The sequence below is a fragment of the Bacillus sp. MHSD_36 genome, from assembly GCF_030757775.1.
Classification (GTDB): Bacteria; Bacillota; Bacilli; order Bacillales; family Bacillaceae_G; genus Bacillus_A.
This window is the reverse complement of record NZ_JAVBIS010000006.1, coordinates 1-57671: the sequence shown is the minus strand read 5'-3', so window position 1 is coordinate 57671 and position 57671 is coordinate 1. Positions and strand designations below refer to the sequence as shown.

Below are 57671 nucleotides of genomic sequence, written 5' to 3'. Positions count from 1 at the left end.
TGTATAAAAGAAATATTCCTTTTGATATTTTTCAATTAAATTCTTTGGTAATACTATATAACTCATCCGTAATGAGGGTAACAAAGCTTTTGATAGCGTCCCCATATAAATAACTTTCCCATCCGTATCTAATCCTTGTAGTGCCGGAATTGGCTTTCCTGAATAGCGAAATTCACTATCGTAATCATCTTCAATAATATATCTATCTTCTTCTTTCTTTGCCCATTGTAATAGCTGCATTCTTCTCGTAATAGGCATAATCATTCCATATGGGAATTGATGAGAAGGCGTTACAAATACAACATTTGCATCACTATTTTCTAAATCTGCCATACAAATTCCGTCCCTATCTAAAGACAACATTTGAACCTTCTTTTCTCCTTGTTCAAAAACAACCATTTTCCTATGATAACCTGGGTTTTCAACTGCATAATTACTTCCCTTCAACAATTGAAAAAGTAACTTCACTAATATTTGTGTTCCCGCTCCTAATACAATTTGACTAGCTGAACAACGCACACCTCTAGATTCATACAAATAGTTGACAATTTCCTCCCTCAGGCTCAATTCCCCTTGAGGATGTCCAAGAAAAAGCAATTCATTATTATGTGGCTGCCATACATCATTTATAAGCTTGCGGTATATGGTGAATGGAAAAGTATGCGTATCAACTCCTGTTTGGGTGAAATCAAACGTATAGTTTTCCTCCCTAAACGGAACCTCTTCTACTTTCTCTTCACTTCCTTCTACATAAATCATTTGTTCAACTTTACATACAAAATAACCTTTTCTCGATGCCGACTCAATATAACCTTCTGCAAGTAATTGCTCGTAAGCCGCTTCTACTGTATTCTTACTCACTTGTAAATAGCTCGCCAGCTTTCTTTTTGCAGGTAATTTTGTTAAAGCCGGAATCGTTCCATCTTTAATCTCTTTTTTTATATACTCATACAATTGCACGTACAATGCTCTTTTACTATTCACATTTAGATTAGGCGTTAATTCTAACATAATATCTGACCCCTTAATAAAACTAAAATCTGATACTTTTTACAGTACCAGATTTTATATATAATTCCTTTTATCATGTCACACATAAAAAATCAAATACCGGAGAGGAGAAACATGATAATGAACAATGGTAGACGTATCGGACTCATTATGATTATTACAGGGGCTACATTATGGGGATTATCTGGCCCGATGATCCAGTGGCTATTTCAACATACTAACGTATCATCAGTTGATTTTTTAACAATTCGCTTATTGCTTGCAGGAATATTTATCTTGTCTTTCTTACTTATAAAGAAACAAAACATATTTCAAATTTGGAAGCACCCTAGATATTCTATACAACTTATTATTTTCTCTATTCTCGGCATGCTTGGTGCGCAATACGCCTTTATTGAAACAGTTCATATTAGTAATGCGGTTACAGCGACATTATTTCAATTTCTTGGCCCTGTTCTTATTACCATTTATGTCGCATTTGGACAAAAAAAATTCCCAGCGTCTATGCAACTGCTCGCAATTATAACAGCACTAACGGGGACATACTTTATTATTACAAATGGTTCAATTGAAAATATTGTTTTATCAAAAGAAGCCATTATTTTCGGCCTATTAACAGCAATTGGATTTGCATTTTATACCCTTCATCCAGCCTTTCTTATTAAAGCATGCGGAACAACTGTAGTAATTGGCTGGGGGATGTTAATCGGTGGCATCACTCTGCTTATTTGTAATCGCTCGTTTGGATGGAATCAGCTTGCACAAACTTTTACACCAAAAACTTTTTCTATGCTTATTCTTATCATCATAAGTGGCACTCTTTCTTTCCTCCTTTATATCGGTAGTCTGAAATATTTAGCAGCAACAGAAACAAGCATTTTATCTAGTATTGAACCACTTGTAGCTGCCATCGTTTCAATCGCTTGGCTGAATGAATCCTTTGGAGCCTATCAATTACTAGGCGGCCTATGTATCGTTCTTTCTGTTATTTTTTTGACGATGCCACAAAAAGAGAATGAACCTACCTTTTCAACTGAACAAATATAGAAAATGTCAAAAGAGGTCGTACAAAACTTACGACCTCTTTTGATGTTTTAAAGGAATTGTCCCGCTTTCTAGCAAATACAATTACACTAACAGTAAAAATTAGGAGTGTGACACCATGAAAAAAATTGGAACTATGCTACTTTTCTCCTTTCTCATCGCTGGATGTACACAAGCGCAACCTGATTTAGAAAAACCTAAAAAAGAAGCTATCGCCACGTCATCCACTCAAGTTAATGCACCTTCCTTCTTTCATCTTAGCGTTTTAAAAGATGTAAATTGGGAAGAAACACCCTCCTTCATACAAGAAAAAACACCTTTAAAAGGTATCGAAGAAAAAATCGCAATGGCTGATAGCCCCATTATCGCAAACGAAAAAAATGAAATGATGTGGTACTTTTTAGATCCTGAAATGCCAACTGGAAAACTATCTATTATTGCACTAAAGCAAGGATCAGTAACTCCAACACCCGTACTCTTTCAACAAGAAACTTCCAAACCAACTTGGACTACTTCAAATACAATTGATTCGACTACAAGCGAACTTCCTCTCACTATGTCACTACCTTCATCTGGATTATGGGTATTAAACATATATGTAAATGAAAAATATTATGATCAGTTTGTAATTACTGCTGAGTAAAGTGACAGAGCTAAAGCAGTTTCTTACAACAATGTAATTTCCACGTCATATACTTCGATAGTTTAAGTATCTCTCTTCTCTTATACTTAAAGTAAGAAATGACACGAGGAGAGATGAGAGATGAAAAAAATGATAGAAGTGATCATAGCAGTAACTGAGGCTTTAGTAAATGGTAAACAAATTGCAATGGAATTAAATAAATAGTGAGGAAACATAAATAAATAATTTTACACTTCTTCATTATTTTGATTTCTTATCTCAAAAAAGCAGTGCCTTTTTAGGCACTGCTTTTAGCTATTAATAACTTGGTATTTTCATAATTTGCGCCACGCCTGAATCAATAGCTGCCTTCGCCACAGCTTCAGCAACACTTGGAACAACTCTTTTATCTAATGGATTCGGGATTACATAATTCGCATTACGTTCTTCGTCCGTAATGATGTTAGCGATTCCATACGCTGCCGCTAATTTCATTTCTTCTGTAATATCAGTCGCACGCACATCTAACGCACCGCGGAATATTCCTGGGAACGCCAATACATTATTTACTTGATTCGCATAATCCGAGCGCCCGGTTCCTACTACAGCTGCCCCAGCCTTTAATGCATCCTCTGGGAAGATTTCTGGAATTGGATTCGCCATAGCAAACACAATTGCTTTCTCATTCATCGTCTTTACAAGCTCTTCCGTTAGTACATTAGGAGCAGATACACCGATAAAAATATCAGCTTGATAAATCGCTTCTTTTAACGTTCCACGTACATGTTCTCGATTTGTCTTTTTTGAAACCTCAATTTGCGCTTCGTTCATCCATGCTTCACCTTCACAAACAATACCTTCTAAACTAACTAACGTAATGTGCTTTGCACCAGCCTTTAATAATAATTTTCCAATTGCAATTCCTGCCGAACCCGCACCGTTAATAACAATTTTCACATGATCCATTTGTTTGCTAACAACTTTTAATGCATTAATAACAGCTGCTAAAACGACAATAGCCGTTCCATGTTGATCATCATGGAATACAGGAATACTTGTTTCTTCTTTTAATCGTTTTTCAATTTCAAAACAACGTGGTGCCGCAATGTCTTCTAAGTTAATTCCTGCAAACGTAGGCTCTAAATTTTTCACAAGGGTAACGATTTCATCCACATCAGTCGTACCTAAACATAATGGGAAAGCATCTACATTCGCAAATTTCTTAAATAAAATACTCTTCCCTTCCATAACAGGCATAGCTGCTTTCGGTCCAATGTTCCCTAAACCAAGTACCGCTGTTCCATCTGAGACAACTGCCACCATATTCCCGCGTGCTGTATAGTCATACACTGTTTCTTCATCTGCTGCAATTGCTTTGCAAGACTCCGCTACACCTGGTGTATATGTCAGACTTAGGTCATCCGCTGAATTTACTTCTACTTTACTTGTAATTTCAATTTTTCCTACTAATTCTTTATGCAATAACAATGATCTTTCATTAATTTGATTTTCTAACATACTTATAATCTCCCCTTAATTTGACAAGCTAGCTATATGAATATAGCTAGCTTGTTTGATCATGAAAACATTTTTAATAAAATTGTCGCTGTTACAACCATTGCTGCCCCGCCTAAACGTGTTGAAATTTGTGCGAATGGCATTAATTCCATACGATTTGAAGCTGATAAAATTGCAACATCTCCAGTTCCACCTAAACCGCTATGACATCCAGTTACAATTGCTGATTCAACCGGATACATTTTCATCACTTTCCCTACAAGAAAACCTGACGCTACCATTGTAAGAACAACTGATGCGCACACGACAACATATCCTACTGAAAGAACTGCTGCTACGTCTTTTAGCGGAATATATAGTAATCCTAGTCCAACCATTAAAGGCCAAGTTAAATTCTTCGAAATGAATTTATATAGATGGAATGCTCCTTGCTCCATTTTTGCTGGCATTAATTTAAAGTATTTCACAAGTGCTGCCGAGAAGATCATAATGATTGCCCCAGGAATACCGATGAACTTAGAAGCAAATCCTCCGAAGATGAAGAATGTACACGCAATTAATAAACCTGCTCCCATTAATGAGAAGTCAATTGGCTTCTCTGTATTTTGTTCTTTTAATAACTCGGCTTGATTGTCTGTTTTTACTAATACACCGTTACCACTAATCTCCGGTTTCTTCTCACCTAAACGCTTCATATACCCTGCACTCACGATAGCGAACATATTTCCAATAATAGCCGCTGGAATAAGCTGCGATACAAATGTTGCTGATGATTCATTTAAAATATCACTATAAGCTAGCGACAATGGTAAAATCCCTTCCCCGATACCACCACTCACAATTGGTACGATGATAAAGAAGAATGTTTGCTTCATTTCAAATCCAAATAGTGAACCGACCAATAATCCTACGACTACAGAAGCTAACGTCCCTACCACTAAAGGTATAAACATACGAACGAAACCTTGTACTAACACTTTACGATTCATTCCTAAAATACTTCCGACTACTAAACAAGAAATATATAAATATAAAAAGTTCGATTTTTTCATTAACATAGTCGCAGCTTCCATTGAAGCTGGATTCATCCAGTTAAAAAATACAAGTAATGATGGAATAAATAGCGAAAGTATTGCTGGACCACCGATGTTTTTTAAAATTGGAATTCTCATCCCAATGTCACCTAAGAAAATACCCATGATCATAATAACTGCAAATCCACCAATCATATCTGCTGGCAATTTATTATATACAGATGCCCCATAAATAATAGCAGCCAATACTACATATAACGGTAAAGGTATAACACCGATTTTTACATTCATAATTTTAGAAGCGAAAGATTCTCTTTGTACTGCATTTCCTCCAGAAAATGATACCGCTTCCACATTCTTTTGAATTCCCATATGGCACCCCCTTGTTTTCTTAATAACAATATTAAAACGCTTTCAATAGTAAAAATAGTTTTTGTAAGTTTTGTAATTGATTTTGTAATTAAAAAAAGTATAAGCGACTTATAATAAGTCGCTTATACTTAAAACTTTATTTTATTTGGGTCAATGCATCTTAATTTACTCACCGGTCTCCCTACATGTTGATACACCATTTCGTTTTCTAACACTCCAATTTCAGTCAAAAACATTACATACTTTCGAATAGAAACCCTTGAAACACCAACTAATTGCGCCATTTCCTCTGTTGTAAATGCTTGTCCATTTAGCGACTCGATCTTCTGCCAAATTAATTGCATCGTTTGCTTCGTTAATCCTTTCGGAAGCTCTTTAGTGACAGTAGGTTCTCTTTTTTCTTTTTGCAAAATTAACGAATCTAATTCCGATTGACTAATTTTTTGTTGTTCTTTCATGAAAGTAAGTTTTTCTCGATATATAGTTAACGCCTCTTTAAATCGTTCAAATGTAAATGGCTTAATTAAATAATCTACTACGCCATATTGTAATGCTTTTTTAATACTCCCCATATCATGTACAGCTGAAATCATCATAATATCGATTTCTTTTTCTTGGTTCCGAATATACATTAAAAGCTCAAATCCAGTCTCTTCAGGCATAAAAATATCAAGTAATACTAAATCTACTCTTGATTCCTCTAATACTTCTATCGCCGATTTTACCGAATTAACTGCTTGAACAAGTTCAAACCCTCCTACTTGCTCTAAATAATGCGTATTTAACATTGCTACCATCGGGTCATCTTCTACAATTAAAACTTTAATCATATTTGCCTCTCATCCCTACCTTTAGGTATTTCAATTGTTATCGTTGTTCCCTTTCCTACTAATGAATGCATATGAATTTCCCCATTTATTCGCTGTATACTTTCTTTTACAAGATACAAACCATAACCACGGTTATCTCCCTTTGTAGAATAACCTTTCGTAAATAATGCCCCTATTTCTTCTTCTGATATACCTTTCCCCGTATCTTGTACTGTAATGATTAATGTATCCCCATATTGTATCTCAAGTTCAACTTGCTTCTTTTCACAATTCGTCACTGCCTCTAATGCATTATCAATTAAATTTCCCACAATCGTAATTAGTTCATGAATAATACTTTCATCATCTATTTCCGGCATGTAAGAATCTTCACTTATGATTAATTTTATATTTTTCTCTCTAGCATAGCTAAGTTTCCCGAGTAAAAAACCAGCAAATACTGGACTTTTTATCCTCTCCATAACCCCACCAATTTCATATTGATGCTCTGATACCATACCGCTTATATACTTTTGTAATTCTTCATACTGCTTCATGTGTGTAAGCCCTAATACAACATGCATTTTATTCATAAATTCATGCGATTGTGCCCGTAATGCCTCCGCATATAGTCTAATACCAGTTAATTCTTCTGCTAATTTTCTAATCTCTGTTTTATCACGAAATGTTGCAATCGCACCAACTATTTCTCCTTTTACATATAAAGGAACACGATTCGTCACAATCGTAATTCCATAAATATTTTGTTCTTCGTTTAATTGTACCTCTCCCGTTTGTAATACTTCTTTTATACGTGAATTAGGCATATACAACTCAACATCTTTACCAATAAAATCTTCTTCAAGACCACTTTTCTTAAACAATCGTTTTGCCTCATTATTTATTAAAGTTACATTGGCCTCTTTATCTACAGCAATAATACCTTCCTTTACAGATTGTAGCATCGTATTTCTTTCTTCAAGAATTTTCGCTATCCTGTGAGGTTCAAGACCAAATAAACTTTTCTTTATATGTCTAGCTAGTAATATTGCTCCTATAATTCCGACTAGTACTCCAACTCCAACTCCAATATAAATAATATGTCTACTCTCCTTAACTCTCTCTTTTACATTATCTGCTGAAATACCAACGGCCACCGCTCCAAGTTGTTTACCCGTTTCAGAAAATACAGGTACAAATACTCGCATTGAAATACCTAAAGTTCCTTCTGCCAGCGATACATGTTCCTTTCCTTTCAATGCAGGCCCTTCATCTCCCCCAATAAAATGATGACCTATTTTTTGAGGATTTGGATGTGATTTTCTTATTCCATTCATGTCCATAACTACAATAAATTGAACACCTGTGTTTTTTAGTATTCTATTTGTATACGTTTGGATTGCAGAAGTATCTGCTTTCCCAGTCAAACCATCGATTACAATCGAAGCATTCGCCACAATGTGTGCAATTGTTTTTGCTTTCTCTGCTTGGCTATCCTCCGTCGTCCGTTCTACATTATGACTAATTAATATATCTGTCACAAGTAAAGAAAAAATTACAACTGTACAAACTAACAATGTAATCGTTTTCCATAAATTCCATAGTCTTTTTCTTTTTTTCATCCCATTAATGACTCCCCTAATTACTGAATAGAAAAATAAGTAAGGTGATATTATTTTCACCTTACTTATCTGCTGTTATTATACTTTAAATTTACTAGTCATCGCTTGTAGTTCTTCGGCCATCTCAACTAAATTTTGCGAAGCTGAACTAATTTCTTCCATTGAATTCATTTGTTCTTCTGTTGAAGCAGCAACACTTTGCATACTAGCTGTATTTTCTTCTGCAGCCACCGCAATTTCATCAATAGCATTTGTCACTTCATTTGCATCTCCAGCAATTCTCTTCGTTGTTTCTACCATTTGATTCACTTGAGAAACAATATGTGTAGTAGAACTTAAAATTTCCGTAAAACTTACTTTCGTTTTGGTTACAACATCAAGGCCTTGTTGGACTTCCCCATTCACATTATCCATCGCCTTAACAGTATGTTCAATATCAGCCTTAATTTCTGTAATTAAATTTGCAATCTCTCCAGATGATTCTCCGGACTGCTCCGCTAATTTTCTAACTTCATCTGCTACAATAGCAAATCCTCGGCCCTGTTCACCTGCTCTTGCTGCTTCAATAGCCGCATTTAAAGCTAATAAGTTCGTTTGAGTAGCGATATTTTGAATTGCTTCAGAAATAGCCCCTACCTGCTTAGATTTCTCATCAAGAAGTTTAATAATGGCATCTGACTCGGATACCGACCTAGAAATAGACTGCATTTGTTTTGCTGTTTGTTCAACCAATTCCTCCCCTTCTTCAGCTCTTTCTCTCGCATGCAATGAGGAGATAGAAATTGATTCTGCACTTCCAGTTACATCTTGAATTGCTGTATTTACTTGTTGTAATGTAGCCGCACCTTCTTCAACACCTTGACTTTGTGATTCAGCCCCACCTGATACTTGTTCCATTGCAATTGTAATTTGATCTGTCGCATCATTTGCTTGCTGTACGCTCGCTGTTAACTCTTCAGCCGATGCAGTGACATGTTCTGCTGAAAAACTAATTTGAGTAATCACATCTTGTAAAGAGGCAGACATTTCATTAAAGGAATTCCCTAATTTCCCTATGTCATCCTTGGAATGGATTGTAATTTTCTCTGTTAAATCTCCCTTACTAATTTTATGCGCCGAGTCAGCTATTTTTCTTAATGGTCTTGTAATAGACTTTGTAATGAAATAAATTAATACACTACCAAATACAATAGCGATAGCAATAACAATAAAAGTCTTATAAAATACTGGATTCGCAGCTTGGGTAATTTCTTCATCAAACATAACTCCAACTACTTTCCAGCCCGTTTTCTCATTTGTTGCAAAGATTAAATTCTTTTTATCATCTTGTTCTGTATAAGAGACACTTCCTTGTTTTTCTTCATAAATCGGTTTAATCCAAGGATCAGTAACTTTTGCACCTGGTTTTCTAGATGGATGACTAACAATTTGCTTATTTTGATCTAAAATAACTGCATAACCTTTTTCACCAATGTTAATCATTTTGGAAATTTTCAAGATGTTATCTAGATTTAAGTTAATTCCTATAACACCTTTACCATCTTTTACTTCTTTTGCAATTGTCACTACCATATTTTTTGTAGATGCTGATTGATATGGTGCAGTAACAATTACTTTCCCTTTATTTTCACGTGCTTCTTTATACCAAGATCTATCTGTTGGATTATACCCATCATCCATTTGGATAAATGGTTCTCTTATAAACTTTCCTGTCTGCGTTCCAATATAAATACCTTCTACTTCTGGATGAAGTTTTATATATTGCGCTAACTTCGTTCTTACTATTTCTTCTTGTCCGTTTGGATATGTATCCTCTGTTAAAATGTCTGCAAAGTATGCTGCATCAACAAATTTCTCTTCTATATTTTGAGAAATAACAGTATTTAAAATCGAAATGTTTTCCTTTGCTTTACCTGTGATTTGTTGTTCAAAATTTGTTTTGGCAGTTTGATATGAAACACCACCGATAATAAGTCCTGGTATAGTTAAAATTAGAAAAAATGAAATGATTAATTTTTTCTTGATACTCGTACATTTAACCCAGTTAAATATTTTTTGCATAATAAGCCTCCTTTATGTAATGTGAATACTTGTGTAATTTTATACAAGTAACATATATAAAACAATATATAATGATAACATGTAATTATTTTGTCAATTATGTATTTTTACATATTCACTACTTCTAAAGATTTAATCATAAAAAATAAGAGAACTTCAGCTTATTATATAAGCTGAAGTTCTCTTATTTCTTAACAAAAATCTTACAATTCCTTACACCTATTTCCTTACTAATTCATTTAGAACTTTTCACATAACTAATCGCCTGACTCCCCATTTGCATCCATGCCTGTTCAAAGCTTTCTCTCGGTACTTTTACATCTAAACTATCACTTAGAGGATCTCGAATATATACAAATTCCTTATCATATCCAATAAGTACTACACAATGTTCATTATACGTAATAGAAACATCTCCACTACTTGTTTCCCATGTAGTAAATTCATCTTCATCTAATGGTGCAAATGTTGCATTTGTAATCATAACTACCGGTTGTCCTGATTTTACACTCTTATAAAGTTCTTCTATACTCTTCCCTGTTACATCCACAGCTTTATTAGGTAAATACTTTTTCGCTAATTGAAAAAGTGGTCCATGATATACACCATATCCAGATTCAGAAAACGTATAAATATTCCCTACAAATCCTTCATTCGGATTCCCACGTACACCATCGTTCATAAAATCAACTTTCTTTATTTCGTTTGCTAATTTCATTTTATCCACTTTAACACCTGCATATTGCAACATCATCGCTAAGCTTGTTACTTCGCAGCCTCTATCTAGCTCTGGTAATTGCTGAATGAAAGGTACATTTGATAAGATGACCTTTTCACCATTATTACTAAACTCCATTTCTTTTCCGCTTTGTATATTGAAGAAGGTTAACTTCTCCACATACTTTGTAATTCCATTTGTATATACATTCCATACTGCAATGCCGAGTAAGGCCATACATATATACCACTTCCATCTCCGTATCACTCTCACGCCCTTTTTAGTTCGTTAAATACGAATAAAACGCGTCAGCATCTGTGCGAATCACCGGTACAAAATTTAGTTCTTTTCCTTTTTCAGGCTGATCTTTTTTTATTCTTTCGGCTAATTCTTGAACGTTCATATTCGTTTTATCCATATTAAGCTCATCTGCCATTTGTAATACTTTTTGTTCATTAATTTCTTTTAATACTTGATATATATCTTTACCATACAAGTCAATATGATATTTTTTTGCTTCTTCCTGCACTTTTTGTTCATACACTTCTTGCGCTAACGTTTCTATCTCTTTCCCTTTTTGGGAAATACCTAGCTTCCCTGCTTCCCCTCTTACTTTCGTTCCATAGATTTCTTCCTCAATGTCCTCTATTTCTTTTCCATTTGTCGAAATACCTAATTTATCCGCTTCATCATTAATTTTAATCGCATTAATTTGATTAATTAAATTTACAATCGTTGTATTCTCTATAGATATGCCTAACTTTAACGCTTCTTGCTTTATTTTTGTTTCATAGATTTCTTCTGAAAGAGTTCCAACGTCTTTTCCTTCAATCGAAATTCCTAACTGTTCTGCTTCCCTTCCTACTTCTGTTTCATGGATTTCTTTTTCTAGCGTAATTTGTTCTTTCCCTTCCGTTTCAATCCCTAGATTCTCCGCCTTTTCTTCTGTATGCACCGCATGTATCTCTCCATTGTTTAATTGTTCTTTACTGCGCTGTGTGTAATCTGTCTTTCCTTTTGATGTTTCAGAAGGAGAGGCACCCCCTAATATACTTAAACTCATTACTCCTATAGTGAATACCGTCATCATTTTCTTTTTCAAAATTAATTCCTCCCTCTTACACTTTCTTTTCCATCATTCCCTATACATAATCGAAATAACGTTATGATCGATATAATCTGTTCAAATGCCTTTTTATAATCGCTTCTTCATAGGGCGAACTTTCTATATATAGTACATGTTATAAACAGTTTCTTAACTTTCCCTTAAAAAAAGACGACCTTGTAAAAACAAGATCGTCTTCTCATCTATATTCTTTGGTTTTTCGGAAGAATCACTTCAAAACAAGTGCCCTCTCCCCATCTGCTCTCTACTGATATTTTCCCATAATGCTTTTCTACAATCCAGTTCGCGATTGAAAGGCCTAATCCCGCTCCTTCTGACGTACTTCTTGCTTTATCTCCTTGATAAAAACGATTAAATAGTTTTGGGATATCCTCATCTTTCACTCCTATCCCATCATCTTTCACTCGTATACGAATTGAACTGTTCATTTGCGTACAATCGATTTGTATATGACCACCTTCATTCGTATACTTCATCGCATTATCTAACAATATGACCATCATTTGATGAATTCTCTCTCTATCCCCCATAAATGATATGCTATGCTCTACTTTCAATATCATCTCTTTTTCTTGATAGGAAGCAAGCTCCTTATATGGATCTACTATTTCTTCTAGCAATGTATCCATTTCAAATGTTTTTTTATCCATCTCAATTTGATTAGAATCTGAACGTGCTAACAATAATAAATTAGCTACAAGCTTAGATAACCGTCTACACTCCTTGGAAATCGTAGAAATATCCATCGCTTTTTCTTCTATTGTCGCAGATGGTGACTGAAATAACACATCCGTTTTCGATTGAATAACCGCAAGTGGTGTCCTTAATTCATGTGATGCATCCGAAACAAACTGCTGCTGTTTCTCCCATGAATTTTGAATGGGTACGAGTGCCCTGCCAGCTAGGAAAAATCCGATACCTATCGCACAGAGGCTTCCTATGCCACAACCTATAACGAGAATTAAAAATAAAGTATTTAACATTCCTTCTTCCGCTGTTATATCTCGCACGATTTGAACTATTTCACTATCTTTTTGAAGTGAAATAGTTCTAAAATATCGTCCTTGCACTTCAATATCTTGTAAACCCTCTAATTTTTTTGGAGAAAATTTCTCCAAATTCTCTTCAAAAATAGAACGAAATTTACGGTTATCACTCTCTATTTTCACTATTTTCCCATTCCAAGTTATTCTAGTTACTCGCGGATCTCCAATTTGGATATTCTCCATACGTTTTCTTGGTGGTATTTTAACATCTAATTTTTCTCCATACTGAGCCATCATTTTTATAGATTTATCAATTTCATTATAAATCCGATTATATGTGTACGAATAAATAATACTACCTAATACACCTATCAAAATGATAAATACTAATGAATTCAATATAGTCAATCGAATACGTGTCTTCTGAAACATACTTCCCTTTTTCATTGTTCTTTTAATATATATCCAATACCTCGAACGGTTTGGATATCTCTCTGATAACCGAATGGCTCTAATTTTTTACGTAAATGATGTACATACACTTCTACAATTGCTACTGTCGTATCTGAATCAAATCCCCAAACACGATCAAAAATTTGTTCACGCATTAAAATCTTTCCGCTATTTTGAACAAGGTACTCTAAAAGCTCATATTGTTTTAATGTGAGCTTCATACTTTGTCCATCTACTTGAACATCTTTATCTTTTCCGAACAGTTCAATCCCTTTATAACGAATAGTATGCTTTGTTGTTAAACTACCGCTTCGTCGTAATAAAGCACGAATTCTCGCTTTTAACTCTGGAGCCTGAAAAGGCTTAACGATATAGTCATCTCCACCAAAATCCAACCCTTTTACGCGATCTTCTAAAGAATCTCTCGCTGTCAAAAATAAGACCGGTGTTTCAATCTTTTCATCCCGTATTTTTTGAATTACTTCAAAACCGTCCATTTCTGGCATCATCACATCAAGCAAAATAGCATCATGTATATTTTGTAATGCTAGAAATAATCCATCTTCTCCATTCAATGCTGTATCTACTTCAAATTCGTCGTGTAATATTTGGACAATAGATTCTAATAAAGAAGCATTATCCTCTACTACGAGTAAGCGCATATTCTCACCTTCCACCATTTTGTTCAATTCTATTTATAATTACATTTTAACGCTTTTCTCTACATAAAATTTGGAAGACTTATTATACAAGCTCTTCCTTAAATTTAGCTTAATAAAAAATTGAAAGAAATAAGATTCCTCTTATCTCTTTCAATTTTTTACTACGTATACCTTTTTACTCGGCAATTCTAAACAATTTAGCTGGCCGCCATATACAGCACCGCCATCAATTCCTATAATACGATTACTCCCAAAATACACTCCACAATTTTCACTACCATGAAGTGTTTTTGTTTCCGTATGACCAAATACAACAACCTTTTCACCACTATACCCACTATGAAACTCATTACGAATCCACATTAAAGTATATGGTTCACATTCCGAAACCTGCTTCAATGGCTCAACACCAGCATGTACAAATATATACTCTTCTGTTTCAATGTAATGATCTAATTCTTGAATAAACTTTACATGTTCATCTAATACACGAGATTGTAAAATTGGTTTTTGGAAGGCTTCCTCATTAACCACAATATCTTCTTCTACAAATCCATAGCTGTATAACGTCTTATCTCCACCATTCCTTTTTACCCAATGATTCCATGAACGTTCCTCATCTGTCGTTAACGCCTTAATCATCATATCTTCATGATTGCCCTTTAGAACGAAGGCTCCATCTTCTTTTAACTCTTTTACTTTTTCAATTACTGCACGCGCATTTGGGCCACGATCCACATAATCTCCCAGTAAAATTAATTGATCCTGTTTTGTATCATATTGAGCTTCTTCCAGTAACTGTTCGAACTTTTCTATTTCTCCATGAATATCACTAATAACAAGAATTCTTTTCATATTATCCCCCCTCTTTCTAATTATAGTTCAAAACGACAGAAACTTCCGAATTGTAATTTTAAATCGTATTTATTACAGATACAACGATTATCCTTACAACAATGTAAGTCTCTTGTCATCCAATTCGATAGTTGCGATTGCTATATTTCCTTATACTAAAAGTAAGAAATGAAACAAAAACAAGGAGAGATGAGAAATGAAAAAAGTGATGGAAGTTGTAGTAGCAGTGGCAGAAGTTTTCGTAAATGGCAAACAAGTTGCAATGGAGTTAAACAAATAATGAAAAGGACAAGATTCATTCTAGACCCTTTACTCATATAAAAGAGATAAGACTTCTTCATTTTTTTGATCCCTTATCTCCTAAAAAAGCCGTATCCTTTTTCGGATACGGCTTTCTCTTATTTTTGACTCGTACGAGCTGAAATACTAATTGCTCTATCAGTTGCTTTTGCAGCTTCATCTAACGCTTCTTTACTATTCTCCCCGTCATACATTGCTTCTAGTGCTTTTACAACTGCATCTCTTGATTCAGGGAATACACTAATTAATGCTCCTTGAGTTGCTGGAGATTGTTTCGTCGCTTGTAATTGTTCCACTGTTACTTTTAACTGTGGATATTTTTCATATTGCTCTTTTACTAATGGTTCATTATATGCATCTGGATTAATAGAGAAATAACCTGTTGCAGTATGCCATTTTGCTTGTACGTCTGGCTTCGTTAAATATTTCATAAAGTCCCAAGCACCTTGTTGTGTTTCTTCTGAAACCATATTCGTCATCCATAATGATGCTCCGCCAATAACAACACCATTTTGTTTCGAATCCTCTGGATATGGAATATATGACACGCCTACATTAAACTTAGATGCATCAATTAAGTCGCGAACACCAGCTGAAGAATCTAAATACATAGCAACTTGTCCAGACTGGAACGCAGCACGAATATCATCCCAACTTGCTCCATACTTTCCAAGTGCTCCAGCTTTATTTAAGTCATCTAACATTCCAAATACTTTTTGTCCTTCTTTACCGTTAAATACCGCTTTCTTTGCTGCATCTTTACGTCCGTTTTCATTATCTACATATAAAGCACCTTGTGTTGCTAACAATTCTTCAAAGAACCAACCATAATTCAGCATTGAAAATCCATATTGTTTTACGTTTCCGCCTTCTTTAATCGTTAACTTTTTCGCTGCTTCTTGTAATTCCACATACGTTTGTGGGGCTTTCTCTGGATCTAATCCAGCCTTAGCAAAAGCATCTTTATTATAAATTAATACTGGTGTAGATGAATTAAATGGCATAGAATACATTTTTCCATCAACTGAATAATAATTTGTAATTGCTTTTTCCAACTTTGAAGTATCGTACTTATCTTTTTTTATCCAACTATCAATTGGCGTAATCTTTTTACTATCAATCATATATTTTGTTGTAATTTCACTCGACTGAACAAGAGCTGGGGCTTCTTTCGTAGCAGACATCGTTCTAAATTTCGTTAAAGACTCTTCATATGTCCCTTGGAACTCTGGCTTTATCTCGTATTTATTTTGTGACTTATTATAGTCTGCAACAAGTCCCTCTAATACACCTTGTGTTTTTCCACCCATCGCGTGCCAGAAACGAATTACAGTTTTATCACCACTTTTTTCAACTGGTGCTACTTTTGCCTGCGCTTCAGGTTTCCCCTCCGTTTTACTATTTGAACAAGCAGCACTAGATAATGCCATTGTTGCTGCCATTAATAGAGCAGCACCTTTTTTAACTAAATTCATTTTCCATTCACCTTCTCTTCTTTATTTAATTGCACCTTTTGTTAACCCTTGTTGTAATTGCCTTTGCCCTACAAATAGTAAAATCAATGTTGGAATGACAATAACCGTAACACCGGCCATTACGCTTCCCCAATCAGTTGCAACTTCTTGAGACTGAAGCTGCTTTATACCGATTTGGACTGTTCTCACCCTTTCATCAGTGGTCACTAAGAGTGGCCATAAGTACATATTCCATGTTGTCAAAAAGCTATATACTCCAAGGGTAATAAAACTCGTTTTACAATACGGCATTACAACGCTAAATAAAAACCTTACATTTCCAATCCCTTCAATAAAGGCCGCTTCTTTCAGTTCATTCGGAAGCGTCATAAAATGTTGACGTAGTAGGAAAATACCGAAAGCTGTTGCAAAAAACGGCACTGTCATCCCAGCAAAACTATTGATCCAACCAAAGTTTTGAATCGTTAAAAAGTTAGGTACCATCGTCGCTTCCCACGGAATAAGCATCGTTGAAATAAACAGGAAGAAAATAAGGTTTCTTCCTTTAAACTGAAGAAAGACAAAAGCATAAGCTGCTAGGCTTGATACGATAAGTTGTCCAATCATAACGACTGTTGATACAATTAAACTGTTATATAAGTATGTAAAAAGTGGTACTTTCTGAAAAATATTAATAAAATTATCAAAAGTAAATTGAGTCGGAAATAACCTTCTCATTTGAATATCGTCTGGTGTCATAAAGCTTATTAAAAATGCATAGAGTACAGGAAAAAACACCATTACTGCACTAATAATGAGCAGCATGTATAATAGGAAATTTTGTTTCCACTGTTTAACAATCATCTATAATGCACCTTTCTCTCAGCAAACTTGAATTGAAGTAATGTAGCAATGAAAATGAAAATAAATAATACCATTGCTTGTGCACTTGCTGTTCCAAATTGATGGTTCACAAATGCCTCTTTATAAATCGAATATACAATTAAATTTGTTGCATCATTTGGTCCACCGTGCGTTAAAATATCAATTTGTCCAAAGCTTTGAAACGCACTAATTAACGTTACTGTTACGATAAAGAATAAAGTTGGTGATAGCATCGGTAATGTCACACGGCGAAGCTTATATAAATAGCTAGCACCATCTATAGCTGCACTCTCGTATAAAGACGTATCAATGTTTTGTAACCCACCTAATATAACTAAAAATGCAAATCCTGTATTCACCCAAACCGTTGTAACCGATACAGAGAACAATGCCCAATCTGGACTCGTTAACCATGCGATTGCAGGTAGATTCATAGAAGCTAATATATTATTAAATAACCCGACGCTTGGATGAAATAAAAATAGCCAAATCACCGCACTAGCAGCTACTGATATTCCCATAGTGGAAGAAAATAACACACGGAATACCCCAATACCCCTTACTTTTTCATTTGCAATCAATGCAAGAAATAAAGCGAATATAATACTCGTGGGCACTGTATATACAACAAATAATAAAGTTGACTTTATACTTTTATAGAAAGCAGGATCAGAAAATAAGTATTGATAATTTTCTAAGCCAACAAAAAGATTAGCTTCTCCGTGTATATCTGTTAAATAAAAGCTATAGTAAATTGTTCTAAATAATGGATAGAAAAGAAAAATTGAAAACAGCAAAATAGATGGCGCCAAAAATAATAATCCTACTCTTAAATCTTTCGTTCTACTCCATAAATTCTTCTTTTTCGACACTTTTACTTGAACCGGTAATTTACCTACTTCAATCATTATTTCGCCACCACTTTCAACTCTTCTTCGGCTACCATTTTTAATCGTTCATTCGTATTTTGATGAAAGAAGCATAACTTTTCTTGCGAGAATAATAATTTTACTTTGTCACCTTTGTTCAGGAGTAGCTGTCCAATAACTTTCGCACTCCAAGTTGCTCCATTTACCGCGAAGTTTAATATAGATTCATTCCCTAATACTTCTACTGATTGTAGCGTAACTTCTTGTCCTTCCTCAGACAGTTCAATATGTTCAGGTCGCATACCTATTCGAATTGTTCCTTCTGGTAATTGCTTTAATCGTCCATTAGATAATGGAAGTTGCAATTGTCCTATATGTAATACTCCTTTTTCTTTGTCCACTTCTCCATCATTTATATTCATCGAAGGAGACCCTATAAAGCTTGCAACAAATTCATTCGCTGGTTCGTTATATATATCAAGCGGTGTTCCAACCTGCTGTATGCTTCCTTTATTTAAGACCATGATACGATCTCCCATAGTCATCGCTTCTATTTGATCATGAGTAACGTAAATCATTGTAATTCCTAACCGTTGCTGAATTTCTCTAATTTCAATTCTCATTTGCGCACGTAATTTCGCATCTAAATTCGAAAGCGGTTCATCCATTAAACAGACCGGCGCTTGACTCACGATCGCCCTTGCAAGTGCAACACGTTGTCTTTGTCCGCCTGATAATTGGCCTGGCTTCATTTTCACATACTCTTTCAGTCCTACCATTTCAATGGCTTCCATTAATCGCTTTTGTCGCTCTTCTTTTTGTACTTTTCTTACCTTAAGTCCGAATAAAATATTTTCTTCTACAGATAAGTGTGGATATAGTGCATAATTTTGAAATACCATTGATAGATTACGGTCTTTCGGCTCTAAATCATTTGCAACATGTTCATTAATAATTAAATCTCCCGAAGAAATCTCTTCTAAACCAGCAATCATTCGTAATAGTGTACTTTTCCCACATCCTGAAGGTCCAACTAAAACAAAAAACTCACCCTTCTTAATGTGAACCGATACACCTTTAACCGCTGTCTCTTCCGCATTTTTATACAACTTTGAAACATTTTTCAATTCAATCACAAGGTTGCACTCCTTTTTTCTTCTTGTATCCATACTTCATAATGACTCGTTGAAATCGCACTTGCTCCGGCACGAATAGCAATTTCCGCATCTTCTCGTGTTTGAATCAGTCCACCTGCAATAATAGGAAATTCTATTTCCTCTGCTAACCGCTTAATAATGGAAGGCATAATACCAGGCATAATCTCTACAGCATTCGGTTTAGTCGTTTTACAATTCTCAATTGATTTTGTAAGAGATAAAGTATCAACAATAAAAATACGTTGAATCGTTTTTAATCCAATTTTATTAGCATTTCGAATTGTCGAACCCTTTGTTGAAATAATACCTTGTGCTCCAATAACGTCTTGAATATACAACAGAGCTTCCTCTGTAGTTGTATTTAAACCTTGTATAAAATCACAATGAAGAAATACATCATGTCCATACTTTTGTAATTCATATACACGCTCTGGTAACTCCAGCATTGAACCAGTCATAAGAAAAACTGTTTTCGGTAATTTTTTGTATGTTTTGTATCCTTTCCAATTCTTTATCATCGCAATATAAGGTTCTTCAAACATTTATTCCACCTAGCTTTTCTATTTTTATCCAAACTAAAAACACCTACTTACATAGAACACCTTTCTCCTTATTTGAACTCTAGAGAATAGAGCACACCTAAGAAAGTGGCGCGTTATATGTAAGCGGGTGTTCTCAAATGTTCTCTACCCTAGTTATTTTGTTACCTTTACTATATTACGCATTTATTAAGTCAGTTTTGATAGATTGTTAATTAGCTGTTAATCGAATGTTAATGTTCACCATATTTTTTTAACAATAATCTAAATATACGAATGAATTCCAACAGCAAACAACTATTTTTAAAATTCAAGTGATATGCAAATCTATTCCATAGTTAATCAGTTTTAGTTTTCTCGCAACTGCTTGTGAAGCATAATTATCCCAAGAAGTACTGTAAAGTGGAATGCGTTTTTCTTCTTGTATTGATATCGCCCAGGCTGTAACAACATCAGTACCATATCCATTCCCTTGAAACTCCGCTAAAGTTTCCACACTCGCCTCAGCAGCTACAGGCGTACTCCTAGCACTGCAACATATAGAAACTACCTTTTCATTTTTCACAATTGCAAAGTAAGGTTGCCTCCACTCCATCTGTCCTATTAAATTAGGAAAATTTTCTCGCAAAAGCTCTTTATTCTTCTCTGTTATCTGTATCGTTCTAGTTGGCTTATGTAAATTATTAGAGAACATGAAAGCAGGGCCCATCCAAATATTTTTTACTGTTCTTTCTTCATTTAATATCTCAATAACCTTTGCTATCTCTATATGATTTGAAGGTTCTCGAATTACTTTCTCAATCTTACCTACCGTTTCATCATCCAGATCACAACGATATCTCGTTATACTTCCTTCACGAGTTCTGCCAAGGAAAAAGCGTGGTGCTTTCGGATTTCCTTGTTCATTTACATATTTCATTTTTCCTACTTGATTATGAACAAATAAAACTTCTACCTGAATTGCTATTAAATCAAGTTCTGAGAGCTTCATTTATATCCTCCTTAGTTACTCCATATACCATTCATACTCTATTTTTCATGCTCAAAACAAAAATCCCATTCAAATACACATTACTGAATTCATCATACGAAATGACTTCTTCATTCTGTCTATCTAAATGGGATTGTTTTATACTTGTTATTCTACAGGTTGGGGTTGTGGTTGTACTACTTCATTCGCCCCAGCAACCCTTAACATATTTGCAATATCTTTAAAACCTCTTTTTTCAGCATATTGCAGTGGCGTAATATTTTCCTTATTGGCCATATTTACATCTGCCCCGTGGTCAATAAGCATTTGAATTACTTTCTTATGATTTTCACTACCATTTCCTAATACGATTGCTTCTACTAAAGCTGTTCCACCACGAGCATTTTTATAATTCACATCAATATCCGTATGCTCTAACAATTCTTTTACGACCTCTACATGGCCACGTTCAGATGCAGAAATGAGTGCTGTTCCACCTGATTTAGTCGTTTCTTTCGTATTAACCCCTGCATTAATTAGTAGCTTTACAATGTCTGTATATCCTTCTCTACTTGCATAAAGAAATGGATTACTTTGTTTCTCATCTTTACTTTCAATATTAGCACCTGCACCAATTAACGCTTTAACTGTCTCTACATGATTTTGATACGTTGCTGCAAGGATAGGTGTTTCTCCGTTGTCACCTTCTACGTTTATATTAGCTCCATCTTGAATCAGCTTCATAGCTGTTTCTGTGTCTCCAAGGGTCGCAGAAAGTAGTAACTGTTTGTCCATTAAATTTATACTTTTTTCTTCTTTAGATTCTTCCTGTTCTTTATGCTTTTCTTTTTTCTTTTCGTTTTTCACATGAACCGGTTTCGATTCTGGCTCCTCTTGCTTATCGCAAGCCACTACCGTCATTAAAAGTCCTAATAACATACATAATAAAATTTTTTGTTTTCTCACAACTACAGCTCCTATGAAAGATAATGTTTTCTTAACCATTCCTCCATCACATACAATAACTCTTCTTGAGTAGATTTATCCATAAGCCCTTTATATTCCTTCTTTAATCGGATTATCTAAACTTATCCCTAAGTTTCTCAACCTATATTAGCGAAGCAATTAGTTTAGCACGATTTTACCGCATTTGTATATATTTCTAAAAAGTATATAAATGATTGCTTTAGGTTACTATATTCCATTGTAACCGTTCTTCTAAAAATTTTACACCTTTTCTATATTTGCACCTGAATAATACGAGAAAAAGACAACTATATAGTTGTCTTTTTCTCGTATTAATGATGCCCACCGTGATTTCCTTTTTTCGGGTTCCCCATCATTTCTTTATTCATTTCCCATTTATGCTCTGCTAGCTCTTTATACGAAAGAACTTTTCCCTTATAGTTAGATACAAAGTTCTTTGCATCTTTTTTGTTTTTGAATGAAATGACGTTATAAGCCATTGGTGTTGTAATTGTTTTATCATATACATAAGTAGCGTCTTCTAACGAAACCCAATCTTTCGAATCATAATCTCGAACAAATTTTTCTTTCGTCTTTTCGCCCGGATTAATCTCCATCCATTTATACATACAACCGATATCATCAAACTTTAATGCTTTTCCATTTTCTAAAATAATTTCCGTTGCAAACTGATTATCCATTACCCCAATTTGGCAAATATCACACTTATCATGTTTCTCATCAATTGCCACTGCCTCTGCTTGTTTCTTACCACATCCTACAATTGTAAAGACAAAAAATAAGCATATAGCAAACATCACATACTTTGTCCTCATTTTATTTCCTCCCTAACCCTATGTTCTACAAGGAGCATACCAAAAACTTGTGTGCGATTTGTGAAAAAACGATGTGTCTTTTGTAATATATGGAACAAAAAAGATGTGTAGTCCTATCTACACATCTCCAATCATTCACAACCTGTAATTAATAAATCATCTTCTAACTTAACTAATAATGTATCTGTATTAACTTGCTGTCCAACAACTACATTTACTAATCTTATGTTTCCACTGATACCGATCGCAACTTTTTCAAGTTCACCGTTATTTTTTCGGATCATCATTAACTTTTCCCACTCATATACGTAAGAAGATTCATTAACAAAAATCTCTTCTACTTTTCCTTCATAAGAACTATAAATCTCTTCCATTCTCGTTTTCATATAAAATCTACTCCCTATTTCACACTTCAATATTTTCATCTTATTCTACCATTCTTACGGAGCGCAGCTTACTTTTTAAAAATTCAAATTAACTACCGTGAACAAAATGACCAAAATAAAAATTATGCTTCTAATGATGTTATTCCTCAAATTATTTACCATTTGAATGAATGATTTTATGATAAACAAAAAACATTTATCTGAATTTTCATCACATTTTGAAAGCGTAACCATTTTTGAGGGGGAGATTATATGTTAGCACTACTTGGATTTGCGATGATATTTGTCTTTATGTTTTTAATTATGACGAAACGTATGTCTGCACTAGTCGCATTAATATTAATTCCAATTACTTTCGCTTTAATTGGTGGTTTTTATGCAAATATGGGCCCTATGATGTTAGAAGGGGTTCAAAAACTAGCACCTACTGGTATTATGCTTATGTTTGCTATTTTATATTTTGGAATTATGATTGATAGTGGTTTATTCGATCCTGTCATTAGTCGGATTTTGAAATTTGTAAAAGGAGATCCTTTAAAAATTGTTGTTGGTACAGCGATTCTTACGATTATCGTTTCATTAGATGGGGATGGAACAACAACGTATATGATTACTGTTTCCGCAATGTACCCACTATATAAACGCCTTGGAATGAATCCACTTATATTAGCTGGCGTTGTTATGTTAGGGGCAGGAATTACAAATCTTACACCATGGGGTGGACCAACAGCTCGGGTTATGAGTGCTCTTGGACTAGACGCATCAGAGCTCTTTACACCACTTATACCAGGAATGATTGCTGGTGCCATTTGGGTCGTTTTCGTTGCTTACTATCTTGGAAAAAAAGAAAGAAAACGTTTAGGAATTATGGATGCACAACATTTAAAACAAATGCAAACGATGGATGAGCAAGCTGCCACAGTAGAATCTGCTATTCATAAGCGCCCTAAACTTCTATGGATTAACTTTTTATTAACCGCTACTTTACTTGTCTGTCTCGTACTAGAAGTTATGCCTTTACCTGTTTTATTTACAATCTCTTTCGCTATTGCTGTCATGATTAATTATCCGAACTTAGAACAACAGAAAGAACGTATTGCTTCTCACGCAGGAAATGTATTAGCGGTTGTTTCTCTCGTATTTGCCGCTGGAATTTTCACTGGTATTTTATCAGGAACAAAAATGGTGGATGCAATGGCTCAAAGTGTAGTCACTCTTATACCAGATGCTCTTGGACCACAACTGCCAATTATTACAGCACTTCTTAGTATGCCGTTCACATTTTTCATGTCCAACGATGCTTTTTACTTCGGCGTATTACCTATTTTAACGAAAGCTGCCGCTGCTTATGGAATTAGTGCAGCTGAAATGGGGCGCGCTTCATTACTCGGGCAACCCGTTCACTTATTAAGTCCTCTTGTCGCATCCACTTATTTATTAGTCGGGATGGCTAAAGTTGATTTTGGTGAACACCAACGCTTCACTTTATTATGGGCAGTTGGAACGACAATGGTGATGTTGATTACTGGAATTGTAATTGGGATTATTCCAATATAAAATAAAAAAACAGTAGAGGACACATATCCCCTACTGTTTTTTATTATGAAGAAATAAGAAAATACCTTCTTTCTGGTCTCCCAACGCTCCCATATGTAAGCTCCGCATGTACTTTCTTTCCTGATATTAAATACTCTAAATAACGCCTCGCTGTCGACCTGCTTACTCCTACCATCATACTTAACATTTCTGCTGTAATTCCTTCTTCATTCACTGTTGACATATGCTTTTTTATTTTTGCTAAAGTTAAAGGATCTATTCCTTTCGGGGCATATTCTATTTCATTTCCCTTTACGCCTCTTTGAGACCATAAATGTTCTATTTGTTCTGTAGATAATTGATTATTTTTCTTTAACTGCACAAGCTTTTTTTTGTAACTTTCCAAACTCGCTTTAAATCGATCAAACATAAGTGGCTTTACGATGTAATCTGTTACTCCGCCTCGTAAAGCGTGCCTCACTATATCTGTTTCCGATGCAGCTGTAATCATAATAATATCTGTATCATGTAAATTATGCCTAATATACGTGACAAGTTCCGTACCTTGCATATCAGGTAAGTACACGTCTAATAAAACGAGCTGTGGTTTCACAAGATCTAGCCATTCTTTCGCTTGTTCTCCAGTCGTTGCTGTTCCAATTACTTTAAATCCCTCAACCTTTTCAGTAAAACGACGATGAATGTCCGCAATTCGAATATCATCCTCTACAACCAATACTTCAATCTCCTCACCCATTACAATTCGCCTCTCTCTTTTGGTAATGCGATAATAAATAATGCACCACCTAAATCCCCTTTTTCGATTGCAATACTTCCATTTAAATCTTCTACTAACTCTTTCACTTTTGCTAACCCATATCCTCGCTTCCCGCCCTCTTTCGTCGAGAAGCCTTTATAGAATATGCTAGTAATGACTTCATCATGAATCCCTTGTCCTGAATCTTCCACTTCAATTACTATTTCTTCTCCAATATCAGTTACAAACATTCTTACCTTCTTATCATTCTCTTCATTTCTTTCAATTGCTTCAAATGCATTCGTAATTAAATTCCCTAAAATAGAAACGACATAATTACTCTCAATATGCGGGCTTAATTTTTCTAAGCTACTTTCACGATCTAGCATAAAATCAATCTTCAACTCTCTTGCTCTATTATAGAATCCAATTAAAATCCCACCTAACCATGGGTTTTGAATTCGCTTCATAATGAATTGGACAAAATCTTGATATATCGCTGTTTCCTTATGAATTAGCTCTAAAGCATCTTCATATGATTCTAACTGAATAAGACCTGAAAGCGTATATAACAAGTTGTTATATTCATGTGTTTGTGCTCGTAATGCCTCTGTATATTGCTTCGTCTGAGATAATTCTGCTGTTAACTGATCCATTTCAGATTTCAAACGTAAGCTCGATACAACGCCAGTTACTTTATTCTTTACTTTAATAGGTAGACGGTTCGCAATCACAGCCTGCCCTTTTATACTTAATTGACGATCAAACTGTTCTTCACCAGTTTGAAGTACATCTAATATCGTTGAATTAGGAATTATATTTAAAATAAATTCTCCAATAATATTTCGTTGTTCATCTAGCGAAAGAATATCATAGGCTGCTTGATTAACTAAACTAATTATGCCATTTTGATCAATAACAATAATCCCTTCACGTACAGATTGAATCACTGTACTATGCTCTTCATATAAAGATGAAATTTCTTCTGGCTCCATCCCAAACATCATTCTTTTTATACTTCCCGCTAAATATATAGAACCAATTACCCCGATTAAAAGACCTATTATTGTAATCCAAAATACACGCTTTCCATATACTTCTACCGCTCCATGAATATCATCCATTGAAAATCCAACAGACACTACACCTATAATTTCATTTTCCTGATTACGTATTGGAACTTTCCCGCGTAATGAAGGGCCTAATGATCCAGTTGCTCTCGAAACATAAGATTTCCCTTCTAATAGAACCCCTTCATTATCTCCACCAACCATTGCTGCTCCTATTTTATCTCGCTCTGGATGTGCATATCGAATTCCCTCTTTGTTTCCAACTACAATAAAATCAGCATCTGTATCAATTCGAATTTTCTCTGCAATTGGTTGAATGATAGAAGCTGGGTTCTCTTTTTGAAAAGCTTCTTTTATTTCAGGTATAGCAGCAACGGTTTTCGCAACATGCAAAGCACGTTTCCCAATTTGCTCTTCTACCGTTTCAGACAATATGTAATAAAATAAATAGCTTGTTAACAGAAGTACAACTAAAATAAGTGTACTAATTGTTAAAGTAATTCTCGGTTGTAGTTTTAATTTTTTCAATTTCAAAACCATTCCCCTAACACAATTAAAGATAGAATTTAAAGAATATACAGTCTTTTTTAATTATACTTAAATCATAACACGGTTACTCTATATTTCTTTCTTTTTCTCTTCATAAAGTGAAACTTTAATCCCCACTGATTATTAATTGAGCCAATCGGGAATTTACGATCAGTTGACCTCCCACCTAACTTCTTTACTCCATCCAAATTTTGAAGTGGGCGTTTTACTGCCCGTTAATACGGGATAAAAAAAAGAAACGAAGTACTATTACTACCTCGTTTCTTTTTTTTATTATACTTTAAATTTCCCAATCATCTCTTGTAATTCTTCTGCCATTTGCGATAAATGAACTGCCGCTGCATTGATTTCATCTACTGAAGCTAATTGTTCTTCTGAAGAGCCTGCAATATTTTGAACGCTTGCTGCATTTTCTTCAATCGTAGCTGCAATTTCATTAATAGATGCACTAACTTGTTTTGCATCTACTGTCATTTGTTTCGCTACTTCTACCATATTATCAATTTGTACAACTGTATCATCTGTAGATTTCAATATTTCAGCAAAGCTTTGCTTCGTTTCATTTGCAACTACAAGTCCTGATTGTACTTCTGTTCCAACTTGCTTCATAGAACTTACCGTTTCTTTTATGTCAAATTGTATCTCTTTTACTAGCTTTCCAATTTCCGTAGAAGACTGTCCTGATTGTTCTGCTAACTTTCGCACTTCATCTGCTACAATGGCAAATCCTCTTCCTTGTTCTCCAGCTCTCGCAGCCTCAATTGCAGCATTTAATGCTAATAAATTGGTCTGCTCTGCAATATGTTGAATCACCTCAAGGATTGCTCCAATTTGTTTCGACTTATCATCTAATAAAACAATTACTTTATCTGATTGTGAAACAGAATCATGGATTAATTGCATTTGATTCACAGTTTGTTCAACTAACTTTCCACCATCTTCAGCCTTTTTCTTCGTATACATAGATGCTGTGGATACTAATGAAGAACTATCTGCAACACGCTGAATTCCTTCTGTAACTTCTTCTAATAATGTTGCACCTTCTTCTACTTCTTTCGTTTGTATTTCCGCTCCGCTCGACACTTGCTCTATTGCTTGTGTAATTTGTTCCGTCGCTTCACTCGTCTGCTTCATACTAGCTGTTAATTCTTCTGAAGATGCCGCTACATGACTTGCTGAAGTATTTATATTAGAAATGACCTCCTGTAATGATGCTGCCATCTCGTTAAAGCTTTCTCCTAGCTGTCCAATTTCATCTTTAGAATGAACTGTAATGGATTCTGTTAAATCACCTTCACTAATTTTTTTCGATGATGTAACAAGCTGTTTTAACGGATTGATAATAGAAGCAATGATGAAGTAAATTAAAATCCCGCCAATTACTAATGAAATACCAATAACAGTTATTGTTTTATAGAAAATAGGGTTAGCTGCTTCGATAATTTCTTTTGAAGGCATAATTCCTGCTAATTTCCATCCAGTTATCTTATTTGTTTTAAAAGTGATATGACGCTCTTCACCATCTAATGTGAAATTAAAATCACCTGTTTCTTGTTTGTACAACTCTTTTTCAAGCTTCTCTTCTATCTTATCCCCTGGCTTCATTGTTGGATGTGCTACCACATTTTTATCTTGATCAAAAATTGCTACATATCCTTTTTTACCGATATTAACCATCTTTGAAGTGTTTACGATATCATTAATAATTAAATCAATACCGAGAACACCGCTCTTATCCTCATTTTGTTTTGCTATTGTAATAACAATATTTCCTGTCGTTTTTGATTTATATGGAGCTGTAATAATTACTTCTCCACTTTTTTTCACTGCCTCTTTATACCAATCTCTTTCTGTAGGATTATATCCTTCTGGCATTTGAATAGACGGTGATTGAATAAACTGCCCATTGCTCGATCCAGTATAGATGGCTTCCAGTTCTGGATGTAACTTATTATATTCTTCTAGTTTATTTTGGATATTTTGTATTTGATCCGTTTGGTAACTTGATTGTGTAAATAATTTCGTAAAATAAACTGCATCTACTTTTTTACTATCCAATTCTTTATTAATTACATTATCCAAAATTTTTATATTATCTTTCGCCGTTTGTGAAATCGTTTCATTAAAGTTTGTCTTCGCTTGCTGATAAGACGTCCAACCAATTACAATACTTGGAAGAATTAAAATGATAACAAATGACACAAGTAACTTTGCTTTTAAACTACTACTCCTTAATTTCCCTTGAAACATATTTCTACCCCTCCATACCGTTTTAAATGTATTATCTCACATTTAATTTATTTATATAAATTACACGATTAATTGTATTAACTCTTTGTCTCTTTTTCTATTAAAGAATTAATACATACCTTTTTCATTCTATATAAATTAAATAATTAAAACAATATATAAAAATGTATATTATTCGAAATATTATAATCCACAGAAGAACCTCTAGTATCGCACTTACTAGAGGTCCCTCCCACTTTACTATTCTTTCTCTTTTTCTACTTCCTTTTTCTCATCTTCTACTACAGATACAACAGGTTTATCGCTTGATAATTGCTGTACTGCTCCTTTTCCAGCAAATCCTTCTAATAACTCTTTTAAATCAATGCCAGAAGATGCTTTTAATGTTTCTTGCATCGTTGCCATTAAATCAGTCGCATAACCTGCAACTTTTCCGGCGCCGCTATTTTTACCACCGCCGCCTGTATCAACAACTGTAATTTTATCAATATTGCTAAGTGGGCTTGCAACTTCCTTCGCATAACTTGGAAGCATTTTAAGAACCATATCCATAATTGCCGCTTGGCCATATAACTCAAATGCCTCTGCAATTTTTTGTTTCGCTTCTGCTTCTGCTAAACCTTTTAGCCTAATAACATCTGCTTCCGCTGTACCTTGTGCTTTTTGTACTTCTGCTTTTGCTTGACCTTGCGCTTTTTCAATTTCTGCCTTCGCTAAACCTTCTACACGTACTTCTTCTGCACGAGCTCTCGCTTCCGCTTCAATCTTATATTGATCCGCATCTGCCTTTTTAATTTGTTTTACTTTTTCTGCTTCCGCTGATTGCTCAACAGCATAGCGATCTGCATCTGCTTTTTTCTTTACTTCTGCATCGTATTGCTTTTCACGACGCGCAATCTCTTTTTCCTCTAATTCAATTTGTTTCTCACGCTCAATGATTTTAACGCGCATTTGTTCTTCTGTAACACCTTGTTGTGCTTTCGCTTGTTGTAATTCGTAAGAAAGATCCGCGTCTGCTCGAGCTTGTTCTTGCTCTCTCTTATAAGATTGTACTTTTAATTCTTTATGTTTTTCAGCTTCAGCGATTTGAGCATCACGCTGATATTCAGCTTCTTTTGCTTCTTTCTCAGCACGAGCCTTTTCAATACGAGCTTCTTTTTCACGCTCTGCATTCGCAATTGTTGCATCACGCTTAACTGTTGCAATTTGCGGCTGACCAAGTGCATCTAAGTAACCATTCTTATCCATAATTTCTTTAATTGTAAAGGAAACGATGCGAAGACCCATTTTCTTTAAATCAGTAGAAGCTACTTCATGTACTTTTTGAGCAAATTGCTCTCTATTACTATACGCATCTTCTACTGTCATAGAAGATAAAATCGCACGTAAATGACCTTCTAAAACTTCTTTTGCTTCTACTTTTAACTCTTCTGTTTCTTTTCCTAAATATTGCTCAGCTGCTGTGGATACTTCTTCAATCGTAGAACCTACTTTAATAATAGAAACACCATTTACTGTAACTGGAACACCTTGCTTCGTATACGTATCACGTGTACCCACTTCTAACTTGTAGTTTAATAGGCTTAAAGGCTCTGCTCGTTGCATAATTGGAACTACGAATGTACCGCCACCGCGAATAATCTTAATCTTCTTTCCATCATCAGTGGTAACTACATTTTTTCCGCCACCAAGCCAGTTCCCTGTAACAATTAACGCTTCATCTGGTCCAACTGTTCGATACTTCGTAATGAATACTAAAATGAGTAGAATTAAAATTGCGAGTAACACTCCACCAATAATTAATGGAATCGTCATGTAAATTCCCCCTTATAATTTTGGTTTTTTTAAAGAATAAGCGATGTTTTGTACAAGCAAAACACCATCTTGGACTCCCTCGATAATAACCTCAGTTCCTTGTGAAATATCTTTTTTCCCAATTGTTTTGGCTGGAATTGCATTACTTCCAAATTGAGAGGAGATTAATACTTCTCCAAATCCTTCTATAGGAATTGTCGTAATGACTTCTCCCTTGCAACCTATAAATTCATCCATACGTTGCACAGTATTTTGTTCTGCTTCTGCAATCGGCTTTAAAATTAGTATTTTCATTATGAATACACCAATAAAGGATATAGCACATGCAGCCCCGAAAATAAGAATGCTATTAAAGGAAAATAAATATTCTCCTATATAACTAAGTCCGCATAACATGGCGAAAAAACTAAGTAATAAAGTAACAACGGATACCGATCCGCCCCCAAAACTAAATATGGATTCAAATATATCTCCAAAAAAGATATAAATAACAGTGAGTATAGTAGCAATAATAAATCCGTATAAATAAATTGTTTCAAGTGGATAACCAAACAAAACCATTTCTTATCCCCCTCTCTTAAACAATCCCTTTTTTGTTATGTGTATGCCCCACCTCTTTCAAAGATTATTGTTCTTAATTTTCAGTTATTTAACTTTTAAAGAAAAGCCTGTAAAACAGGTCTCTAAAAAAGAACAGGAGAAACCTATTGTGACAGGCTCCTCCTAGTAAATAACCGATATATTATATATCTATATAATATACTATTTTCCACAAAAAGTAAAGTTAAACATACATTGGAAAAGCACTTATTTTACTGATAATTCGTAAGTTCCATCGCCATTATCATATTTATATACATACAAATAATATTTACCTGGTTTTGCATTCATTTTTGCCTCTATATGATTTCCATTAGCTTGACCGTAAGTAGCATAATTTTGCATATCTGATTCATGGTGAAGCACCCATGTCATCCCGATTCCATACTCATTTAAAACGGAAATATCGATATCTTTCGCTGATGCTACATTAAATGTATAAACATCAGTGTGATCTCCGCCAATAAGGCTACCTTTTATAGTAGTGTTTAGCCCAATATGATTCGCTTCCTCTGGACGATTATTTGGTTCTGATTCTGTTAAACTTCCATCTTTAATCGTAACAGTTGTTTCGCTTCTGCTCTCTTCCCCTTTATCATCTTTTACTAGTAACGCAACTTTGTAAGTTCCTTCTCTTTCATATGCATGTACTGGATTAACCTCTGCACTTGTGCTTCCATCTCCAAAGTCCCATAAATAAGAAACGATTTGTCCATCTTCATCTTTTGAGCCATCACTTTTAAATTGAATACCTTCTTTTATAAGACCATTATAAGGACCATTTATATGAACCGTTGGAGCTTTATTTTCTCCGTCATCTTTTGCGATACCATGGAAAACTACATCATATTCAAATTGATTTGAGCTATTCACACGGTAATTGACGAAGTATGCTGTAACAGTTTTGTAGCCACTCCATTCTTTTTGTGCTAGTTGTTCTAAAGCTTCATTTACTTTCTTACTCATTGCTTTCCAATCTTCTGATTCACCTTTTGTTACAGTACCTGTAAATGTGCCTTCTAGTGTAAATGTATTAAAGAATTGGGAGCTATGTTTTGTCATTTTTGCATCTTTCATCGGTAACGTATCACTAATTTCCTTCTCTACTACTGTTAAAGATTTTGGTGCATGTTCAGCTAAATAATCATCTGCTACTTCCGGTACATTATATTTATCTTGATTATCGATTAGCTGCTGCATATACTCTTGATACTCTTTGTTTAGTTTAGAATCTTTACTTAAATTCTCACGATAAGCATCATAATTTTTCACGTCATTTGCACGAATTAAATCTTGAATTTTATCAAATATTTCAAATTGATGTGTATATAAATAAGATTGCAATGCGAACGAGTAATTATAGAAATCCCAAGAACCATATTTAGCAAATAATGTGCGCTCTGCTGTATAACGGCTTGCAGGATCAGATGATAATCCACTAATGATGCTCTTTCTCGGTACTACATTATTTGTACGAGTAGACCCTGCAAAAAATTCAGCATTCCCCTCTTGGAACCAAGTTAATCTCTCATTTTGATACATATCTCCTCTTCCAAATAAACCTGGCACTTCAAATCTCCCTTGAAGATAATGAGTAAACTCATGACGGAATAATTCTTCTAAACTATAAATACTTTGTTCTGGCGTACGCTCATATGTAAAGAATGTTCCTGTTTCTTCAATATAAATTCCACCGTTGTTTGTTTCATATCCATACAGTTGTCTATTTAACTGATACTCCTCTGGACTGTTATAAATTACTATCGTTAATACATCATCTGCATTGCCTGGCTCTAACGCTTTGTCATTTCCAATTACACGATGATACTGTGCTTTTACTTCCTTCGCAGCCCAGTATAGTCTCTTAATTTTTTCTTCCGATACTTTATCCCCTGTTTTAAACACGATAGATCCATCATCGAATGTGTATGTTTTTGGTAAGTACTGTTCTTTTCCTTCTTTACGTATTTTCTCTAAATCTACTGCATTGCCGCTATAATCTTTCCCATTGTAATTTGTTGTAATCTGTTCTACTGCAACAAAATATGGCTCACTTAAACGCGGATACATATGCATTGCTTGTGTAACAACCTCTAATCCTTTATTTGGATTACTATGAAACTTCCCTAAACGGCTAGCGAAATAAATTCCATTATTAACGAGCCACTTATTTTCTGGTGTTACTTCATTTAGAAGAGCGATACGATTTATTTCATTAATAAATCCATCTATTTTCCCATACCACATCGTTTCGTTCGCTTCTTTACGAGCCTCAATTAAGTATGACTGTATATCATAATCAATACCTTGCATCATATCGTATACAGCTTGTCCTTTCATACGATCGTCTACATACGTACGAAGATTATCATTGTATTGTTTTAAAATATTAGCTGCATATTGAACCGTTTCAACATCACTTGAAGCATTACTGATTAATTTACCGTATGCCGATACGACTGAATCTTGCTCATATGTACCGAGCTTAAAGTTTGGATTGGTTGCGATTGCTTTTAAAGCAGGTAAACATTTATCCTGGAAGCTTCTCTCATTTAAATCACTTAATTCATTATTGTAAAATGCAAGATAAAAAGCTGAACGTAACACTTCCGTAAACGTTTGAATTCCTTTTGAATCATCTTTCGTAAATGTACTACCTCGATGAGCTAATTCATCTATAACTACTTGCATTTTTCCTTTGTCTTTATAAAAAGCCTTTGCATCTTCATTGAACTGGAATAAGTCTGTAATTTGATTCCACTTAATACTTCCTAACGTTTCAACTAATTCTTGATCATTCATTTTGTTTAAATCAGCCATTGAATAGCTTTCTTTCATTTGCTTTACTTCTGAGCTCTTCATAATAGATGCTGGTCGCTGCGAAAAATCTCCTACTTTTAACCGTTCTTGAAATGATAATGTCTCCTCTGCTTTAGAAACGTGCCCAATCTCATCTACTGGTTTTTCAATTCCAACTGGTTTCGAATGCAATACATTATATGGCACATTTTCTTCTGCTGATACATGAGTTTGAATTGCCCCCAGTGATAGAGCCATTGTACTAATGCTAAGCATTATTTTATTAATTTTTGATTTCTTGTTCATATCCTTGCCCCCTATTTAAATATTCCATCCAAGAATTTAACATAAAATCTAGATATAAAAATATAAAATGCAATATTTCATATTATTTCTCCTAATATTTTGTACATAAAGTGAACACTCTTACCTTTATCTCCTCTCCAATAGTTACGAATCTATAGCGATTAAACCGCCCTTTTCCATGCGTTAAAAAGGGAATTTTTTGACAATTTAACTTTTAATTGTTATGATTAATATAATTGTTAACTTTATTAAACAAGGGTGGGATTCTATGATAAAAAAAGAGAACAGTGTATTTTATATCTCCATCTTGCTAACAACATTATTCATCATATGGGGAATTACCCCGGCAAGTTGGATACAAGGCTATGATTTACAAAGCGTTACATCATCTTTAAACTCATTTATCCTCAATAAATTTGGATGGTTTTACTCTCTACTTATGACCGCAATGATTATGTTAGCCACTTATTTAGCATTTTCTAAGTACGGTTCTATTCGTCTTGGTAAGGATGGAGAACAACCAAAGTATAGTTATCCATCTTGGCTATCCATGTTGTTTGGGGCAGGAATGGGAATTGGACTCCTCTTTTATGGAATCGCTGAACCGATTTCACATTTTACAGATCCACTAACAGGAAAAGCAGGTACAGAGGAAAGCGCCAAGCTCGCTATGCAATATTCATTTTTCCACTGGGGTCTCTTTCCATGGTCACTATACGCAATGGTTGCTTTAACAATTGCATATTTCACATTCCGCAAACAAAAAGGTAGCACAATTGGGGCTACAGTTACTCCATTATTTAATCGATCGAAAAATTCTCCTATCGGAAAAACAGTCGATATTTTAGCTGTTTTAGCCACAGTATTCGGTATTGTGCCATCTGTTGGGATTGGTGCTCAACAAATCGCCGGAGGATTAAGCTATTTATTCCCTTCTATTCATAACACTTTACTTACACAGCTCATACTTATTGCCATCTTCGCTGTTTTATATTTAACAAGCGCACAAACGGGCTTAGATCGTGGGATTAAATACTTGAGTAACTTAAATTTCTCTCTTGCAGGTATATTACTCGTCTCCTTTTTACTTTTAGGACCAACAGTATTTATTATGAAATATTTCACATCTACACTCGGTTCTTATATCGGAGCCTTACCTAGTATGGGATTAAATTTAGGAGCATTTAATGAAAAATCTTCTTCTTGGATTGAAAACTGGACTATTTTCTATTGGGGATGGTGGATCTCTTGGTCTCCATTCGTCGGTACATTCATCGCTCGTATTTCTAAAGGGCGCACAATAAAAGAATTTATTATTGGAGTTGTATTAGTCCCAACTCTTATCTGTACATTTTGGTTTGCAGTATTTGGCGGTACCGCTATCCATATGGAAATGTTCCAATCGCTTGGAATAGCTGATGAAATCGCAAAAAACGGTACAGAGATTGGATTATTTGCTGTTATTTCACACCTACCATTCTCTACATTTTTAACAATTATCGGGTTAATTTTAGTAGCCACATTTTTCGTTACTTCTGCAGACTCGGCAACATTTGTTGTTTCCATGCAAACGAGCAACGGAAGCTTATCACCGAAAAATAGTTTAAAACTTATATGGGGATTAACAATCGCGATAATTGCAGCTATTTTATTACAAGCTGGAGGATTAAATGCACTGCAAATTGCAGCTATAATTGCAGCACTACCATTTTCTATCGTAGTCGTCCTTATGGTTACTTCGCTCTTTAAAGAGCTGCGAAAAGAAGATGTTAATTCGCAAACGAAAGAAGTTCCGAAAAAAATAAAAAAGGTTATGTAACAATTAACACCTCTTCTTTTAGAAGAGGTGTTTTCCACATTCATTTCATTTATTCCCCTAAAACACATAAAACCTACTTGTTTTATATGAATTATATGTTATTATAAAGGAAATAAATTGAATCTTTTTACATTTTTTACTAACAATTAATCTTTTTTTCTTGATATCTAAATGAAAGGAGGTTGTCCATGTGGAAATAGACATTAATTTTATGAGGGAACAAATCCCACTATTTCTAGATAGTGCACTATTAACTTTAAAGATTGCATGTATCGCCATTATCATTTCATTACTTGTTGCGAGTATAAATGGTTTAATTCTATTCTTTCGAATTCGCATTCTACATACATTCATTCGTACTTATGTGGAAGTAGCCCGAAATACACCTTTACTCATTCAATTATTTTTCTTATATTTCGGCTTACCATCATTAGGTATTACATTATCTAATTTTTCAATCGCCTTACTTGCAATGTGCTTTTTAGGTGGTGGGTATATGACAGAAGTCATTCGATCTGGTCTCGATTCAATATCCAAAAGCCAAGTAGAATCAGGATATGCCATCGGATTAAATAAATGGCAACTATTTAGATTTGTAGTTTTACCGCAAGCTACAACTATTTCTGCACCAGCCTTATTTGCAAATTTTATCTTTTTATTAAAAGAAACATCTATCGTTTCTGCAATCGCTGTTCCTGAATTGTTGTATACAACAACAAATTTGATCTCAATTTATTACAAAACATCTGAGATGCTCATCATGTTAACTACTTCCTATATCTTTCTGTTTGTACCACTATCATTTCTACTATCTTGGTTAGAAAGGAGAAATCGTTATGGGCAATTCGGGCATTAATCTACTAATAGAATCGCTCCCGCAATTGCTAAAGGGACTAGAACAAACATTATTAATTGCATTATTTACTATTATCATTAGTACAATTGGCGGCATTCTATTTGGAATTATTCGTACATCAAAGACTACTATTTTAAGATTCATTTCAAGAACTTATATTGAATTATTTCGTTCTATTCCAATCCTTGTTTGGTTGTTTCTTTTCTTTTTTGGTCTTCCAATCGCTCTTGGAATAGATGTTTCTAGTACAGTAGCTGCTATTACAGCTCTATCATTATGGGGAATCACAGAAATTGGAGAAATTGTAAGAGGAGCACTTCAGTCCTTACCCAAAGGGCAAGTGGAAGCTGGAAAATCTATCGGAATGAATCAGAAGCAATTATACCAATATGTACTCATTCCTCAAACAATACGGCGAATGATTCCAGCTACAATAAACATCTTCATTCGTATTATTCAAACAACATCTTTGACCGTTTTAATTGGTGTAACTGAAGTCATAAAAGCTGGGCAGCAAATTGTGGAGCGAACAGGAGAAGCATTTCTTATATATGGCTGCTTATTTATTTTTTATTTCTTACTTTGCTATCCATTATCTATTTGGTCAAGAAAATTAGAAACAAGATGGATATAGACAATTCAATAGTTTGAGAGGAGAAGAAATATGACTGCTCCATTGTTACAATTACAAAACATCTATAAGTCATATGGTGATAACCCTGTTTTAAGAGACGTTAGCTTACAAGTATCTTCCGGAGAAGTCATCGTTATCTTAGGACCAAGTGGCTGCGGAAAAAGTACATTGTTGAGATGCTTAAATGGTCTTGAGGATATACAAAGTGGGCAAATGCTTTTTCATAACGCTCCCCTTCCGAAAAACGATGTTAACTGGCAAAAACTTCGTCAAAAAATCGGAATGGTCTTTCAAAGTTATCATTTATTTCCGCATATGACTGTTTTAGAAAATATTTTACTCGGTCCTCTAAAAGTACAAAAACGAAATAGAAATGAAGTATTGAAGCAAGCGGAACAATTATTACTAAAGGTAGGTTTACTAGAGAAAAAAGATGCCTATCCAAGAGAGTTATCTGGCGGGCAACAACAGCGTATTGCAATTGTTCGCACTCTCTGTATGAATCCTGAAGTCATTTTATTTGATGAAGTAACAGCTGCATTAGACCCTGAAATGGTCAAAGAAGTATTAGAAGTCATTATGAACTTAGCTAAACAAGGTATGACAATGCTAATCGTCACTCATGAAATGGGATTTGCAAAAGCTGTTGCTGATCGAATTATTTTCATGGATAAAGGAGAAATTTGTGAAACAGGAGATCCAACTACTTTTTTCACATCCCCACAAACAGAGCGTGCGCAACATTTCTTAAATCAATTTTTCTATATTGAAACGGTGAAAGGAAGAGATATTATATGAAAAAATTACTAACATTTATTATTATCGGACTGCTTTCTATTTTAGTCGTTGCATGTGGTTCAAATGAAAAGAAAACAGAAAAAACCTCGGCAAAACCAAGTGGGAAAATTGAGCAAATAAAAGAGCGCGGTGAACTAGTAGTTGCCGTTTTTACAGATAAACCACCGTTCGGTTACGTTGACAAAGATGGTAAAAATGTTGGATTTGAAATTGATATGGCAAAACAGTTTGCAAAAGACTTATTAGGTGATGAATCAAAAGTGAAATTTGTTCCTGTTGAAGCAGCAAGCCGTATTCCATACTTACAATCTGATAAAGTAGATTTTGTATTAGCAAATATGACTGCAACAGATGAGCGAAAAAAGGTAGTTGATTTTACAAATCCACATTTAAAAGTAGCTGTACAAGTGCTTGTTAAAGACGGTAGTCCTATTCAATCAGTAAAAGATTTAGAAGGAAAAAAAGTAATTGTAACAAAGGGTACAACTGCAGATATTTATTTAACAAAGAATATGAAAAACGTAGAATTGATTAAATTTGATAAAAATACAGAAGCGTTACAAGCACTAAAAGATGGCCGTGCTGATGCATATGCTCAAGATAATCTTGTCCTTCTATCTTGGGCAAACAAAAACCCTGGATTCCACTTATTAAAAGACAAATTAGGTGGAGATGACTTAATTGCTATAGCAGTGAAGAAAGGCAACAAAGAAGTGCATGATTGGGTAAATAAGGAGCTTGAAAAACTAGGAAAAGAAAACTTCCTACATACACTATATGACAAACATTTAAAAGAAGAATTCGGTCCTCAAATTAGTCCTGCATCCGTTATTACTGAGGGCGGCAAAGTAAATTAAATAAACCCCATTCGTATGAAAAATATATTTCATACGAATGGGGTTTTACTCTATTATATAGTGTTGTAAACATGCTTTTTCCTCAAAGCCTACTTTCTTGTACAATCTCATCGCACGCTCATTATTCGTATTCAAACATAATACTATCTCTCTCATCCCTTGGAAGGAGAAAATATACTGAATTGCAGCTTGTAATAACCGCTCTCCGACACCTTTTCCATTTATCTCCTTCTAAAAAAGACATCATCGTAAGCATATTTCAAAATGAAATCGCCATGATAATGTCTTCTCAAAAACTCATATAATAATCTTACGTTATAATAAAATAAAACGTTTTTATTTCTTAAATAATCTCTTTCTAAATATAAACACACTCAGTGCTGAAAGAACTAACGTTATGCCTGAAAGTAATGTTGATGTATTCTCTTGTCCACCTGTTGCTCCTAATGATTTCTTACTTTCTTCTTGCTTATTAACAGCTAGTTTATTCTCTTTCACGTTTTGATTCTCTACTACTTTTTCTTTCACAGCTTGATTGTTCACGCTTTGGTCTTGAACTGCTACTGATTGATTTAATGCGTCTTTTGAACCTTCCATTTCTTTTGTTGGTTCTTTTACCTTAGCTTTTGATCCTTCAACTTCTTTTGCTGGTTCTTTTACTTTTTCTTTCGATTCTTCAACTTCTTTTGTTGGCTCTTTTACTTCTTCTTTCGGTTCTTCAACTTCTTTTGACGGTTCCTTTACTTCTTCTTTTGGTTCTTCAACTTCTTTTACTGGTTCTTTCACTTCTTCTTTTGGTTCTTCAACTTCTTTTACTGGTTCTTTCACTTCTTCTTTCGGTTCTTCAACTTCTTTTACTGGTTCTTTCACTTCTTCTTTCGGTTCTTCAACTTCTTTTGTTGGCTCTTTTACTTCTTCTTTCGGTTCTTCAACTTCTTTTACTGGTTCTTTCACTTCTTCTTTTTCAATTATATTTTGAATTACCGTTCCGTTAAAAATTATACTAATTTCATCAGAATCCAAATCAAATTTATACACCTTTTCACCTGGGGTACTCCATTTTATTACCCCGTTATTAAACATCCCTCCCTCACTTGCCAATTGAATATTTTCAATACTTTCTCCTTCTAAATTATATATAGGAACTTGAATTTCTTCGTTTATTTTTGCATCATTTAAAATGATATTTTGTCTTCCCACATCAATTGTAAACCACTGACCTAATTGTATTAACGGCCTTACATCCCGAATCTCGTTTCCAGCTAATTTTAAACTAAGTAGGTCTAACATTGAGCCAAAAACTGATACATCTTTGATATGATTATCCGTAAGATTTAACCACTGTAAATTCTTCAATGAAGATAATGGGCTTATATCTTCAATTTGATTATGAGATATATTCACATCGTTCAACTTTTCTAAGTTCGAGATAAATTCGATATTCTTTAAACCTACTCCTTCTAAAGTGAGTTTTTCTAAGTTCGTCATGTACTCTAACCCTGTTATATCCTTTATCTCTTTTCCTTTTTCTTTAAGTACCTCTAATTTTTTAATCTGTAATAAATCTTCTTTTGTGATAGGAGCGTTTAAATTCTCTCTACCTAAACTCTCTTTATTAATATGTTGTTGTAAAGTTTTATCGAGAATTACATTTTCCTTTTGTTCATTATCCTCTTTTATTTCATCTAACCTTTCAACAACATTTTGAATCACTGTTCCATTAAACTTAATACGATTCTCTTCTGGCTTTATATCTAACATAAATTCGTATGTTTTTTCACCGGTAGTAATCCATTTAACAGAACCATTATTAACTATTCCATCTCCATTCTTTAATTGAATAGTATCGAGTGGCTCTTCTCGTAAATTATAGATAGGTATTTTAATTTCCTTATCTTTTTCTACATCATCTAAAAAGATTTTTTGTCTTTGAACATCAATGTACATTCTTTTTCCTAACTCTTGAACCGGTCTAACATCACGAATTTCGTTTGACCCTAGCTTTAAATCATATAAACCTGTTAATTGACTAAGTGGGGTTATATCTGAAATATAGTTTTCTTCTAAATTAAGCGATTGTACAGTAGACAATTTTGATAAAGGTTCGATGTTTTCTAATTCATTTTTAGCAAGATCTAACTCTATTAATTTTTTCATTGGTGTAAGATGTTCAATATTAGTAAGTCCATTGTTACTTAAAGATAATTTTTTTATGTTTTTTAATTGCTCAATCCCAGCAAGATTAGCATTACTAATTTGATTATTTGCTACTGTCAAAGTCTTTAAGGATGTTAATTTAAATAATGGTTTAATATCTTTTATATAATTACTATTTAAATCTAGCATTTTAATCTTCTTCATTTGACTCAATGGGCTTAAATCTGAAATTTTATTGTTTCTCAAACTTAAACTCTCAATATGTTCTAACTTAGCTAAAGGTCCAATATCATTAAGTTCACTATAAGTTATACTTAATGATTTTAATTGTCTCAAACCCGAGATAAAATGTATATTTTCTAACTTAACTTCTTCCAACGTTAAGTTTTCTAAGTTCGTCATATATTCTAGACCACTTACGTCTTTTATTCCTTTACTTTTAGCTTCGACGACTATTAAAGATTTAACTTTTAATAAATCTTCCTTAGTTATTGGCGTATTTAGATTCTCTCTATTTAAATTATATTTATTAATATGCCTTTGTAATTGCTTATCTACTATTACATTTCCGCTTTCATCCTGTTGATCCACTTTATCCTCTTTATTTTCCTTTTGTTTTTCTGGAACATTGTTTTCTAAATTTAAAATATTTACTTCAAACTGCACTTGATATTTATTATCATAGGCCATTGTCGGAATATAAATATGCATTTGCATATTATATCTTTTTCCTAATTCTCCAACTTCAAATTGAATAACCTGCTTCCCATTCTTCTTTTTGTCTTCTGATATGACCTTTACATCATGAAACACACCAGGAGTGTGAATATCCTCTGTTTTCAAGTATTTGAAGAAATCACTATCACTTAACGTTGCCGTTACGATTTTCTTTCCATTCTCAATTGTTAACTTAGGGTTCTTTATATAAACAGCTGCCATAGACTCTTCATTCGTTTTATCTTTATATGCTTTCATAACAGCATCATATGTACCATCTTCTAAAGTATGTCCAGATTTATTCATCTCAATTGCTACGGCTGCTAAAGCAGGCGTTGAGTACGCAGCAAATGGAAGTGATAACGCCGCAGCTATAATCATCGCATTTATATGTTTTCTTTTATTTTTTTTCAACTTTACATCTCCTCCAAAATATATAAATTTAAATGTAATCATATCTCGAATAAATGATAATGATTTTCATTTTCATTGTCAACTAGAAAAATAAAAAGTTTACAAAAAAATAACCCCTTCTTTAAGGGGTTATGCCATTTTCTCTCCTGATTCTTCTCTAAAGAAGCTCTTCATCGCGTGGAATACATCTGCTTTTTGCTTTAAAATATAATATCTGAAATTCTCATCTTTAATATTTTTATAGGCTGACATGAGGGTGCTGTGGCGGTTGTACTGATTCACTTCCCCATACCCAAACATATTGCACTTCTTCATCAACTCTTCAACAAGCTTTACACATCTAGCATTATCTGATGTTAAATTATCACCGTCTGAAAAATGGAATGGATAAATATTATAGCGGTCTGGTGAATATTTATTATCAATTAGCTCGAGTGCTTTTTTGTATACAGAGGAACAAATTGTTCCGCCACTTTCTCCTTTTGAGAAAAACTCTTCCTCTGGAACTACTTTTGCCTCCGTATGATGGGCAATAAATTCAATATCTACTGTTTCATACTTTGTGCGTAGAAATCTCGTCATCCAGAAAAAGAAGCTCCGTGCCATATATTTCTCCCATATTCCCATCGATCCACTCGTATCCATCATCGCTAATACAACAGCCTTTGAATCTGGCTTTAATACTTCATTCCAAGTGCGGAACTTTAAATCTTCTTGATGAATTGGATGGAAAGATGCTTTACCACGCATCGCATTTCGTTTATATGCGGATATCATCGTTCTTTTCTTATCGATGTTGCCCCATAATCCTGTTTTTCTAATATCATTAAATTCAACATGTTCAATTCGGTTTTCATCCATTTCTTTTCTCTTTAAATTAGGTAATTCTAATTCTTTGAAAAATGCTTGCTCTAATTCTAAAATAGAAACTTCAGCTTCATAATAATCTTCTCCAGCCGCATCCCCTGCTCCTTGCCCTTTTCCTGGTCCTTTTTGCTTTTGACCACCTGATCCATCTCTCGCAACGACATCACCAACTTTGCTATCACCATTTCCTTGCCCAACATGTTTGTTTTTATCATAATTGTACCTAATCTTATATTCATCTAAAGAGCGAATCGGTATTTTTACAACATCCTTACCATTAGACATAACAATGCTTTCTTCTGTTACAAGATCGGGTAAATTATTTTTAATTGCCTCTTGTACTTTCTCTTGATGGCGTTGTTGGTCGTCATATCCTTTGCGATGGAGGGACCAGTTTTCCTGTGAAATCGTATAATTTGGTTGGTTTTCTTCACCCATTTCTTTCCCTCCTTACTGTAATTGTCTTCCTATATGAACAGCAATCTAGAAATTTTGTTTTATACTGTGCCAGCTAGAATGAAAAGTAACTGCCCATCGAAAATCATCCCATAAACATATATAACGTTTTTCATATAATATTCCGAGCATCCTAAACAAAATTTTGCCACTCACATACTAGAAAAGAATCATTCAGCCTTTGATAAGAAAGAAACACAATGCATAGTTGCACACATTTACACTTTGCAACATATTGTATTGTGTTGGCTTTTTTCGTATGAATGGTTGGTTACTCTATCATATGCATATTGTAAAAATAATTGACAATAAATTCATAAAATTGCATCTTAATTTATTATATTTGGACAAGGTATGACACTTTACACATATGAATGGATAATAAAACGCTGTCCCGCAAAATACAAGAGACAGCGTTTTGTTATCAAACTATCGGTTTAGCAGGCTACCTACATAGCGTAATAATTCATTCGCAGATGAAGAATTATAGCCATGCTCATCAATTAAGCGTGCAACAACATCATTAATTTTCTTAAGCTGATTTTCGTCTGGTGTTTTCGTTGATGTTGTAATTTTCACTATATCTTTTAAATCAGCAAATAGTTTTTTCTGAATCGCTTCGCGAAGGCGCTCATGTGAGTTATAATCAAAGCGTTTTCCTTTACGCGCATAAGCAGAGATGCGAATTAAAATTTCTTCACGGAATGCTTTCTTAGCATTTTCTGAAATTCCAATTTGCTCCTCAATTGAGCGCATTAGCTTTTCATCTGGACTCATTTCCTCACCTGTTAATGGGTCACGTAATTTTGATTTATTGCAATATGCTTCAACGTTATCTAAGTAATTATCCATAAGTGTCTTCGCCGATTCTTCATATGAATACACAAATGCTTTTTGTACTTCTTTCTTCGCAATTTCATCATATTCTTTTCTTGCTAATGAGATGAAATTCATATAACGCTCTCGATCTTCATTACTAATTGACGGATGCTGATCCAACCCGTCTTTTAGCGATCTAAGTACATCTAATGCGTTAATAGATGGTACCTCTTTTCGAATAATTGTAGAAGAAATTCGGTTAATCACATAACGAGGGTCAATACCGCTCATGCCTTCATCTTGATATTCACGTTGTAGCTCCTCTACATCAATCGCATTATAACCTTCTACCGTTTCTCCATCATATAAACGCATCTTTTTAATTAAATCAATATCTGGACGCTTCGGATCTTTTAAACGAGTTAAAATGGTAAACATTGCTGCAACGCGAAGTGTGTGTGGTGCAATGTGAACATTGGATACATCACTTTCACGAATCATTTTTTCATAAATATGTTCTTCTTCACTCACTCGTAAATTGTATGGGACAGGCATTACAATAATTCTTGAGTGTAATGCTTCATTTTTCTTGTTTGCTATGAAAGAACGATACTCCGTTTCATTCGTATGCGCTACAATTAATTCATCTGCTGAAATAAGCGCAAATCTTCCTGCTTTGAAATTCCCTTCTTGCGTAAGCGATAATAAATGCCATAAGAACTTCTCGTCGCATTTTAACATCTCTTGGAATTCCATCATCCCACGGTTTGCCTTATTTAATTCTCCATCGAAACGATATGCTCGTGGATCTGATTCTGAACCATATTCTGCGATAGTTGAAAAGTCCAGACTACCTGTTAAATCCGCAATATCTTGTGATTTAGGATCAGATGGGCTAAATGTACCAATCCCTGTACGACGATCTTCCGAGAAGAAAATACGCTCTACAACGACATCCTCAATTCTTGAACCATACTCTTGTTCTAGACGCATCACGTTGAGAGGCGATAAATTACCTTCAATTCTAACTCCATACTCATCAAAGAAATCATCCCGTAAATGGTGCGGAATTAAATGAAGCGGATCTTCGTGCATTGGGCATCCTTTAATTGCAAAAATTGCTCCTCGATCTGTTCGTGAATATGTTTCTAATCCTCGTTTCAACATCGTAACTAATGTTGATTTCCCTCCACTAACAGGACCCATTAATAATAAAATACGTTTTCTAACATCTAATCGTTTTGCAGATGGATGAAAATATTCCTCTACAAGACGTTCTAAAGCATCCTCTAATCCAAATAGCTGATTACTAAAGAAATTATACTTTCTTCTACCATCTACTTCTTCAATTCCAGCATCTTTTATCATATTGTAAATGCGAGAGTGTGCTGTTTGAGCCACCCATGGTCTTTCCTTCACAAGCTCTAAATACTCCGCAAACGTACCTTCCCATTGTAAGCGTTCTTCTGCTTCTCGATGCTGTTCAATTTTTTTTAGAATATCCATTATAGCTCCTCCCCCATCTCCTTGTTCAATCGGATTATTATAAAAGGTATGCTAGGATGTCCTCAAACATTCTTTAAATCAAAATGAAATATACAGTTGTGCTATAAAATTCTCTCCAAAATTCAAAGAAAATTCTGTATAATATAGGTATTAAAGTTTTTACACCTCTATTCATTTTAAATAAATTCTTTTCTTCCAAGAACATTACATACATTTCGATTCATATTTCAGATTCGTAAACTGAAAAATAGGAGGGATATTAGTATGAAATTATTATTAATTTTAGGTGTATCACTCACATTTCTTACAGCTATTTTTACATCTGGTTACAATGATAAACCTGGGACACAAAAAAAGTGATGTGCTAAAAGCACATCACTTTTTTATAAATTATTTATAATATATATTTTCCACATCACATTTTGATAGTGGTTTGCTATAGTAATAACCTTGTACAAGCTTCACATTCTTTTCTTTCAAAAATTGTATTTGTTCCGCTTTTTCTACTCCTTCTGCAATTACATTTAATTCCAAAGTATGAGCTAAATGAATAATTGCAGCTGTAATATTCGTATCGCGTTCATCTACATGTATACCTTCCATAAAAGAACGATCAATTTTCAACGTATCAATTGGATAAGTTTTCAAATAACTTAAAGATGAATATCCCGTCCCAAAATCATCTAAATGAATCTTTAAATTTTGTTCTTTTAATTGTAGCAATACTCTTTTCGATATGTCTTTATGTATAAGGGCTCCTTCTGTAACCTCTATTGCTAGTAGATGAGCTGGTACATTGTACTTATGTAAAGCTCGTGTAATCATCTCTATTAATGTGATAGAACGAAAATGTCTGGCTGAAATATTAACTGCAATCGGGACAACTTCATATCCTTTATTTAACCATTCACGTATTTGCTTACACACTTCATTTACTACCCATTCATCAAGCTTAATAATAAAACCTGTTCTTTCTGCCAGCGGAATAAATTGATTAGGAGAGACAAATCCTAATTCTTTATTTTTCCACCTTATTAAAGCTTCCATGCTAGCTATTTTTTTCTTTTCAATATTAATTTGCGGCTGATAATATAAAAAGAATTCATTTTTTTCTATAGCACGATGTAATTGGTTTTCTATTATAAATCTTTGTTCACGCTCACAATCTAATCCATTACAATAAAAATGATAATACCCTTTTCCTTTTTCTTTCGCTTTTTCCAGAGCAGCATCAACTCTTTGGAATAATATTTTTTCATCTTCTCCATCTGTTGGAGCCATTACAATTCCGATTGACGCACTTAAATACACGTCCTCTTCCTCGATTACAAAATGTTCACTAATTTTTTTTAATATGCTTTTTGCAACTACCTCTACACGTTCTTTCGTTATATTTTCTATTAACATAACAAATTGATCATCGTGCTCTCTAAATAAGTGCATACCGCCTATTTGGATACTGCTTAAACATTCTGTCACCTTTTGTAATACTTTATCTCCTTCTTTATGACCAAAAGTATCATTAATAAGATGAAATTCATCTAAATCTATAAAGATAAACGCAAAATCTATCTTCTCATTTAAAAAACAATTTAACTTATTTGTACATGAAATTCTATTCATTAATCCTGTTAACTGGTCATAATAAGCTAAATATTCCGTTCTCATCTCATTTAATACTTGCCTTGTAACATCCCTCGTAACAATATAAACTCCAACAATTTCACCATTCACAATAATTGGAATAGTTCTCAAAGAAATATAGAGCTCGTACCCTTCTTTATGAACATATTTCTTTGAAACAATTTGCTTCGCTTTTCCTTGCATGGATCCTTTAAATATAATTTGAAAATCTTTTTCATATTCTTTATTAATAAATTCAAAAATAAATTTATTGTTTAATTCTTCATATCGATATCCAAATATTTCATACGTTGCTGGATTTGCATATGTAATTCTACCTATAGAATCTATAGATATAATAGAGTCATTATTATATTCTAGTAATGACTTGAACAACATTTGTTTTTCTTCTATTTCAATCTTCTCCTCAATTTGAGCTGTAATATCCCTCGTAATACAAATAATAAACTGACATACTCCTTCTTCATCAAATACAGGATTAAGTGAAGATTCATAATGTAAATTACCAGTTGGTAAACTAACTACATCACAAAAGGTATGTGCTTTTGCTTCGCTCGCTACTTTTGCATATTGCACTTGCAATATTTCTGCCGTATCTTCCGGCAATACTTCAGAAAACGTTTTTCCATAACACTCTTCGCTTAGCTTCGCATAATCCATACCTATCTTATTTACATAAATATATTTAAAGGTTTCATCATCCATAACTTTCACAATAAATACTAAATCTTGAATAGCATGTAATAATCCTCTTCTTATTAAATCCATATCTATCATACTTAAAAAGGTATTTTGATTACTATATCGTTCCTTCATATTTATCTCAACCCGTCTGATCTATTTTTATTCATATATCCCCATTCTATATGAATATGTATCCTTTTTTAAATGTATGATTACATATTATTTTTATTTTTAGAAAAAAAGTCGCCATATGGCGACTTTTAATAAACAATTTCTAAATCTAATCCTGGATAATTTTGTTGACGGAATGCTTCATAAATTAAAATAGCTGCTGTATTAGATAAATTTAATGAACGCACTTTATCAGTCATTGGAATACGTAAACAATGATCGAAATTTTCTTCGATTACATTAGCTGGTAAGCCGTTTGTTTCTCTACCAAATACAAAGTAGTAATCCTTCTCACGTTTACTATAATCAAACGCTGTATGAGCTTTCTCGCCATACTTTGTTAAATAGAAGAACTCACCGTCTTTATTTTTCTCATAAAACTCTTCAATTGAATCATAATACGTAATTTTCACGTGCTGCCAATAATCTAATCCTGCACGCTTTAACATTTTATCATCCGTTGAAAATCCAAGCGGTCTAATCAAATGTAATTCTGTTCCAGTTGCTGCACAAGTACGAGCAATATTCCCTGTATTTGCTGGAATTTCTGGTTGATATAAAACAACATGTACTCCCACGCGATATTCACCTCTGTTTTTTGTCTACTAAGTATTATACCACTTGAACGAAAAATCTCTACCCATTAATAATATGAAAGAATTTATATTTCATTTGTGGTGTATATTTACTAGAATCTTCATAGTTCCAATAACGCCGACGGCTATTCGCTGAATGTGCATTTACAAGTGGCATACCATCTGCGTCTTTTGCTACTACAATCGTCGTATGATTCCACCTACCATCATCCTCGAAATCATAAGCGATGACATCACCAAGAATAAGGTCCTCTGGCCTTTCTACAGCTTCAGCTCGAAGTCCTGTTGTAGCACCTGACAAATACCAATAAAAAGAGTGTGCGACAGCCCAGCTCCAACTCCACTGATTCTCCCTTTGCCACCATCCTTTGCGAATGTTAGGATATCCATTCATTGGTACTTCTCCAGTATGAAGACATTGCGAAATAAAATTCGTACAATTATCAGGGAAATTACGATATACAGGGTTTCGATCATCCCACCAACGCTCTGCATATTTAACTGCCTCTAACCGGTTGTACTGATAAGAACCGTACTTCTCTTTTGTAACTTCCCTTTCTAATGTCTCACTCATCCCAACTGCTTCTGGCACTTCAATAGCATAATCACCTATTACCTGGCTATTATTTAAACAAACTCTTCGTTTTAGTTGTTCCTCTTCGATATAAAATAATTCTTTATGCTTAATTAAATATTTAAAATGTATTTGATAATCAATTTCTTGATGATTGCTATTATTTAATTGTCTCATGAAAGAAACATCCGCAGTTGCTTTCACTATCTCTGCATTACGCTTTTGAAATAATCGTTTCTTTCTTTGTGCTATTTGTAATAAGTCTTCAGCAATACCATCTACATTTGTTCGTTTCTCTGTTATATATGCTAAAAATTGTTGTACTTGCTTTTCAATATTTATTTTTACAACCATTTCGTCTCCCTCCCATATTACAATATGACAAAGGGAGATATTATCTACTCTTTTTTCTGCGCTAACAATTCCAGTCCTCGATTCATTTCATGGAGAACCTCTTCATCTTTCTCACGTTGCATCGCTTTTTCAATAGCTTCGCCCACACCATCCCCACCAATTTTCCCAAGTGCCCATGCTGCTGTTCCGCGAAGTACCGGTCTTGGATCGTCTTTCATCACACCAATTAAATCAGGAATTGCTGATGCCTCTTTAAAATGTGCAAGTGCCAAAATTGCATTTCGTTGCAATGGCTTTTTACCTCTCCATGAACCAGACATAATTCCATATTTCTCTTTAAAATCACGATTGCTAATTGTTAAAAGTGGTGTTAACAACGGCTTAACTAATTCAGGGTCTGGTTCCATCTCAGGATGATTATGAAAATCCATTCCTTTATTTTTCGGACAAACTGTCTGACATGTATCACATCCATAAATACGATTTCCTATTTTGTCGCGGTATTCTTCCGGTAGGAATCCTTTCGTCTGTGTTAAAAATGCAATACATTTCTTCGAATCTAACTGTCCTCCTTGTATTAAAGCACCTGTAGGACAAACATCAATACATTTTGTACAGCTCCCGCATTGATCTTCTATCGACTGGTCTGGTGGAAAGGGCACATTTGTAATCATTTCTCCTAAATATACATATGAACCAAATTCAGGTGTAATAATGGCGCAGTTCTTACCGCTCCATCCAATGCCGGCACGCTCCGAAACAGCCCGATCACTTAATTCACCCGTATCAACCATCGACTTAACTTCTATATCGGGAAGTTTTTCGATTAAATATGCTTCTAATTTTTGCAAACGATCTCGTAAAACAAGATGATAATCTTGTCCCCAAGAGGCACGACAAAAAATACCGCGACGTTCTCCGCGCTTACTTAATGGTGCATTTTTTAATTTTGAAGGATACGCTAATGCAATCGCAATAATTGATTTTGCACCAGGTAGTAACAGCTGTGGGTTCGTTCTCTTTTCTATATCAGACTCTTCAAATCCAGATTGATAATTTAATTGTTGCTGCTGGATTAGCCTCTGCTTTAATTCCTCAAATGGTGAGGCACTAGCAAAGCCTATTTTATCTATACCAATTGTTTTACTATACGCAATTACATCTTGCTTTAATTGTTCAAAATCCATTCTTAATCGCCTCCTCAGATGAATCCATCCTTTATGTAACGATCTATTGGTTAGCAATTCACTTTTTGAATACTATTCTTTACTTCTATTTTCGCATACAATTATGTTTTTCAAACATTAAAAAACGCAATGCCTCGTTTATCTCGGAAACGAAACACTGCGTTGATCACAATTTATAGAAAAACATTTAATAAAATTTGGAGCGGGTGAAGAGAATCGAACTCTCGACCAGAGCTTGGAAGGCTCTTGTTTTACCACTAAACTACACCCGCAAATATGAAATACATATAAGATATTAGAATAACTTATGTAAAGTAGTATAGCATGTACAAAAAGCGGAAGCAAGAATTTTATCGAAAAAAGTCGAAAAAGTGATGAGATACTCATCACTTTTTCAATTCTTTATCAATGGCCTTCTTCATACTGTCGAAATCAGGGTTTGCAAGATTCCCGTTTACATATACTGAAGGAGCACCTTGAACTTTTAATTTTTGAGCACGATCTGAATCTTTACGTACTTTTTCTTTTATTTCTTTACTGTGTAAATCTTTCTTAAATTGTGCTACATCAACTTTCGGAAGCTTCTCTTTCACAATATTAAGAAGCAGTTCTTCTGTAATCCATTCTTCCGTATCTTTCTTTTGACTTTGATAAATCTCATCATAGAAAGTCCAGAATGAATCTTTATCTTGTTTATAAATTGCTTCACCAGCCGCTGCACCTAAATCAGAGTCTTTTCCGATAAATGGGAAGTTAATAAAGTATAACTGCACTTTACCTTTATCGATATACTCTTCTTTTAATCGTGGTAATACTGTTACATCCCAAGTACGACAAGCAGGACATTTGAAGTCTCCAAATTCAACTACCTTAACTGGGGCATCATCTTTCCCTAAAGATTGTTGTGTGGAATAAGCAAACATCTCATTCCCTTTATCTTTTTTGTCATTTATGATGCTATACGCAATTGTTCCGATTACAATCAATACTGCGATAGAAAAAACTATACCAAGAGCCATGAGTTTATTTGATTTCATATACATTCCTCTTTAAATTCATATTCTGTATACAGCATTGTACACAATACACATAATATCAACACTTATATACGTCACGCAATGAACACGCTCACATAAATTACAAAAATACAATAATTGTGACGATATTGTGTCACAATTTGTCACAATTTATTCAAAAAAGGAAGCTCCTATGTAGGAACTTCCTTTAGCTTACTGCTTTTTCACGAGCACTATTTAACATCGACTGCTCTGTTTTTATATCATGACGAATTACTAACTTCTCACTAACTGCTTGCACATACTCATCATGATTAATATAGCCTTCTTTCTCCATCAATCTCAAAACGACATTTCGTCTCTCTACGGCCTTATCATAATTTTGTGCCGGTGAGTAATAAGCAGGTGCCTTTACTACAGCAGCCATCATCGCACTTTCAGCTAGCGTTAATTGACTTACCTTTTTACCGAAGTAAAGGTTTGCCGCTTTTTCAATTCCCCATGCTCCTTCTCCGTAATAAATATTGCTTACATACAATTTTAAAATTTCATCCTTCGTAAATGTACGTTCAATCTTTTTCGTATAGAAAATCTCTTTCCACTTACGAGAAAATGTACGTTCATTTGTTAAAAAAGCATTTTTGGATAACTGTTGTGTAATTGTACTTCCACCTTGTACAACACCACCAGCTTTTATATTCTCGACAGACGCTCTAACAATCGCTATATAATCTAAACCGTTATGATGATAAAACCTTTTATCTTCTGTCGCAATAAATGCATGTGTCAATGATTCTGGCACCTCTAACTTAGCCGGCACATGTAATTTACTAATATCACTTTGCTCGATCATCACATTTCCAACGAATAATAACGTACAACTTAACAATAATAATAATATAATGGCTTTATAAAAGAATTTAGTCATTGGATTTAATGCAACTTTTTGATGATAGTTCATCCTAGATAATACTCGTTCTTTCATCTTGAACACCTCTTTTCCACACAGTGTATAACTCTTACTTTAAGAATACCTTGTTGTAAAAAAACATCCCATCGATTTCTCTTACACGTACCTTACATCATTGTAAGGTATAAAGTGAAACTTTAATCAGTGGGGGTTTTCTTCATCCCCCACTGATTATTAGCCCTCACCAATCGGACTTTTATGGGCAGCCCGACCCCCACCTAAATTCTTTGCTTTCGCTGCATTTTGAGGTGGGGGGCTTACTGCCCATTAAAGCGGGATAAAAAAGTATTGTATCACAGTCTTTTTTTATCTACTATTCATCTGAAATATTGAATATAGATTATGCTAAACCAATAACAGAGCATACCTTAAGCCTATTATATTCCCCTATTAAAACATCCTATTTTCATTATATCATCTACAAATATATATATTTGTAAGTATCTAGTAATCTAAATGTATACAATATATCATACATTATACAGAACAAATGTTCTCAAAATCAATACTAGCACTATTATTATTTTGACCTTTTTCTTAAACAGTATACAAAAAAGAGTAGTGATTTGATTGTATCTCAAACCAGCTACTCTTTTCTTTACAATCTACCTATTAAATTATACGGCTGCACTTCCCACGTTTCGTACGGAATACAATGCGTTGTTCTCATCGCATCAAGCGTTCTGGATTTCATATGAGGACGCGTTATATACTCATCTATGTTCTCTTCATTTAAAGCAACAAATTTAGCCTCTTGTATTTCTTCAGGTTGAATTTTTATTTCACCACTCATATATGCTACTTTAAAAACGACAGCTAGAATATGCATAGAAGCATTATAATAAACTCCTGTAATACCGATAGGCCTCACAGTTAATCCCGTTTCCTCAAGCATTTCCCTACAAACTGCTTGATCGAGCGCTTCTCCTTCTTCTACCTGCCCTCCCGGCAACTCCCACGTATCCGATCTCCAATGTACTTTAGCTAATAACACCTCGTCTTTTTCATTTGTTAAATAACCTGCTACAGCAACGATATGCTTTGGTGCTTTATGTTCCATATTAAAAACCTCCTAGCAATAATGAATATTTCACATATCCCTATAAGCATATTCCCTGTCTACAACGAAATACCTTTACTAATTCATCCTCTTAATCACATTCATAAAAAGAAGCCCCTATCCGTTAAACGAAAAGGGGCTTCTATCGTATTATTCTCCTAAGTCTACGTTGTGATAAACTTGTTGCACATCTTCTAAATCTTCTAATGCATCAACCATTTTTTCAAATTGCGCTTGTGCATCTTCAGGAAGTGTTACATCACTTTGTGCAAGCATTGTTAATTCAGCAACTGTGAATTCTTCAACACCAGCATCTTTAAGTGCAGATTGTACTGCATGGAATTGGTCAGGCTCAGCATACACGATAACAGCATCTTCTTCTTCAAGAATATCACGTGCATCCACGTCTGCTTCCATTAAAATTTCAAGAACTTCATCTGATGTTTTACCTTCAAGGCCGATAACAGCTGTCGCATCAAACATGTAAGCTACAGAACCGTTCACACCCATATTACCACTGTTTTTGCTAAATGCAGCTCGTACATCTGCTGCAGTACGGTTTACGTTATTCGTAAGTGTATCTACAATTACCATAGATCCATTTGGTCCGAATCCTTCATAACGAAGTTCATCATAATTTTCTTCTGAACCGCCTTTTGCTTTTTCAACTGCACGATCGATAATTGTTCTTGGAACATTGTATGTTTTCGCACGTTCTAATACAACTCTAAGCGCTTGGTTCGATTCTGGATCTGGCTCGCCTTGTTTTGCTGCCACATAAATTTCACGTCCAAATTTCGCGTATATACGGCTTGTATTTGCATCTTTTGATGCTTTTTTATCCTTAATATTATTCCATTTACGACCCATACTTTCCACTCTCTTTCCCGTTTTAAATCTACATAAAAATATTAATATGAAATATAATGTGTATTCAACACATTTTTAAAAGAAATATAAAAAGTTCATCTTTGATTCATATTACAGACATAATATAAATCACTATCATTTTGTTCTTTCGACAAGTTATATTATACATGAATTCCTACGTTTATTACGAATTTTAGAAGCACATAGTATAATTTAACAAAAAAGCTGATATCATTTTCCATAATATTCCTATATCTTCTTTCTATTGTTGTATAATAAAAATAGGAAAAAATTTAAAGGGGAAATGAGGGAGAATTATGACACATTCAAACGAAAAAACACACATGGTCTTAAAGGAATAGGAGAAAAGCTAAACCCAACTATCTATCAAGTGAGATTCATGAAATTAGACGCACCAATTCAATTCGAGTCGTTTCCTGGTTTAAAGGAATTAGGAGACTGGTTGAGTACTTCAACGCACATGTGGGCGTGCCAATCAACTATGTACAAGTACAACAGAGCAGAGTTTGAAAAGAGGTTTTTAGAAATTACAAACTTAACCGTTAATAATGTACTAATATCTACTGGTGGTGTCGGATTTAACTTTATGCCACCTGGGTGGAGAAATTCGCTCTAGAGTGCTTGAAAAGAATAATGGAATTAACAGGATAAAAATGAATATTCGTTTTTATCCTGTTAATCTTTCGTAGTCTTTGCCAGTTTTAATTCTGCTTCTATTAATAATGTTCTACGTTTACTCACCGCACACGACCTTCCGCATACTTTTAGTGCTTATTTTACCGTCTAATGAAAATACAAAAAATCTCTATACAATTAGTATAGAGATTTTTTATTACGCCGTTCGTGATACCGATGGTCGGGGTCGAACCGACACTCCCGAAGGAACACGATTTTGAGTCGTGCGCGTCTGCCAATTCCGCCACATCGGCACAAAAGAAAAGGCGGCAACCGGATTTGAACCGGTGATAAAGGTTTTGCAGACCTCTGCCTTACCACTTGGCTATGCCGCCATATAAAGTTTTATTGGAGCGGAAGACGGGATTCGAACCCGCGACCCCAACCTTGGCAAGGTTGTATTCTACCACTGAACTACTTCCGCAAAATGGCTGGGCTAGCTGGATTCGAACCAGCGCATGACGGAGTCAAAGTCCGTTGCCTTACCGCTTGGCTATAGCCCATCGAATTCTTACTTAATTATATGTAAGTATCCATTAGATTATTTGTAATTTTTAAAATAAAAATGGGGCGACTGATGGGAATCGAACCCACGAATGCCGGAGCCACAATCCGGTGCGTTAACCACTTCGCCACAACCGCCATGTTGTATAAATATATTTGGCAGGGGCAGTAGGAATCGAACCCACACTGGAGGTTTTGGAGACCTCAGTTCTACCTTTAAACTATGCCCCTATGTAAATGGTGGAGGGGGGCAGATTCGAACTGCCGAACCCGAAGGAGCGGATTTACAGTCCGCCGCGTTTAGCCACTTCGCTACCCCTCCGAAACTTACATGGTGCCGGCTAGAGGACTTGAACCCCCAACCTACTGATTACAAGTCAGTTGCTCTACCAATTGAGCTAAGCCGGCGTATATGATTAAGATAAATGGTGGCTCGGGACGGAATCGAACCGCCGACACGAGGATTTTCAGTCCTCTGCTCTACCGACTGAGCTACCGAGCCTTATTA

General features: G+C 34.5%; 45 protein-coding genes, 10 tRNA genes and 4 pseudogenes (1 of these 59 running past the window's edge). 9 read left to right on the top strand and 50 right to left on the bottom strand.

Going from position 1 to position 57671, the window contains the following annotated elements:
- On the bottom strand, positions 1 to 1011 hold the 5' portion of the coding sequence (gene pdxR, locus Q9B79_RS21785; RefSeq protein WP_306187550.1) for a MocR-like pyridoxine biosynthesis transcription factor PdxR. 390 nt of this gene lie to the left of the window's left edge; 1011 of the gene's 1401 nt are visible here — the first part of the coding sequence; the start codon lies at positions 1009 to 1011; the stop codon falls past the left edge of the window.
- A gap of 120 nt (positions 1012 to 1131) precedes the next feature.
- Between pdxR and Q9B79_RS21780 the strand changes: the two genes are divergently transcribed.
- Both Q9B79_RS21780 and Q9B79_RS21775 read left to right on the top strand, forming a co-directional pair.
- On the top strand, positions 1132 to 2058 hold the full coding sequence (locus Q9B79_RS21780; protein WP_306187548.1) for a DMT family transporter: 927 nt from the start codon (positions 1132 to 1134) through the stop codon (positions 2056 to 2058).
- Positions 2059 to 2173: 115 nt separating this feature from the next.
- Entirely contained in the window at positions 2174 to 2698 is a 525-nt protein-coding gene (locus tag Q9B79_RS21775; RefSeq protein ID WP_306187546.1) for a DUF4871 domain-containing protein, read from the top strand.
- Between the two features lie 297 nt (positions 2699 to 2995).
- On the opposite strand, the gene Q9B79_RS21770 is transcribed toward Q9B79_RS21775, so the two are convergent.
- The 20 genes and pseudogenes from Q9B79_RS21770 to Q9B79_RS21680 form a co-directional block, all read right to left on the bottom strand.
- Positions 2996 to 4195, bottom strand: coding sequence for an NAD(P)-dependent malic enzyme (locus Q9B79_RS21770; RefSeq protein ID WP_306187544.1), 1200 nt, complete (start codon positions 4193 to 4195; stop codon positions 2996 to 2998).
- A 59-nt stretch (positions 4196 to 4254) separates the two neighbouring features.
- The gene (locus Q9B79_RS21765; RefSeq protein WP_306187541.1) at positions 4255 to 5601 is read right to left on the bottom strand and encodes a 2-hydroxycarboxylate transporter family protein; all 1347 of its coding nucleotides are present in this window, start codon (positions 5599 to 5601) and stop codon (positions 4255 to 4257) included.
- A gap of 128 nt (positions 5602 to 5729) precedes the next feature.
- Positions 5730 to 6431: a response regulator gene (locus Q9B79_RS21760; RefSeq protein WP_306187539.1), complete on the bottom strand. Its 702-nt coding sequence runs from the start codon at positions 6429 to 6431 to the stop codon at positions 5730 to 5732.
- A complete protein-coding gene (locus tag Q9B79_RS21755) occupies positions 6428 to 8032 on the bottom strand; it encodes a sensor histidine kinase (RefSeq protein WP_306187538.1) in 1605 nt (534 codons plus the stop codon). Before Q9B79_RS21755 ends, Q9B79_RS21760 begins: the two co-directional genes overlap by 4 nt.
- Before the next feature lie 78 nt (positions 8033 to 8110).
- Positions 8111 to 8929, bottom strand: a complete 819-nt coding sequence (locus Q9B79_RS27100) for a methyl-accepting chemotaxis protein (protein WP_483861664.1) — start codon at positions 8927 to 8929, stop codon at positions 8111 to 8113.
- A gap of 120 nt (positions 8930 to 9049) precedes the next feature.
- Positions 9050 to 10093 (bottom strand): annotated as a pseudogene (locus tag Q9B79_RS27095) (HAMP domain-containing protein); the annotation flags it as partial.
- A gap of 235 nt (positions 10094 to 10328) precedes the next feature.
- Positions 10329 to 11078 (bottom strand): C39 family peptidase, encoded by a 750-nt coding sequence (locus Q9B79_RS21745; RefSeq protein WP_306187534.1) that lies wholly within the window; start codon positions 11076 to 11078, stop codon positions 10329 to 10331.
- 13 nt (positions 11079 to 11091) lie between these two features.
- Positions 11092 to 11913: a transporter gene (locus tag Q9B79_RS21740; protein ID WP_306187532.1), complete on the bottom strand. Its 822-nt coding sequence runs from the start codon at positions 11911 to 11913 to the stop codon at positions 11092 to 11094.
- Between the two features lie 206 nt (positions 11914 to 12119).
- Positions 12120 to 13370 carry a sensor histidine kinase gene (locus Q9B79_RS21735; RefSeq protein WP_306187530.1) on the bottom strand — a complete coding sequence of 417 codons (1251 nt, stop codon included), beginning with the start codon at positions 13368 to 13370 and terminating at the stop codon, positions 12120 to 12122.
- Positions 13367 to 14038, bottom strand: coding sequence for a response regulator transcription factor (locus tag Q9B79_RS21730; RefSeq protein ID WP_306187528.1), 672 nt, complete (start codon positions 14036 to 14038; stop codon positions 13367 to 13369). The genes Q9B79_RS21735 and Q9B79_RS21730 overlap by 4 nt, the downstream gene beginning before the upstream one ends.
- Before the next feature lie 150 nt (positions 14039 to 14188).
- On the bottom strand, positions 14189 to 14893 hold the full coding sequence (locus tag Q9B79_RS21725; RefSeq protein ID WP_306187526.1) for a metallophosphoesterase family protein: 705 nt from the start codon (positions 14891 to 14893) through the stop codon (positions 14189 to 14191).
- A 398-nt stretch (positions 14894 to 15291) separates the two neighbouring features.
- Complete coding sequence (locus tag Q9B79_RS21720; protein WP_306187525.1) at positions 15292 to 16668, bottom strand: ABC transporter substrate-binding protein; 1377 nt, start codon at positions 16666 to 16668, stop codon at positions 15292 to 15294.
- 21 nt (positions 16669 to 16689) lie between these two features.
- Positions 16690 to 17511 (bottom strand): carbohydrate ABC transporter permease, encoded by an 822-nt coding sequence (locus tag Q9B79_RS21715; RefSeq protein ID WP_306187523.1) that lies wholly within the window; start codon positions 17509 to 17511, stop codon positions 16690 to 16692.
- On the bottom strand, positions 17508 to 18440 hold the full coding sequence (locus Q9B79_RS21710; RefSeq protein WP_306187521.1) for a carbohydrate ABC transporter permease: 933 nt from the start codon (positions 18438 to 18440) through the stop codon (positions 17508 to 17510). Before Q9B79_RS21710 ends, Q9B79_RS21715 begins: the two co-directional genes overlap by 4 nt.
- Positions 18440 to 19537 carry an ABC transporter ATP-binding protein gene (locus tag Q9B79_RS21705; protein ID WP_306187519.1) on the bottom strand — a complete coding sequence of 366 codons (1098 nt, stop codon included), beginning with the start codon at positions 19535 to 19537 and terminating at the stop codon, positions 18440 to 18442. Before Q9B79_RS21705 ends, Q9B79_RS21710 begins: the two co-directional genes overlap by 1 nt.
- Positions 19534 to 20100 carry a glycerol-3-phosphate responsive antiterminator gene (locus tag Q9B79_RS21700; protein WP_306187517.1) on the bottom strand — a complete coding sequence of 189 codons (567 nt, stop codon included), beginning with the start codon at positions 20098 to 20100 and terminating at the stop codon, positions 19534 to 19536. Before Q9B79_RS21700 ends, Q9B79_RS21705 begins: the two co-directional genes overlap by 4 nt.
- A gap of 307 nt (positions 20101 to 20407) precedes the next feature.
- Positions 20408 to 21088 carry a GNAT family N-acetyltransferase gene (locus tag Q9B79_RS21695; RefSeq protein ID WP_306187515.1) on the bottom strand — a complete coding sequence of 227 codons (681 nt, stop codon included), beginning with the start codon at positions 21086 to 21088 and terminating at the stop codon, positions 20408 to 20410.
- A gap of 147 nt (positions 21089 to 21235) precedes the next feature.
- Positions 21236 to 22108: an ankyrin repeat domain-containing protein gene (locus tag Q9B79_RS21690; RefSeq protein WP_306187769.1), complete on the bottom strand. Its 873-nt coding sequence runs from the start codon at positions 22106 to 22108 to the stop codon at positions 21236 to 21238.
- A gap of 257 nt (positions 22109 to 22365) precedes the next feature.
- Positions 22366 to 22869, bottom strand: a complete 504-nt coding sequence (locus Q9B79_RS21685; RefSeq protein WP_306187512.1) for a nitrous oxide reductase accessory protein NosL — start codon at positions 22867 to 22869, stop codon at positions 22366 to 22368.
- A gap of 131 nt (positions 22870 to 23000) precedes the next feature.
- Entirely contained in the window at positions 23001 to 23255 is a 255-nt protein-coding gene (locus Q9B79_RS21680; protein WP_263703411.1) for a hypothetical protein, read from the bottom strand.
- A gap of 252 nt (positions 23256 to 23507) precedes the next feature.
- Between Q9B79_RS21680 and Q9B79_RS21675 the strand changes: the two genes are divergently transcribed.
- Positions 23508 to 24812: a CitMHS family transporter gene (locus Q9B79_RS21675; protein WP_306187509.1), complete on the top strand. Its 1305-nt coding sequence runs from the start codon at positions 23508 to 23510 to the stop codon at positions 24810 to 24812.
- Between the two features lie 43 nt (positions 24813 to 24855).
- Here Q9B79_RS21675 and Q9B79_RS21670 read toward each other — a convergent pair whose 3' ends face one another.
- The 7 genes and pseudogenes from Q9B79_RS21670 to colA all read right to left on the bottom strand — a co-directional run bounded on the left by Q9B79_RS21670 (position 24856) and on the right by colA (position 34937).
- Complete coding sequence (locus Q9B79_RS21670; RefSeq protein WP_306187507.1) at positions 24856 to 25548, bottom strand: response regulator; 693 nt, start codon at positions 25546 to 25548, stop codon at positions 24856 to 24858.
- The gene (locus tag Q9B79_RS21665) at positions 25548 to 27158 is read right to left on the bottom strand and encodes an ATP-binding protein (RefSeq protein ID WP_483861662.1); all 1611 of its coding nucleotides are present in this window, start codon (positions 27156 to 27158) and stop codon (positions 25548 to 25550) included. The genes Q9B79_RS21670 and Q9B79_RS21665 overlap by 1 nt, the downstream gene beginning before the upstream one ends.
- 282 nt (positions 27159 to 27440) lie before the next feature.
- Positions 27441 to 28301, bottom strand: coding sequence for a methyl-accepting chemotaxis protein (locus tag Q9B79_RS27040; protein WP_372339584.1), 861 nt, complete (start codon positions 28299 to 28301; stop codon positions 27441 to 27443).
- A 78-nt stretch (positions 28302 to 28379) separates the two neighbouring features.
- Positions 28380 to 29417 (bottom strand): annotated as a pseudogene (locus Q9B79_RS27035) (HAMP domain-containing protein); the annotation flags it as partial.
- Between the two features lie 240 nt (positions 29418 to 29657).
- Entirely contained in the window at positions 29658 to 31232 is a 1575-nt protein-coding gene (locus tag Q9B79_RS21655; protein WP_002194340.1) for a flotillin lipid rafts scaffold protein FloT, read from the bottom strand.
- A 12-nt stretch (positions 31233 to 31244) separates the two neighbouring features.
- Entirely contained in the window at positions 31245 to 31793 is a 549-nt protein-coding gene (locus tag Q9B79_RS21650; RefSeq protein WP_306187500.1) for an NfeD family protein, read from the bottom strand.
- Positions 31794 to 32039: 246 nt separating this feature from the next.
- Positions 32040 to 34937, bottom strand: coding sequence for a collagenase ColA (colA, locus tag Q9B79_RS21645; RefSeq protein WP_306187498.1), 2898 nt, complete (start codon positions 34935 to 34937; stop codon positions 32040 to 32042).
- 268 nt (positions 34938 to 35205) lie between these two features.
- Between colA and opuD the strand changes: the two genes are divergently transcribed.
- The 5 genes from opuD (at position 35206) to Q9B79_RS21620 (ending at position 39901) form a co-directional block, all read left to right on the top strand.
- The gene (gene opuD / locus Q9B79_RS21640) at positions 35206 to 36756 is read left to right on the top strand and encodes a glycine betaine transporter OpuD (RefSeq protein ID WP_306187496.1); all 1551 of its coding nucleotides are present in this window, start codon (positions 35206 to 35208) and stop codon (positions 36754 to 36756) included.
- 190 nt (positions 36757 to 36946) lie between these two features.
- On the top strand, positions 36947 to 37612 hold the full coding sequence (locus tag Q9B79_RS21635; protein ID WP_306187494.1) for an amino acid ABC transporter permease: 666 nt from the start codon (positions 36947 to 36949) through the stop codon (positions 37610 to 37612).
- Positions 37593 to 38246 carry an amino acid ABC transporter permease gene (locus tag Q9B79_RS21630; RefSeq protein ID WP_306187492.1) on the top strand — a complete coding sequence of 218 codons (654 nt, stop codon included), beginning with the start codon at positions 37593 to 37595 and terminating at the stop codon, positions 38244 to 38246. Before Q9B79_RS21635 ends, Q9B79_RS21630 begins: the two co-directional genes overlap by 20 nt.
- A gap of 30 nt (positions 38247 to 38276) precedes the next feature.
- Positions 38277 to 39044, top strand: coding sequence for an amino acid ABC transporter ATP-binding protein (locus tag Q9B79_RS21625; protein WP_306187491.1), 768 nt, complete (start codon positions 38277 to 38279; stop codon positions 39042 to 39044).
- On the top strand, positions 39041 to 39901 hold the full coding sequence (locus Q9B79_RS21620) for a transporter substrate-binding domain-containing protein (protein ID WP_306187490.1): 861 nt from the start codon (positions 39041 to 39043) through the stop codon (positions 39899 to 39901). Before Q9B79_RS21625 ends, Q9B79_RS21620 begins: the two co-directional genes overlap by 4 nt.
- A 45-nt stretch (positions 39902 to 39946) precedes the next feature.
- On the opposite strand, the pseudogene Q9B79_RS21615 reads toward Q9B79_RS21620, so the two are convergent.
- The 13 genes and pseudogenes from Q9B79_RS21615 to Q9B79_RS21555 form a co-directional block, all read right to left on the bottom strand.
- Positions 39947 to 40117 (bottom strand): annotated as a pseudogene (locus Q9B79_RS21615) (GNAT family N-acetyltransferase); the annotation flags it as partial.
- 120 nt (positions 40118 to 40237) lie between these two features.
- Entirely contained in the window at positions 40238 to 43189 is a 2952-nt protein-coding gene (locus Q9B79_RS21610; protein ID WP_306187489.1) for a leucine-rich repeat domain-containing protein, read from the bottom strand.
- Between the two features lie 129 nt (positions 43190 to 43318).
- The gene (gene yhbH / locus Q9B79_RS21605; protein ID WP_000503513.1) at positions 43319 to 44494 is read right to left on the bottom strand and encodes a sporulation protein YhbH; all 1176 of its coding nucleotides are present in this window, start codon (positions 44492 to 44494) and stop codon (positions 43319 to 43321) included.
- A gap of 447 nt (positions 44495 to 44941) precedes the next feature.
- The gene (locus Q9B79_RS21600; protein WP_000353283.1) at positions 44942 to 46837 is read right to left on the bottom strand and encodes a PrkA family serine protein kinase; all 1896 of its coding nucleotides are present in this window, start codon (positions 46835 to 46837) and stop codon (positions 44942 to 44944) included.
- 390 nt (positions 46838 to 47227) lie between these two features.
- Complete coding sequence (locus tag Q9B79_RS21595) at positions 47228 to 49297, bottom strand: sensor domain-containing protein (protein ID WP_306187486.1); 2070 nt, start codon at positions 49295 to 49297, stop codon at positions 47228 to 47230.
- Positions 49298 to 49425: 128 nt separating this feature from the next.
- Positions 49426 to 49914 (bottom strand): tRNA (uridine(34)/cytosine(34)/5-carboxymethylaminomethyluridine(34)-2'-O)-methyltransferase TrmL, encoded by a 489-nt coding sequence (gene trmL / locus Q9B79_RS21590; RefSeq protein WP_000538147.1) that lies wholly within the window; start codon positions 49912 to 49914, stop codon positions 49426 to 49428.
- Between the two features lie 58 nt (positions 49915 to 49972).
- A complete protein-coding gene (locus Q9B79_RS21585) occupies positions 49973 to 50860 on the bottom strand; it encodes an amidase domain-containing protein (RefSeq protein WP_306187483.1) in 888 nt (295 codons plus the stop codon).
- Positions 50861 to 50904: 44 nt separating this feature from the next.
- On the bottom strand, positions 50905 to 52047 hold the full coding sequence (queG, locus tag Q9B79_RS21580) for a tRNA epoxyqueuosine(34) reductase QueG (RefSeq protein WP_306187480.1): 1143 nt from the start codon (positions 52045 to 52047) through the stop codon (positions 50905 to 50907).
- A 198-nt stretch (positions 52048 to 52245) separates the two neighbouring features.
- Positions 52246 to 52319: transfer RNA gene (locus tag Q9B79_RS21575), tRNA-Gly, on the bottom strand.
- 114 nt (positions 52320 to 52433) lie between these two features.
- Positions 52434 to 53084, bottom strand: coding sequence for a DsbA family protein (locus tag Q9B79_RS21570; protein WP_000841312.1), 651 nt, complete (start codon positions 53082 to 53084; stop codon positions 52434 to 52436).
- Between the two features lie 187 nt (positions 53085 to 53271).
- A complete protein-coding gene (locus tag Q9B79_RS21565) occupies positions 53272 to 54048 on the bottom strand; it encodes a transglycosylase domain-containing protein (RefSeq protein ID WP_306187477.1) in 777 nt (258 codons plus the stop codon).
- A gap of 583 nt (positions 54049 to 54631) precedes the next feature.
- On the bottom strand, positions 54632 to 55093 hold the full coding sequence (locus tag Q9B79_RS21560; RefSeq protein WP_306187475.1) for an NUDIX hydrolase: 462 nt from the start codon (positions 55091 to 55093) through the stop codon (positions 54632 to 54634).
- 150 nt (positions 55094 to 55243) lie between these two features.
- Positions 55244 to 55963 (bottom strand): YebC/PmpR family DNA-binding transcriptional regulator, encoded by a 720-nt coding sequence (locus Q9B79_RS21555; protein WP_001974580.1) that lies wholly within the window; start codon positions 55961 to 55963, stop codon positions 55244 to 55246.
- 317 nt (positions 55964 to 56280) lie between these two features.
- Here Q9B79_RS21555 and Q9B79_RS21550 point away from each other — a divergent pair.
- Positions 56281 to 56600: pseudogene (locus Q9B79_RS21550) on the top strand (DUF3884 family protein).
- A 231-nt stretch (positions 56601 to 56831) separates the two neighbouring features.
- Here Q9B79_RS21550 and Q9B79_RS21545 read toward each other — a convergent pair.
- The 9 genes from Q9B79_RS21545 to Q9B79_RS21505 all read right to left on the bottom strand — a co-directional run bounded on the left by Q9B79_RS21545 (position 56832) and on the right by Q9B79_RS21505 (position 57665).
- Positions 56832 to 56913 (bottom strand) — tRNA-Leu (locus Q9B79_RS21545).
- 10 nt (positions 56914 to 56923) lie between these two features.
- Positions 56924 to 56994: transfer RNA gene (locus tag Q9B79_RS21540), tRNA-Cys, on the bottom strand.
- A 14-nt stretch (positions 56995 to 57008) separates the two neighbouring features.
- Positions 57009 to 57083 (bottom strand) — tRNA-Gly (locus tag Q9B79_RS21535).
- Between the two features lie 4 nt (positions 57084 to 57087).
- Positions 57088 to 57162, bottom strand: a tRNA-Gln gene (locus tag Q9B79_RS21530).
- Positions 57163 to 57225: 63 nt separating this feature from the next.
- A tRNA-His gene (locus tag Q9B79_RS21525) sits at positions 57226 to 57301 on the bottom strand.
- 19 nt (positions 57302 to 57320) lie between these two features.
- A tRNA-Trp gene (locus Q9B79_RS21520) sits at positions 57321 to 57394 on the bottom strand.
- A 7-nt stretch (positions 57395 to 57401) separates the two neighbouring features.
- Positions 57402 to 57485, bottom strand: a tRNA-Tyr gene (locus tag Q9B79_RS21515).
- Between the two features lie 10 nt (positions 57486 to 57495).
- Positions 57496 to 57571, bottom strand: a tRNA-Thr gene (locus Q9B79_RS21510).
- Between the two features lie 18 nt (positions 57572 to 57589).
- Positions 57590 to 57665 (bottom strand) — tRNA-Phe (locus Q9B79_RS21505).
- Between the last annotated feature and the right edge of the window lie 6 nt (positions 57666 to 57671).

Coding starts and splice junctions, on each gene's coding strand:
- Q9B79_RS21780 (WP_306187548.1), top strand. CDS start 1,132: ATGAACAATGGTAGACGTATCGGACTCATTATGATTATTACAGGGGCT.
- Q9B79_RS21775 (WP_306187546.1), top strand. CDS start 2,174: ATGAAAAAAATTGGAACTATGCTACTTTTCTCCTTTCTCATCGCTGGA.
- Q9B79_RS21770 (WP_306187544.1), bottom strand. CDS start 4,195: ATGTTAGAAAATCAAATTAATGAAAGATCATTGTTATTGCATAAAGAA.
- Q9B79_RS21765 (WP_306187541.1), bottom strand. CDS start 5,601: ATGGGAATTCAAAAGAATGTGGAAGCGGTATCATTTTCTGGAGGAAAT.
- Q9B79_RS21760 (WP_306187539.1), bottom strand. CDS start 6,431: ATGATTAAAGTTTTAATTGTAGAAGATGACCCGATGGTAGCAATGTTA.
- Q9B79_RS21755 (WP_306187538.1), bottom strand. CDS start 8,032: ATGAAAAAAAGAAAAAGACTATGGAATTTATGGAAAACGATTACATTG.
- Q9B79_RS27100 (WP_483861664.1), bottom strand. CDS start 8,929: ATGGAACAAGTATCAGGTGGGGCTGAATCACAAAGTCAAGGTGTTGAA.
- Q9B79_RS21735 (WP_306187530.1), bottom strand. CDS start 13,370: ATGAAAAAGGGAAGTATGTTTCAGAAGACACGTATTCGATTGACTATA.
- Q9B79_RS21730 (WP_306187528.1), bottom strand. CDS start 14,038: ATGCGCTTACTCGTAGTAGAGGATAATGCTTCTTTATTAGAATCTATT.
- Q9B79_RS21725 (WP_306187526.1), bottom strand. CDS start 14,893: ATGAAAAGAATTCTTGTTATTAGTGATATTCATGGAGAAATAGAAAAG.
- Q9B79_RS21720 (WP_306187525.1), bottom strand. CDS start 16,668: ATGAATTTAGTTAAAAAAGGTGCTGCTCTATTAATGGCAGCAACAATG.
- Q9B79_RS21715 (WP_306187523.1), bottom strand. CDS start 17,511: ATGATTGTTAAACAGTGGAAACAAAATTTCCTATTATACATGCTGCTC.
- Q9B79_RS21710 (WP_306187521.1), bottom strand. CDS start 18,440: ATGATTGAAGTAGGTAAATTACCGGTTCAAGTAAAAGTGTCGAAAAAG.
- Q9B79_RS21700 (WP_306187517.1), bottom strand. CDS start 20,100: ATGTTTGAAGAACCTTATATTGCGATGATAAAGAATTGGAAAGGATAC.
- Q9B79_RS21695 (WP_306187515.1), bottom strand. CDS start 21,088: ATGAAGCTCTCAGAACTTGATTTAATAGCAATTCAGGTAGAAGTTTTA.
- Q9B79_RS21685 (WP_306187512.1), bottom strand. CDS start 22,869: ATGAGGACAAAGTATGTGATGTTTGCTATATGCTTATTTTTTGTCTTT.
- Q9B79_RS21680 (WP_263703411.1), bottom strand. CDS start 23,255: ATGAAAACGAGAATGGAAGAGATTTATAGTTCTTATGAAGGAAAAGTA.
- Q9B79_RS21675 (WP_306187509.1), top strand. CDS start 23,508: ATGTTAGCACTACTTGGATTTGCGATGATATTTGTCTTTATGTTTTTA.
- Q9B79_RS21670 (WP_306187507.1), bottom strand. CDS start 25,548: ATGGGTGAGGAGATTGAAGTATTGGTTGTAGAGGATGATATTCGAATT.
- Q9B79_RS21665 (WP_483861662.1), bottom strand. CDS start 27,158: ATGGTTTTGAAATTGAAAAAATTAAAACTACAACCGAGAATTACTTTA.
- Q9B79_RS27040 (WP_372339584.1), bottom strand. CDS start 28,301: ATGAAGCAGACGAGTGAAGCGACGGAACAAATTACACAAGCAATAGAG.
- Q9B79_RS21655 (WP_002194340.1), bottom strand. CDS start 31,232: ATGACGATTCCATTAATTATTGGTGGAGTGTTACTCGCAATTTTAATT.
- Q9B79_RS21650 (WP_306187500.1), bottom strand. CDS start 31,793: ATGGTTTTGTTTGGTTATCCACTTGAAACAATTTATTTATACGGATTT.
- colA (WP_306187498.1), bottom strand. CDS start 34,937: ATGAACAAGAAATCAAAAATTAATAAAATAATGCTTAGCATTAGTACA.
- opuD (WP_306187496.1), top strand. CDS start 35,206: ATGATAAAAAAAGAGAACAGTGTATTTTATATCTCCATCTTGCTAACA.
- Q9B79_RS21630 (WP_306187492.1), top strand. CDS start 37,593: ATGGGCAATTCGGGCATTAATCTACTAATAGAATCGCTCCCGCAATTG.
- Q9B79_RS21625 (WP_306187491.1), top strand. CDS start 38,277: ATGACTGCTCCATTGTTACAATTACAAAACATCTATAAGTCATATGGT.
- Q9B79_RS21620 (WP_306187490.1), top strand. CDS start 39,041: ATGAAAAAATTACTAACATTTATTATTATCGGACTGCTTTCTATTTTA.
- yhbH (WP_000503513.1), bottom strand. CDS start 44,494: ATGGGTGAAGAAAACCAACCAAATTATACGATTTCACAGGAAAACTGG.
- Q9B79_RS21600 (WP_000353283.1), bottom strand. CDS start 46,837: ATGGATATTCTAAAAAAAATTGAACAGCATCGAGAAGCAGAAGAACGC.
- Q9B79_RS21595 (WP_306187486.1), bottom strand. CDS start 49,297: ATGAAGGAACGATATAGTAATCAAAATACCTTTTTAAGTATGATAGAT.
- Q9B79_RS21585 (WP_306187483.1), bottom strand. CDS start 50,860: ATGGTTGTAAAAATAAATATTGAAAAGCAAGTACAACAATTTTTAGCA.
- queG (WP_306187480.1), bottom strand. CDS start 52,047: ATGGATTTTGAACAATTAAAGCAAGATGTAATTGCGTATAGTAAAACA.
- Q9B79_RS21570 (WP_000841312.1), bottom strand. CDS start 53,084: ATGAAATCAAATAAACTCATGGCTCTTGGTATAGTTTTTTCTATCGCA.
- Q9B79_RS21565 (WP_306187477.1), bottom strand. CDS start 54,048: ATGAAAGAACGAGTATTATCTAGGATGAACTATCATCAAAAAGTTGCA.
- Q9B79_RS21560 (WP_306187475.1), bottom strand. CDS start 55,093: ATGGAACATAAAGCACCAAAGCATATCGTTGCTGTAGCAGGTTATTTA.
- Q9B79_RS21555 (WP_001974580.1), bottom strand. CDS start 55,963: ATGGGTCGTAAATGGAATAATATTAAGGATAAAAAAGCATCAAAAGAT.